A 57,671-nucleotide genomic window follows, 5' to 3' on the forward strand; every position below is an offset into this window, starting at 1 on the left:
GGCATGTTTTTACAGTGGCTGTTAGGGCCACTGTCGGATCGTATTGGTCGTCGCCCGGTGATGTTAACCGGCGTACTCTGGTTCATTGTGACCTGCCTTGCGACTCTGCTGGCACAGAATATTGAGCAATTTACCTTTCTGCGTTTCTTGCAGGGGATAAGCCTGTGCTTTATTGGCGCGGTGGGTTACGCCGCAATTCAGGAATCCTTTGAGGAAGCGGTGTGTATAAAAATTACCGCGCTGATGGCAAACGTGGCGCTGATTGCGCCGCTGCTGGGACCGCTAGTTGGCGCGGCCTGGGTACATGTTCTGCCGTGGGAAGGGATGTTTATCCTGTTTGCTGCTCTCGCAGCTATCTCCTTCTTTGGCCTGCAACGCGCGATGCCGGAAACGGCGACCCGGCTTGGTGAAAAGCTGTCCATTAAAGATCTGGGTAAAGATTATAAGCTGGTGCTAAAAAATGGGCGTTTTGTTGCCGGCGCGCTGGCATTAGGTTTTGTCAGCCTGCCGTTACTGGCGTGGATTGCCCAGTCGCCGATTATTATCATCAGCGGTGAACACCTCAGCAGTTACGAATATGGCCTGCTGCAGGTGCCGATTTTTGGGGCGCTGATTGCCGGTAATCTGGTGCTGGCGCGTCTGACTTCGCGCAAGACCGTGCGTTCGCTGATTATCATGGGTGGCTGGCCTATCGCCGTCGGACTGGTGATTGCCGCGGCGGCCACGGTAGTGTCATCCCATGCGTATTTGTGGATGACGGCGGGTTTGAGTATCTATGCGTTTGGCATTGGCGTGGCGAATGCAGGGCTGGTCCGCCTGACGTTGTTTGCCAGTGAAATGAGTAAGGGGACGGTTTCTGCCGCTATGGGCATGTTGCAGATGCTGATTTTTACCGTCGGTATTGAGTTGAGCAAACATGCTTATCTGCTGGGAGGAAACGGCTTATTCAGCCTGTTTAATCTGGCAAGCGGCGTACTGTGGCTGATATTGATGGTTATCTTTCTGAAAGATAAACGGGTAGGGAATTCCCGGGAAGGCTAAAGCCCGGTTGCCCGGGCCTGACGAAACTCAGTGATGGTCGTCAATCTGATGTTCGATAACCATCCCTTCACCTACGCTGGCAACATGTCGCGCATAGGGATGTGCGCGATAGACAGGTGCCGGGGCGGGTGTTGGAGCAACATACACTGTTTGTGGCGCGGTCGTCACGTTGACCGCCTGCGGAACGCTGACGGAAGAGGGCACGACCACCACTTTATAACCGCTTGGTACATCCACGGTAACGCTTTGCGCAAATGAAGTCCCCGCAAAACCCAGCAACAATGTTGCTATCAGTACACTTTTCTTCATGATCCGCTCGCCTGAAGTAATCACTGGAGGTAATAATCCAGTGGGGTTAATTTGAGGCGGATTATGAATAGATCATATCATCATTTTGTTGCCGTCTGTGCTGAGGCGTTAATGCGTAAACGGCGCTTCGTTTTTTAATACGCGGTCGATAACATCCAGCACACCCTCTTCGTTGTTCGATCCCGCGCGATATTTTGCCGCCTGGACAACCGGTTCGTGAGCGTTGGCCATTGCGAAACTAAATCCCGCCTGACGCAGCATCTCAATATCATTTCCGCCATCGCCAAACACAACAACCTCGTCGTCGCTAATATTCCAGCGTTGTTGCAGCAGGCGCAGACCATTTGCCTTATGCACACCTGGAATAATTAAATCGATGCTGCCGTAGCCGGTATGCACCGGTACCATGATATCGCCAATTGCCTCATGGAGATCGGCCTGCACCTGCGGGATACGGTCGTCTGAAATATTCAGCCCGAATTTGAAAAAAACGTCGTTGAGATTGTCAAAATTATCTACAAATTCAAGACGATGATAGTACATGGCGGAAACGGATTTATGCTCATCGCTGTATTTTTTGAGCGTATAGGCGCTGTTTTTACCGCAGGCGATAATGTCGATGTCCGTACGGGTCAACAGATGATCCACGATGGCCTTGAAATCGTCTTTTGCCAGTTCACCGTTAAAAATATCTTTCCCTTCACTGACTACCCAACCGCCGTTTTCAGCGACAAATGAGATTTCATTGGCCAGTTCAGGGAAAAAGGAGATGAGCTGGTAATACTGATTGCCGCTGGCGACGACAAAGCGGATCCCTTGTTCTTTCATTTGACGGTATTGCGCCATAAACCGCTCACGGTTATAGGTTTTTTGGTCGCTTAAAAATGTGCCATCCATGTCGACCGCAATTAATTTGATGCTCATTAGCTGTTCTCCATCACAGGGGTATTTTTGAGATCCGGTTTCGCCACCGCTTTCGCGACAATGGCGGCGATAAGCACCAGCGCCAGCACCACCAGCATAGCGCTGCGCAGGCCGTAATGTTCACCCAGATAGCCCAGCAGCGGCGGCCCTACCAGGAATGCCAGGTAGCCGGTGGTCGCTACAACGCTGACGCGGGTTGGCGCATCGGGACCGGTGTCGCTGGCTGCTGAAATGGTCAGCGGGAAGCCGAGCGATGCACCAAGCCCCCACAGAATAACGGAAACACCCGCTACCCATGTGCTATCGACAAAAATAATCAGACTGATGCCAAGCGCCCCCATCAACGCGCTGGCACGCACCACCGCGACGCGGCTGTAGCGGTCGATAAACCAGCCGCCGGTGAATCGACCCACGGTCATACCCAGCGTAAATCCAGCATAAATCAGCGAGCCTGATGTCGGGCTAAATCCGTGGCCATCCACCATCAACAGCGGCAGCCAGTCGTTGGCCGAACCTTCAGCAAACGCCATCGCCAGCACCACGACGCCAATCAGCAGCAACTGAATGTCGCGATAGAAAGGCACGCCTTTTTCGCTGGAGTGAGCGCCGTCAGAGGCATTCTTACCCGTGCCGTCTGGAATGGCCTTGATGGCGATAAAGATAGGAGTGATTGCCACCATTGCCGCCAATAAAATATGTACGGTCGCAGGCACGCTGAAGGCGGTAAACATCATCCCGACCCCGGCTCCCGCCAGCGTTCCTAGACTGTAAAAACCATGCATCATCGGCAGCACGGTCTTGTTCATTTCGCGCTCAACTGCCGCGCCTTCGACGTTGATGGCGACTTCCGCTGCGCCAAAGCTGGCGCCAAACACGCCCAGGCCAAACGCGAAAAGCCATGCGGAATGCAACCATAGCGCCGCGCTGAGGATAGCCATCCCGAGGACTGCACAGGACATGGTGGTGCGGATCACTTTACGCGTGCCAAATCGTTTCACCAGCCAGGCCGAACAAAGAATGCCACTCATCGAACCAATAGAGAGTCCAAACAATACCGCGCCCATTTCGGCGGTGGAGATGGAGAGGATATCTCGGATGGCAGGAGTACGCGTTGCCCAGGAAGCCATTAGTAATCCGGGTAAAAAGAAAAACGTGAAAAGCGCCCAGGTGCGACGTCTTAAGGCTTTGCGTGGTGAGGTGCCTGTCATGAATTCGAGCCAAAGAAAAGAGGGAAGAAGACAACATTAGCAAGACTGTGTACATTTGTACACAAACGCAAGGTGAGGAAATGCAGTGCGACGCGCGAACGATCCGCTACGGCGGGAAAAGATAGTTCAGGCCACCCTTGATGCGGTAATCGCCTACGGTGTCCATGGGGTTACGCACCGAAAAATCGCCATGATTGCCGGGGTACCGCTGGGTTCAATGACCTATTACTTTTCGGGAATAGATGAGCTTTTAATGGAGGCGTTCGGGCGCTTTACTGACACGATGTCTCAGCAGTATCAGGCTTTTTTTGCCGACGTTGCGGATGCGCAGGCAGCCTGCCATGCCATTACCGAGATGATTTACAGCTCCCAGGTTACAACGCCCGATAATATGGAACTCATGTACCAGTTGTATGCTTTCGCCAGTCGCAAACCGACGTGGAAAATGGTGATGCAAAACTGGATGTTACGCAGTCAACAAACGCTGGAACAGTGGTTTGAACCGGTAACTGCGCGGGCGCTGGATGCATTTCTCGAAGGAATGACGCTGCATTTTGTTACCGACAAAAAACCGCTGTCGCGGGAAGATATTCTGATGATGGTGGAGCGTATTGCCGGATTGCCGCAGAGATAAAATCATCAAAATGGTTTGTCGAGGCGGGTAATGGCCTGACGTAAAAAATCAACGACTTTCACCGCCTCTGTAGTCAACGGTCGGGCGGCTTTTTTTACCGTCCCGACATCCATATAAGTAATAAAATCATCAATCGTTCTGTGCATGACGCGCAGACCATCCAGTGACCACGGGCGATACACCAGGTCGGATAAAATAGTTATTCCCCTGCCTTTTGCAACCAGGCTTCTTATTGCTTCAAAAGAGTTGCTGCGAAAACTGATATTGGGCGTATAGCCACGCTGCTGCCAGTAATCGATGATTACGTCAGGGTACTTATCGGTTTCCAGCAGTAAAAATGGTAGCTTCTCGACGTCTGTTAAACGGATTGATGCTTGGCTCTGTAGCGGATGCCCAATAGACGTCCACAGGCGGCGCTGTGAACGAATAAATGTTTCGATCTCCAGGTCGTTATCATGGCTGATATTTGAGGTCAGAAGCAGGCAAAAATCGACCTTTTTTTCCCGGAGCGCCTGTACCAGTTCCGGTGCAGTAGCTTCATGAAACACGATCTCCAGCAAAGGGAAACGTCGTTCAATATCGTTGAGTATATCCGGGATAAGATAGGCTGAGAGCGTTTCGGCAATGCCTATGCGCACTGTGCCGGTGAGAATTTCACTTCTGTCATGCAGGGCGTCAACAGCCGAGTGGCTACTGTTGATAATGTTACAGGCATGTGCCAGAAAGCGCTCGCCCTCGGCGGTGAGCTTCACGCCTTTGGGGTAACGTACAAATAGCTGCACGTCTAATGCTTCCTCCAGATTCCGCATGGCAATGGTCATTGATGACTGAGAAATATGACAGCGCGCAGCAGCTTTGGAAATTTGTAATGTTTCTGCAAGTGCGATGTAAAACTCAAGTTGCCTTAGCGTAAATTTCATAGTTTTAATCTATGCAGATGGATAAAAACGTTATATTAGCATTCATTCTCACGCCGCCGTAGCCTTGTGGTCATACCGTACAACTGGCAATAAGGCGCAAATATGCCCTATCTTTTACTCAGTCTGGCTGCCTGTTTTTGGGGTGGGAATTATGTGGTTGGTCATCTATTAGTCGCTGAAGTTGATCCCATTGTTTTATCAGCGGCACGCTGGATATTTACCGCGTTATTATTGATGGCGCTCTATTTTCGTCAGGTCGCAGAGCAATGGCCGGTGATGAAAACATCCTTGGGTACCATCGTCTTCCTCGCACTTTGTGGTCAGGTTCTTTTCCCCTTAACGCTGTATATCGGCCTGCAATATACAACCTCGCTCAATGCGGCGATTTATATGTCCACGACTCCGGCGCTCGTTCTGTTAATCAATAAGTTCTTTTTTAAAGAGCGGATTTCTGCGCGAAATATAGCAGGTGTGATCCTGAGCACTGTTGGTGTTATCTGGCTGGTGTCGCAGGGCGATATGATACATACGCGGGTATTTGCACATCTGAATCAGGGCGATGTCTGGACCATGGGGTCGGCGTTAAGTTGGGCCGTATATTGTTCCTTTTTGCGCATTAAACCGCGTGAGGTGAAGGGAAACGCCTTTGTCGCCGTGAGCGCGATGCTCGGTGCGATGGTGCTTATTCCGGTACTGGCTGTGGAGTTGATGCGTAATGGTATGCCGGGCTGGGATAGCTATGCCAATACAGGCGTTATTACTGGGCTGGCATACCTTGTTATTTTTCCTTCCTGGCTGTCATATCTGTTATGGAACAAAGGGATTAGCGCTATTGGCGCAACCCGCGGAGAGATCTATTCGCACTTGATCCCACTGAGTGGCGGATTATTTAGCGTTATGTTTTTGCACGTCACCCTGCATTCATATCATCTGGTGAGCGCGTTGGTTATTATGTGCGGTATAGCATTGTGTTCCCGCCCGAGTGCAAAAAAAGGCTCGCAGCAGCGCACGGCGTGAAAAGCGGGTAAATTAGCTTACGGTTGTGCCCCCGGTAATATTTACCACCGTGGCGGTCATTGCTCCAGCATGGTCTGAAGCCAGAAAGGTTGTAACCTCAGCGATTTGTGCCAGCGTAGGCAGGCGTCCGATCATGGTGCCTTGTGCTGCACCGCTTAACCATTGTTCGACGGTTAAACCCATTGACTGCGCTTTCGCGGTGAAAATCTCCCCGGTATAGGAACCGGCCGCTACCCCATCCATAATCGCATGCGAGCGCACGCCGACGACACGAATGTTTATGGGGCCCGTCTCGCTGGCAAGCGCTTTAATAAATGCTTCTGTTCCTGCACAACCGACGATATGGCCGAGATGCCCAGGCATCGCCATCGGGGCTGCGGGAGCAACGATGGTGAGAATGACGCCAGCTCGATTGCCGCCCATGTGTGGCGTTACGGCTTTTGCGATATTGAACTGCGCCGCAAGGAAAGGGGTGATCCCACTCATAAACTCAGAGAGGGATAGTGCGTCGATGCGCTTGCCCTGTTCATGCATAAAGCCGGTCGCGTTAACCACCACATCAATTCCACCGATTTGCTGTACCAGGCGGGTAACTTGTGTTGAGGTGTCGTGCTCGTCGAGCACATCGGTGATAAACGTATCGACGGTACCCCCCGCCATTCGCAGGCGACTGGCCGCCCAATCAAGCTTTTCCTGACAGCGAGCGCCCAGGTATACATGAGCACCTTCGCGCGCCATCGCCTGTGCAACCGCGCTACCAATAGCGCCGCTGCCGCCGAAGATCACCGCAACCTTTCCAGTAAGCAACATAGTAAACTCCCGTCACCTTTAAGCACCGATTAAAAGTATGTGCCATAACCGGTGTGCTGCAAATTTGGGGAGGAATTATGGGGAGAAGGGGGGATAGCAAATTTCAGGCAACAAAAAACCCATCAACCTTGAACCAAAACGGCGGGGTTGATGGGCTCCACAAATTGGGGACATCAAAGAAAAGCAGTGGCAATAGTTATGACTGACACCTTGAAGAAAAGTTCTGCTGAACTGCAAAAAATTTTCGTTTAAGGGTGATTTTCAGTGCTAACCAAGGCCTGGCCAGACAATGACGATGAGTGTCCCCGCCAATGTCAGCAGAACGTTGGCAATGGCGTAGGTGCCAGCATAGCCTAATGCCGGGATGTTGCTGCGGGCCGTGTCGCTGATGATTTCCATTGCCGGAGCGCAGGTACGCGCGCCCATCATGGCGCCAAACAGCAGGGCGCGGTTCATGCGCAATACGTAAGCGCCAAACAAGAAACAAATAACAACCGGAACCAGGCTCACAACCAATCCGGCAATCAGCATTTGACCACCAACGGCGCCAAGGCCATTGCCAATGCCGCTACCTGCGCTCAAACCGACGCCTGCCATGAATACCATCAGACCAAACTCTTTCACCATGTTCAGCGCGCCCTGCGGAATATAGCCAAACGTTGGATGGTTGGCACGCAGGAAGCCGAGCATAATCCCGGCGAACAGTAATCCAGCCGCATTCCCAATACCGAAGCTGAAATTACTGAACTGGAAAGTGATCATCCCAATCATCAGACCAATGATAAAGAAGGCGCAGAAGGCCAGCAGATCGGTCACCTGACTGTGAATGGAAATGAAGCCGATACGATCTGCGATCGTTTTAACGCGACGAGCATCGCCGCTAACCTGCAACACGTCACCTTTATTGAGCACGACGTTGTCATCGATAGGCATTTCGATCTGGCTGCGGATCACGCGGTTGAGGAAACAGCCGTGGTCGGTCAGCTTCAACTGGGCCAGGCGACGGCCAACGGCATTGTGGTTTTTCACCACAATCTCTTCAGTGACGATACGCATATCGAGCAGATCGCGATCGAACACTTCTTTGCCGTTACGGAAACTGGGATCGAGGCGGGCATGCGCGTCTGGATAACCAACTAAGGCTATTTCGTCGCCCATTTGCAGCACTGCGTCACCGTCCGGGTTGGCCAGGATGCCGTTGCGGCGGATGCGTTCAATGTAGCAGCCGGTCTGACGATAAATACCCAGTTCGCGCAGATTCTTACCATCAGCCCATGCCACCAGCTCCGGGCCCACGCGGTAGGCGCGGATCACCGGCAGATAAACCTTACGGTTGGCGTCAGTGTCCAGACCACGCTCACGCGCAATTTGTTGGGCGCTGGTTTGCAGGTCCTGATGTTGAAGTTTTGGCAGGTAGCGCGCACCGACAATCAGACTGACCAGTCCAATCAAATAGGTGAGGGCGTACCCCAGACTCAGGTTATCGAGGGCGGTGGAAAGCTGTGAGCCTGCCATTCCGGAATGGCGCAAGGTATCGCCTGCGCCGACCAGCACCGGCGTGGAGGTCATCGAACCGGCCAGCATACCCGCCGTCAGGCCGATGTCCCAGCCAAATAGCTTACCCAGCCCCAGGGCGATCAGCATTGCGCTACCGACCATCACCAGAGCAAGCATTAGATAATTTTTCCCATCGCGAAAAAAAATCGAAAAAAAGTTGGGGCCGGCTTCGACGCCGACACAAAAAATAAACAGCATAAAGCCGAGATTTAATGCGTCGGTGTTAATACTAAAGTGCTGCTGACCTAATAATAGGGACACCACTAAAACGCCAATGGAATTACCGAGTTGGACTGAACCCAGGCGTAATTTACCCAGGCAGAGGCCCAGAGCCAGGACCACAAATAATAACAGGATGTAATTCCCATTTAACAAATCTGCGACGTTTATATTCACTGAGGCTAACTTCTTGTTTACTAGTAAGCTATTGAAAGAAATGGCAATTTACGCTAATGTTTTTGCCAGAAATTAAGGGGCGACAGCACCGCACACAGCCCCGATTAATGCAGCATAACAATATATGCGGATAGTTTAATCTCATTACGTATCAACGGCTATAAGAATCGTGTGGGTGTGTTTTTGGCATGGAATGCCGAGTTACTTTATCTGACTGGACGCCTGCGGGCGAAAAGAGTGTTCGATAGAGAATGTGTCAGGAGGAACGATTGAAACATAAGCAAAGTTGGGCGGGGGCGATCTGCTGCTTTGTGCTCTTTATTGTGGTGTGCCTTTCATTGACGCTAAACGTGAAAGGGGCATTCAGAGCGGCAGGGCATCCTGAGGTCGGGTTGTTGTTTTTTATCTTGCCTGGTGCTGCAGCAAGCTTTTTCTCCCACCGTCGGGAGGTGCTCAGACCTCTTCTGGGTGCAATGTTGGCGGCGCCATGCTGTCTGTTGCTAATGCGGTTCGTTTTTATGCCGACGCGTTCATTGTGGCAAGAACTGGCGTGGTTATTCAGTGCGGTGTTTTGGTGCGCGCTTGGCGCATTGTGTTTTTTGTTTATCAGTAGCTTGTTCAATCAGCATCAACGACGGAAAAAGAACTGATCACGCCCTCCAGCGGAGGGCGTAGAAACAGCTATCAGGCGAACAGATTCATATTCTCTTTTGCCCACGCCTCAAAATCCGTGCAGCCGCCGATGTGTTTTTGATCAACAAAAATCTGCGGAACGGTTTCAACCGGCTTACCTACCGTCTTTTCCAGATCGGCTTTCGTAATACCTTCGGCATGGATATCAATGTAGCGGAAGTTAAAATCGTCATGCTCATTGCTTAATTTTTCTGCTAATTCTTTTGCGCGCACGCAATACGGGCACCCTGGGCGACCAAAAATAACGGCAAACATCTCTCTCTCCTCGAACTTATCAGGCCGGATGGCGAATACTTATTATGATGCCGCGATTTGTGACGGATGGAAAGCAGGTTCGGCCTGTTGCTTTGATATCCTCAAGCTATAACTGTTAAACACGACGAGCCGGAACGTTTTATAATAAAAGCCATTTCGCCGGGAGGTCGCTTATGCGCACCATTGGTGTATTACCGAAAAGCGTATTGATGCTGGAAATAATGGGGATGGTTTTGTTATCGCTGGCGCTGCTGTCGCTTAATGATTACCTGACCTTACCCGCGCCGCTTAACAGCCCGTTAGCCTGCGTGGTGATGATATTTCTGGGCGTACTGCTGATGTTACCCGCCGCAGTGATGTTGATGTGGCGCATTGCTCAACTGCTGGCGCCGCAGCTCCTGTCGCGCGCTCCCGACGATTCTTCCCGTTCAGACAGAGAAAAAAGAGATGACGCCAACCATTGATTTAATCCGCAGCCACCGTTCCATTCGCCATTTTACCGATGAAGCTATTTCTGACGCACAGCGAGAGGCAATCATTGCCGCCGCTCAGGGCACCTCAAGCTCCAGTTTTTTACAGTGCACAACGATTGTTCGGATAACCGATAAAACTCTGCGTGAATCGCTGGCTACCTTATCTGGTGGTCAAAAGCACGTGGCGCAGGCCGCTGAATTCTGGGTGTTTTGCGCTGACTTCAACCGTCATTTGCAGATTTGCCCTGACGCGCAGTTGGGGCTGGCAGAGCAACTGCTGCTGGGTGTGGTTGATACGGCGATGATGGCGCAAAATGCGCTGACGGCGGCAGAATCGCTGGGACTTGGCGGTGTGTATATTGGTGGGTTGCGTAACAATATTGAGTCGGTCACGGAATTATTGAAATTGCCGCAGCATGTTCTGCCGCTGTTTGGTTTGTGCCTTGGCTGGCCTGCGGATAACCCGGATATCAAGCCGCGCCTGCCTGCGTCGCTGGTTGTGCACGAAAACCAGTATCAGCCGCTCAATACAGACGTTTTGTCGCAGTATGACGAACAGCTTGCGCAGTACTATCTGACCCGCGGCAGCAATACGCGTCGTGACACCTGGAGCGATCACATTCGTCGAACCATCATTAAAGAAAGTCGTCCCTTTATCCTGGAATATTTGCATAAACAGGGATGGGCCACGCGCTAAAGATTTCAACCCAGTGTATGATACGCCTGCTTTTACCAGGTCATTGAGAGGTGCAGGGTGAAAATTGCCATTTTGTCCCGGGACGGAACGCTCTATTCTTGTAAGCGCCTGCGTGAAGCGGCGATGCAGCGCGGTCACCTGGTTGAAATTATCGATCCGCTTTCTTGCTATATGAACATCAGCCCGGCGGCGTCGTCTATTCATTACAAGGGCCGCCAGCTTCCCCATTTTGACGCGGTGATCCCACGGATTGGTTCAGCGATTACCTTTTATGGTACGGCGGCGCTGCGTCAGTTTGAAATGTTGGGTAGCTATCCGTTAAATGAATCGGTAGCGATTACGCGCGCGCGCGATAAGCTGCGTTCGCTGCAGTTGCTGGCGCGTCAGGGGATTGATTTACCCATCACCGGGATTGCTCACTCCCCGGACGATACCAGCGACATGATTGATATGGTTGGCGGCGCGCCGCTGGTGGTGAAACTGGTTGAAGGCACACAGGGGATCGGCGTGGTGCTGGCGGAAACACGGCAGGCCGCGGAAAGTGTCGTGGATGCGTTTCGTGGGCTGAATGCTCATATTCTGGTTCAGGAATATATCAAAGAAGCGCAAGGGCGGGATATTCGCTGTTTCGTGGTGGGTGACGAGGTGGTGGCTGCCATTGAACGCCGTGCGAAAGAGGGCGATTTTCGTTCTAATCTCCATCGCGGCGGGGTTGCTACGATTGCGAATATCACGCCGCGCGAAAGAAAAATTGCGCTCAAAGCCGCTCAGACCATGGGGCTGGATGTTGCTGGTGTTGATATTCTGCGTGCAGAACGTGGGCCGCTGGTCATGGAGGTTAACGCTTCTCCGGGTCTGGAAGGGGTCGAGAAAACCACCGGGATAGACATTGCCGGCAAGATGATCCAGTGGATCGAGCGCCATGCTACGCCTGAATTTTGTCTTAAAATCGGCGGCTAAACACAATATAGATTGCGATCGTGGTATGACACGCTCTTTTTGCGTAAGCTGTGCCGGTATTTTTTTCATCATTAGAGGTCGCACATTATTATGACATCACTGGTCGTTCCCACTCTGGATACGTTGCGTCAATGGCTCGACGACCTGGGCATGAGTTTTTTTGAATGCGATACCTGTCAGGCGCTGCATTTACCTCATATGCAGAACTTCGACGGCATCTTTGATGCAAAAGTTGATTTGGTGGATAACGTCATCCTGTTTTCTGCGATGGCGGAAGTCAGACCTTCCGCACTGCTGCCCCTGGCCGCCGATTTGTCCGCGATTAATGCCAGTTCACTGACGGTAAAAGCATTTCTGGATATGCAGGATGATAATCTGCCAAAGCTGGTGGTTTGCCAGTCTTTATCCGTTACGCCGGGCGTAACGTTTGAGCAGTTTGAATGTTTTGTTCGCCAGAGCGAAGAGCAGATATCGATGGTGATCCTCGAAGCTGGGGCGCATCAGCTGTTATTTAACGCTGAAGAAGATACGCAAAATAGCAACGCTGAAGTCTATTTCCTCCATTAATTCCCCCTGAATCTGGACGCATTTTGCGCAGCCGCTACCAGAGCGGTTGCGTACGGCCTGTTTTTATTCTGTGTTTAACCTTTTATTAAAGAATTATTCACTTCCATTCTGCTCCTTCTGCTTTATGTCATAGACAATTCCTGCATAAAAAATTGATAAAAGACGTTTTTTAATCTGGGCTATATCCACAAAACCTGGCTAAAGTTATTCTTGCGAAGCATATAGACGTCAATTTTCTAACTGCCCCGTATGACCTGAGCTGTGGCTACAATACGTGGTGAATGAGTGGGCGCATATCTGCGGGCGATAGCGGCATCGGGAGAGGTCTCTCTTTTCATTGATGCCGCATGAAAGAATATGCACGTTTCTTGCATATCATTAGAGTGTGACATTTTTGTTCGTTTGTTAACGAACTTTCAGAAGGAAAGAGATTATGACCGCCTTAAATAAAAAATGGTTATCAGGCCTGGTTGTGGGTGCTCTGATGTCCATCTCTGCCGGCACGCTCGCTGCTGAACAAAAAACGCTGCATATTTATAACTGGTCTGATTATATTGCTCCGGATACGGTGGCTAACTTTGAAAAAGAGACCGGAATTAAAGTTATCTATGACGTATTTGATTCCAATGAAGTACTGGAAGGAAAACTCATGGCGGGCAGCACCGGTTTTGACCTCGTTGTTCCTTCCGCCAGTTTCCTCGAACGTCAACTAACCGCAGGCGTCTTCCAGCCGCTGGATAAGAGCAAACTGCCGGGCTGGAAAAACCTCGATCCCGAACTGCTGAAGCTGGTGGGTAAACACGATCCGGATAACAAGTTTGCGATGCCGTATATGTGGGCAACAACCGGCATTGGCTATAACGTGGACAAAGTGAAAGCGGTGCTGGGGCCAGATGCGCCGGTTGATAGCTGGGATTTGATCCTCAAACCGGAAAATCTGGAAAAACTCAAAAGTTGCGGTGTCTCTTTCCTTGATGCGCCTGAAGAGGTGTTTGCAACCGTACTGAACTATTTGGGTAAAGATCCAAACAGTACCAAAGCAGATGATTACACCGGACCGGCGACCGACCTGCTGTTGAAACTGCGTCCGAATATTCGCTACTTCCACTCTTCGCAATATATTAACGACCTGGCAAACGGTGATACCTGCGTAGCGATTGGCTGGGCGGGGGACGTATGGCAGGCGGCGAACCGTGCAAAAGAAGCGAAAAATGGCGTCAATATCTCTTTCTCAATTCCTAAAGAAGGGGCAATGGCGTTCTTTGACGTATTCGCGATGCCAGCCGATGCCAAAAACAAAGACGAAGCCTATCAGTTCCTCAACTACCTGCTGCGTCCTGATGTGATTGCGCATATTTCCGACCACGTGTTCTATGCCAATGCCAACAAAGAAGCGACGGCTCTGGTCAGTCAGGAAGTTCGTGATAACCCTGGCATCTACCCGCCTGCGGATGTGCGCGCCAAGCTGTTCACGCTGAAAGTACAGGATCCGAAGATCGACCGTGTCCGTACCCGAGCGTGGACGAAGGTAAAAAGCGGAAAATAACCTGATGTTTGGGACATGACCCGGCAGGATTGATGCCTGCCGGGCAGTGTTGATCCTAAACACACCTAACCCGGCAATACGCACCACCGTGGTGCGTTATTTGCACCGTTTCTTTGTTTTATGCCGGAGAGCACCTGAGTGAATGATGCAACCCCACGCCCACACGCGAAAATCCGCAAGGCGCTGACCCCGCTGCTTGAAATTCGCAACCTGACCAAGTCGTTTGACGGCCAACACGCCGTCGATGACGTCAACCTTACTATCTACAAAGGTGAAATATTTGCCCTGCTCGGCGCATCCGGCTGTGGCAAATCGACTCTGCTGCGCATGTTAGCGGGATTTGAACAGCCGACAACTGGGCAAATTATGCTTGATGGCGTCGATTTAGCGCACGTCCCGCCTTATCTGCGTCCGATCAATATGATGTTTCAATCCTATGCCCTGTTTCCGCACATGACGGTTGAGCAGAACATTGCCTTTGGCCTCAAGCAGGACAAGCTGCCAAAGGCTGAAATCGCCAGCCGGGTGAATGAGATGCTGGGCCTGGTGCATATGCAGGAGTTCGCCAAACGCAAACCGCACCAGCTTTCTGGCGGTCAGCGTCAGCGTGTGGCCCTGGCGCGTAGCCTAGCGAAACGGCCGAAGTTACTGCTGCTGGATGAACCCATGGGGGCGCTGGACAAAAAGCTGCGTGACCGCATGCAACTGGAAGTGGCGGATATCCTTGAACGCGTCGGCGTGACCTGCGTGATGGTAACGCACGATCAGGAAGAAGCCATGACGATGGCAGGGCGCATTGCGATCATGAACCGTGGCAAATTTGTGCAGATTGGCGAACCGGAAGAGATCTACGAGCATCCGACTACGCGCTATAGCGCCGAGTTTATCGGCTCGGTTAACGTCTTTGAAGGACTACTGAAAGAACGCCAGGAAGATGGTCTGATTATTGAATCTCCTGGACTGGTGCATCCGCTGAAAGTAGATGCAGATGCGTCTATTGTCGATAACGTCCCGGTGTATGTTGCGCTGCGCCCGGAAAAAATCATGCTCTGTGAGGCTCCTCCGCCAGATGGTTATAACTTCGCGGTAGGCGAAGTGGTGCACATTGCCTATCTGGGCGATTTGTCGGTATATCACGTACGTTTGAAAAGCGGCCAGATGCTGAGTGCTCAGCTACAAAATGAACATCGTTATCGCAAGGGATTACCCACCTGGGGTGACGAGGTCCGTTTGTGCTGGGATGCAGACAGTTGTGTGGTGTTGACGGTTTAAGGAGCGAAGATGAGTACACTTGAACCTCCGGCACGCGTGGATAAAGCAGGGCGATTCACGCTGTTTATGTCGCGGCTGCAAATGAAACACGGGCGCAAGCTGGTGATTGCGCTGCCGTATGTGTGGCTGCTGCTCCTGTTTCTGCTGCCTTTTCTGATCGTCTTCAAAATCAGTTTGGCTGAAATGGCGCGCGCTATTCCACCCTATACCGACCTCGTTTCATGGGCTGACGATCAGCTATCCATCACGCTCAACTTAGCCAACTTCCTGCAGTTAACGGACGATCCGCTCTATTTTGATGCCTACCTGCAATCTTTGCAGGTGGCGGGGATTTCGACGATCTGTTGTCTGCTGTTGGGATATCCGCTGGCGTGGGCTGTCGCACACAGTAAACCCTCGACACGCAATATTCTGTTGTTGCTGGTGATCCTGCCGTCCTGGACGTCGTTTTTGATTCGCGTGTACGCCTGGATGGGGATCCTGAAAAATAACGGTGTACTGAATAACTTTCTGATGTGGCTGGGCGTTATCGATCAACCATTGACGATTCTGCACACCAATCTGGCGGTCTATATCGGGATTGTTTACGCCTATTTACCCTTTATGGTGCTGCCGATTTACACCGCGCTGACGCGTATTGATTATTCGCTGGTAGAGGCGGCGCTGGATTTGGGTGCCCGACCGTTGAAAACCTTCTTTAGCGTGATTGTGCCATTGACCAAAGGCGGGATTATCGCCGGATCGATGTTGGTGTTTATCCCGGCTGTGGGTGAGTTTGTCATTCCGGAACTGCTGGGCGGCCCGGATAGCATCATGATTGGTCGCGTGCTGTGGCAGGAATTTTTCAATAACCGCGACTGGCCGGTGGCGTCTGCCGTTGCCATTATTATGCTGCTGTTACTGATTGTGCCAATCATGTGGTTCCACAAATATCAGCAAAAAAGCATGGGGGAACACGGATGAATAACTTACCGGTCGTTCGCTCGCCGTGGCGTATTTTTATCCTGGTGCTGGGCTTTACCTTCCTGTATGCGCCGATGCTGATGCTGGTTATCTATTCGTTTAACAGCTCGAAGCTGGTTACGGTCTGGGCGGGGTGGTCAACGCGTTGGTATGGTGAACTTTTCCATGATACCGCGATGATAAGCGCTGTTGGCATGAGTTTAACGATTGCTGCGGGTGCAGCGACGATGGCGGTAATCCTCGGCACTATAGCCGCCGTGGTAATGGTGCGTTTTGGCCGTTTTCGCGGATCGAATGGGTTTGCTTTTATGATTACCGCACCGCTGGTTATGCCGGATGTCATTACCGGTTTGTCGCTGCTGCTGCTGTTTGTAGCTCTGGCGCACGCCATCGGCTGGCCTGCGGATCGCGGTATGTTGACCATCTGGCTGGCGCACGTCACCTTCTGTACGGCGTACGTGGCGGTGGTGATTTCCTCACGGTTGCGCGAACTGGATCACTCCATTGAGGAAGCGGCGATGGATCTTGGCGCTACGCCGCTGAAGGTCTTTTTCGTTATCACGCTGCCGATGATTATGCCTGCGGTGATCTCCGGCTGGTTACTGGCCTTCACGTTGTCGCTTGATGATCTGGTTATCGCCAGCTTTGTCTCTGGTCCTGGCGCCACAACATTACCGATGCTGGTATTCTCCAGCGTACGTATGGGGGTTAACCCGGAGATCAACGCGCTGGCGACGCTGATTCTTGGCGTGGTAGGAATTATCGGATTTATCGCGTGGTATCTGATGGCGCGAACAGAAAAACAACGGATTCGCGATATCCAACGTGCAAGACGCGGCTGAAAAAACTAAAATCTGCCAACCTGTCTATACGGCGCAGCTGTGGTGGCTGCGCCGTTTTCATGGAAGACGACGCGTTGGGATTTTTTAAGAAATCATCCACATCACATGCTCGCTTAAACGTCCCTGCGTTGGTGCAGGTGGCGGCGCTGGCTATTATCATGATCCGCTGTCTCGATCTGTTGATGATTTTTAATACGCTAGGGTTGCGTGGCACCAGCGAATTTATTCATCGCAGCGTGCAGACCTGGAATTTGACGCTGGTGTTTCTGGGCAGCCTGGCGCTGCTGTTTATCGAAATCTACTGCGCATTTTCGCTGGTAAAAGGACGTAACTGGGCGCGTTGGGTCTATCTGTTGACCCAGATTATCGCCAGCGTTTATCTGTGGGCGGCCTCGTTGGGCTATGGTTATCCGGAACTGTTCAGCATTGCGGGAGAGTCCAGACGTGAGATCCTGAGTACGCTGGTGATGCAAAAGTTGCCGGATATGCTGGTGTTGCTGCTACTGTTTGTTCCCGCGTCCAGTCGGCGGTTCTTCCGTTTGCAATAACGTGTATAATATTGGCCCCCTGTTAATTTATAGGTTTTTGTATGCAGTGCGCACTATATGACGCTGAGCGCTGCCGCTCCTGTCAGTGGATAACACAGCCTGTCGCCGATCAACTCCTCTCAAAAACAGCCGATCTGCAGAATCTGCTGGCTGATTATTCGGTCGGAGAATGGTGCGCGCCGGTCAGCGGCCCGGAACGCGCTTTTCGCAACAAAGCCAAAATGGTGGTCAGCGGCAGCGTGGAAAAACCACTGCTTGGGATGCTGCATCGTGACGGTACGCCGGAAGACTTGTGTGATTGTCCGCTCTATCCCGCCTCTTTTGCGCCCGTATTTGCCGCGCTCAAACCGTTTATCGCCCGGGCGGGGTTAACGCCCTATAACGTGGCTCGTAAACGCGGAGAGCTGAAATATCTGCTGTTAACGGAAAGCCGGTTTGATGGCGGTATGATGCTGCGCTTTGTCCTGCGTTCAGACGCCAAACTGGCGCAGTTGCGTGCAGCGCTACCGTGGTTGCAGGCACAATTGCCACAGTTAAAAGTGATCACTGTTAATATTCAACCGGTGCATATGGCGATTATGGAGGGGGAGACAGAAATCTTCCTGACAGAGCAGCAGGCGCTGGCGGAACGCTTTAACAATGTGCCGTTGTGGATACGCCCGCAGAGCTTTTTCCAGACCAACCCAGTGGTGGCGGGGCATTTATATGCCACCGCGCGCGACTGGGTGCGTCAGCTTCCGGTTACTCATATGTGGGATCTGTTTTGCGGCGTAGGGGGCTTTGGTCTGCATTGTGCCACGCCGCAGATGAAACTGACAGGTATTGAAATCGCGCCAGAGGCGATTAACTGTGCGAAACAATCGGCGCAGGAGCTTGGGTTGCAGAATCTGTATTTTCAGGCGCTGGATTCGACTCAGTTTGCTACCGCCCAGGACGAAGTACCCGATCTGGTGCTGGTGAACCCACCGCGTCGTGGGATTGGCAAACCGCTGTGCGATTTTCTTTCCCGCATGGCGCCACGTTTTATTGTCTATTCAAGTTGCAATGCGCAAACCATGGCGAAGGATTTTCACCAGTTGCCGGGGTACCGCATTGAACGCGTCCAGCTTTTCGATATGTTCCCACACACCGCGCATTACGAAGTGTTAACGCTGCTCTGTAAACAATAACTGCTATGCCTGATGGCGCTTCGCTTATCAGGCCTACAGGCTGTTCGTCATTCATAGGGTGGATAAGGTGCTTGCACCGCATCCGGCAAATGCAATATGCGAAAAAAAAGCCCGTACTTGCGTACGAGCTCTTCTTTAAATATGGCGGTGAGGCGGGGATTGACTCGCTTCGCTCGCCCTGCGGGCAGCCTGTTCGCTGTGCGCTCAGTCTGTCCAACTCGCTGCGCCAGTAGTCGAACCCGGTCCGGGCTTCTCATCCCCGCCAGGCTGTGAAATATGCGAAAAAAAAAGCCCGTACTTGCGTACGAGCTCTTCTTTAAATATGGCGGTGAGGCGGGGATTGACTCGCTTCGCTCGCCCTGCGGGCAGCCTGTTCGCTGTGCGCTCAGTCTGTCCAACTCGCTGCGCCAGTAGTCGAACCCGGTCCGGGCTTCTCATCCCCGCCAGGCTGTGAAATATGCGAAAAAAAAAGCCCGTACTTGCGTACGAGCTCTTCTTTAAATATGGCGGTGAGGCGGGGATTGACTCGCTTCGCTCGCCCTGCGGGCAGCCTGTTCGCTGTGCGCTCAGTCTGTCCAACTCGCTGCGCCAGTAGTCGAACCCGGTCCGGGCTTCTCATCCCCGCCAGGCTGTGAAATATGCGAAAAAAAAAGCCCGTACTTGCGTACGAGCTCTTCTTAAAATATGGCGGTGAGGCGGGGATTCGAACCCCGGATACGTTGCCGTATACACACTTTCCAGGCGTGCTCCTTCAGCCACTCGGACACCTCACCATATTGTATTGCTGCCTGACCGCTTGGGGGGCAACGGGGCGCTACTATAGGGAGTTGCGCTAAAACGGTCAAGCAGAATTTACGTGTTAACTCTCGTTTGGTTACGCAGCGTACATATTCCCCCGCCCGGACTGGCGCGGAGGATATGATTAACGCTGAGAGTCCAGTTTTTCGCCGTTGGTCACAACTTCCTGGGCTTTGCTGTAGCTTTCGATCAGCAACTGATAAGCCGGGAAGACTTTGGTATACACTTCCGCCCACTCAGCGGCGTCTTCACGATTCCATGTCCCCTGTATTTCAGAAGCGACTGCAGCGGTATCCATCGGCACGACACCAGCCTGAACCACGCGAGCCAGGGTGATTTCCTGCGCCATCTTGCTGTAAGTACCGGACGCGTCAATCACCGCGAAGACCTTGTAACCTTCAGCCACTGCGCTGATGGCCGGGAAAGCCATGCAGACGCTGGTGATCGTACCGGCGATAATCAATGTCTTACGACCCGTTGCTTTTACCGCTTTCACGAAGTCTTCGTTATCCCAGGCGTTGATTTCACCTTTACGCGCTACGTATTGGGCATGCGGCGCATTGGCGTGGATCTCCGGGATCAACGGGCCGTTAGGTCCCTGCGGTACGGATGCCGTGGTAATCACCGGCATTTTCGCCAGGGTCGCCATTTTAGCCAGCGCAGCGGCACGTGCACGCAGTTCAGGCATTGGCATATCGCCGACGGTCTGGAAAAGCCCACTCTGATGATCGATAAGCAGCATGACGGAATCATTCACATCGATGACCGGACGTGAGCCATTAAAGTTTGCAGGACTGGACATATTCTTCTCCTTCGATTCAGATTTGGCCAAAACGGCCGGAGTTAAAATCGCGTACAGCTTCAGCGATTTCTTGTTTCGTGTTCATAACAAACGGACCGTAACCTACAATCGGCTCGTTCAACGGTTCGCCAGACAGCAGAAGCACGATGGCATCGCTGGTGGCTTCAATGTGCAGCGTTTTCCCCTGCTGGCTTAGCACCACCAGTTGCGCTTCGCTGGCTGGCGTGCTCCCGTTTACAGTGATATTGCCTTTCAATACCACCAGTGCGGTGCTCCATCCTTCCGGCTGAGACAACGTGAGCTGATGATTACGTTGTAGTCGCATATCCCAGACGTTCAGCGGCGAAAAGGTATGTGCAGGCCCTTTGGTTTCCTCGTAGCTACCCGCAATAACGCGAACGCTTCCTGTTTCATCAGGTAGAGCAACCGTGGGGATAACATCGCTGGTGATGCTCTGATAACCCGGCGCGGCCATTTTGTCTTTTGCCGGCAGGTTAACCCACAGCTGTACCATCTCCAGTTCGCCGCCCCGACGGGTAAATTCCGGTGAATGGAACTCTTCGTGTAATATTCCTGCACCTGCGGTCATCCACTGCACGTCGCCGGGACCGATAATGCCGCCGCGACCGGTTGAATCACGGTGTTCAACTTCGCCGCTGTAAACGATGGTCACCGTTTCAAAACCACGGTGAGGGTGTTCGCCGACGCCGCGCTTTTCGTTACCCGGTGTGAACGTATGCGGACCGGCGTAATCCAGCAGCAGGAATGGACTTAACTGCTCTGCATGAGACTGGTAAGAGAACATTGAGCGAACCGGAAATCCATCGCCAACCCAGTGTGGGCGAGGTGCGGTGTAGACGCCTGTTACTTGTTTCATTTGTGTCTCCTCAGTGGCGTTGTCTTGATGTGAATAAGCTTATATTCATGACAGCGAATTGAGTAGTCGCTAAAATGGTCTTCACTGTCTCATAAATAGGACAATAAAATGACAAAGCCGGATCTCAATGATTTTGCCTGGTTTGTACATGTTGTAGAGGAAGGTGGATTCGCAGCGGCGGGACGTGCGCTTGATGAACCGAAATCAAAACTGAGCCGACGTATTGCGCAACTTGAAGAGAGGTTGGGGGTTCGACTTATTCAGCGAACCACCCGGCAGTTTAACGTGACTGAAGTCGGACAAACATTTTACGAACACTGTAAGGCAATGCTGGTGGAAGCGCAGGCGGCGCAGGATGCTATTGCGGCTTTACAGGTTGAGCCGCGCGGCGTTGTAAAACTGACTTGTCCGGTCACGTTGTTGCATGTGCATATTGGGCCAATGCTCGCCCGATTTATGGCCCGTTATCCCGATGTTTCCGTGCAGCTTGAGGCGACGAACCGCCGCGTTGATGTGGTAGGCGAAGGCCTGGATGTGGCGATTCGCGTCAGACCTCGTCCATTTGAGGATAGCGACCTGGTGATGCGGGTACTTGCAGACAGGGGACACCGGTTATATGCCAGCCCGCGATTAATTGAACAAATGGGCGCGGTCAACTCTCCGGCGGAATTGACCCGTTGGCCGGGGCTGAGTCTGGCATCGGGTAAACATGTGCATCGCTGGGAGTTATTTGGCCCACAGGGCGCACGGGCAGAGGTGCATTTCACGCCGCGTATGATCACCACCGATATGCTGGCGTTACGTGAAGCTGCGGTTGCCGGTGTGGGGGTTGTACAACTGCCGCAACTGATGGTGAAAGAACAATTAGCGGCGGGTGAACTGGTGGCATTGCTAGATGGTTGGGAGCCTAAGCGGGAGATTATTCACGCAGTCTTTCCGTCTCGTCGGGGATTACTGCCCTCAGTACGCGCATTGGTGGACTTCTTAACAGAAGAATATGCGCGGATGTTTGAGGATTAAATACCTGTCCTCAGCCTATAAAAAAGGCCGGTTAAACCGACCTTTTATTATCTGGACGCCATTCGGGCGTTAAAAACAATCAGCGACTACGGAAGACAATGCGGCCTTTGCTCAGGTCGTACGGGGTCAGCTCAACAGTCACTTTGTCGCCCGTCAGGATGCGGATATAGTTTTTGCGCATTTTACCGGAGATGTGTGCAGTAACCACGTGACCGTTTTCTAACTCTACGCGGAACATGGTATTAGGTAACGTATCGAGAACGGTACCCTGCATTTCAATATTGTCTTCTTTGGCCATCTAATCCTCTGGGGTATCACTACCGTAATTTGAACCGGCAAGATAATGCCGAAGTTCTTTTAATAAGTAAAGATTTGTGCGTTTAAAACACAGCAAATCGGGTTTGGCGCATTACTCTAACCGCACACGGCAAAGCCGCACTTAAAGCGTAACGTGTAAGGGAACGAGGAGATAAACGATAGGCGTTGCCTGGCGCGAACTGTTCCTTAACGGCGGCGGGGTAATGGGCTAAACCAACTCTGCGGCACAATTATAACACCCCGACAAAAAATGTGCCGAAAACATTCACCCCTGAGGCGAAAATAACGTTCTTGGTATCCAGAAATGGCTCGGTAGCCGCTGCTGACGCAGTATGCTCAGCTGCTCAAGGTACTCCCGCCGCGGGGTTTCGATGGCGCCCAGGGACGCTGTGTGGCTATTTAATACCTGGCAGTCGATTAATTTTCCGCCCTGACGGATAAATTCCGTGCAAAAAACAAGTAGTGCAGTCTTGGACGCATTTTCCTGACGACTGAACATTGATTCGCCACAAAACAGCGTACCTTGCGCCACGCCGTACATGCCGCCGACTAATTCATTTTGTCGCCATACTTCAATTGAATGCACATGTCCCAGTTCGTGCAGACGATGGTAAGCGTCCACGACATCGTGTGTGATCCAGGTACCTTCTTCCCGATCGTTCGCACAGCCTTCAATCACCTGACCGAACGCGTAGTTGAGCGTCACACGATAAGGCGAATTTTTATGAAAGCGTTTCATGCTGCGACTGAGGTGAAAGTTCTCAGGCCAAAGAATGGCGCGCGGATCGGGTGACCACCACAGAATAGGGTCGCCGGGAGAAAACCACGGGAAAATACCGCGCTGGTAGGCCATCAACAGGCGGGCAGGGCTAAGATCGCCACCCAGCGCCAGTAGACCGTTAGGCTCGCGTAGAGCGCCTTCCGGTGATGGGAAGGCTATAGAATGGCGGGACAGTTGCACCAGGCGCATGACAGCGAAACTCCACTACGCGAGTTTGATCGTTCAATAATAGCTTACAGACGTTGCTTAAACTGGTAATAACGCCCCTGCCTGGCTAACAGATCTGCGTGATTACCTTGCTCAATAATTTGTCCGTTGTCCATCACTATTATTTGATCAAAACGCGACAATCCGCGCAGACGATGTGTGACCATCAGGACGGTTTTGTCCTGCATCACATCGCCAATTAATTCAAGCATTTGGCTTTCCGTTGTGGCATCAAGCCCTTCGGTAGGCTCGTCCAGCAGCATCAGCGGAGCATCGTGCAACAAGGCGCGGGCGATAGCCAGACGACGGAGTTCGCCGCCAGAAAGCTGACGACCACCTTCACCCAACCAGGCATTGAGTCCATCGCCATCAAGCAGTTTGTCCAGCCCGACGCGGCACAGGATCGCGGATAATGCTTCATCGCTGGCGTGCGGTGCAGCCAGCAGCAGGTTATCGCGAAGCGTAGCGCTGAACAGATGTACGCGCTGTGGCACGACGCTGATGATTTGACGCAGCGTGGCTTCATTCAGGGCTGAAAGCGGTCGATCGTTAATCAGGATTTCTCCACTCTGCGGATCCCATGCGCGGGTCAGCAATTGCAGCAATGTTGATTTTCCGCAGCCGGTGCGACCCAAAATAGCGATGTGCTCACCGGGTTTTGCCAGCAAGGAAAGGGTGTCGAGTGCTTTTTGCGTCTGCCCCGGATAGCTGAATGAAACCTCACGCAGGGTAAGGGTGAGCTGCTCAGAAACCGGAGATTCGGTATCCGGGAAGGTGACTTCTGGCTGCTGTTCGGTCAGTTCGGTGATGCGTAATGCAGAGGCGATAACCTGGCCGAGATGCTGAAACGCGCCGGTGACAGGCGCTAATGCCTCAAACGCAGCCAGCGCACAGAAGACGAACAGCGCAATTAGCGCGCCTGGCTGAGTGTTGCCGCCCACGCCGCCTGAGGCCATCCATAACATCATAATCACCGCCAGCGCGCCGATTAACAGCATGATAGCCTGCGACAGTGCCGTTAATTCGGACTGACGTCGCTGCGCTTCATGCCACTGCAATTCGGTGGCTTCCATTTGAGCGCGGTAGCGTTCGCTGGCGCCGAAGATGGTCAATTCAGCCTGGCCCTGAAGCCAGGAGGTTAACTGCTGACGATATTGCCCACGCAGATGCGTCAGGTTTTGCCCGGTACTTTTGCCTGCCTGATAAAAGAGTGGGGGCAGAATGAATAAGGTCAGCAGCATAATGCCGCCGAGGGTGACAGCCAGCGTTAAATCAAGAACGCTCAGTCCCAGCGTGACCACCATGATGACGACAAATGCTCCCACCAGCGGAGACAGAACGCGTAAATAAAGGTGATCAAGCGTGTCGACATCAGCCACGACGCGGTTAAGTAATTCACCTTGTCCATAGCGGGACAGGCCGGCAGGGGAGAGCGGTAGCAGCTTGCTAAAGGTATAAATACGCAGGTGTTGCAGCACGCGGAACGTGGCGTCGTGGCTGACCAAACGCTCGAAATAACGGCCTGCGGTTCGGGTGATTGCCGCACCACGTACGCCTGCGGCGGGGAGCATATAGTTAAAACTGTAAATTCCGGTGACGCCGACCACCGCAGAAGCAGACAGGAACCAACCTGAGAGCGTCAGCAAGCCAATACTTGCCAGCAGCGTAACGATCGCCAGAACGATGCCCAGCGTTAACATCCATTTGTGACGTTTGTACAGCGTCAGATAGGGTAGCAAAGCGCGCATTTAGATATCCTCCTGACGATGAGCCAGTAGTGTCGCAAAAGCTCCGTTGGCTGCGCTAAGTTCAGCCCAGCTACCTTGTTCAACGATCTGACCGTCCTGCATGACCCAGATAGCGTCCCAGTCGGCAAGATCTTCAAGCTGGTGTGTCACCATCAGCGTGGTCTGGCGGCGCGATGCTGCGTTCAATGCCTGCATCACGCGTTGTTCACTGTGGGCATCAAGGCTGGCTGCGGGTTCGTCCAGCAGAAGCAACTGACACGGATTAAGTAAGGCGCGCGCCACGGCCACGCGCTGCGCTTGACCAACAGAAAGTCGGGCCGCCTGATCGCCGACTGGCGTATCTACGCCCTGCGGCAACAGCGGTAAAAACTCGCTCACCCAGGCACTATCGAGTGCGGCCTGAAGCTGTTCTTCACTGGCATCGGGCCGTGCCAGCAGTACGTTATCGCGTAATGTGGCGGCAGGGAGCTGCGGGTTTTGCCCAACCCAGGACAGCTGTTTGCGCCAGGAATCAGGCGACAGGTCGCGTAGTTCAAAACCGTTAATCCGCAGCGACCCCTGATAAGAAAGAAAGCCGGACAGAACATTCAGCAACGAACTTTTTCCGGAGCCGCTACGCCCCACCACCACCGTACGTTGACCTGCTGCCAGGGTAAAGTTGAGCGGCCCCGCAAGCACTTTGCCTTCCGGCGAGGTGATGACCAGATCTTGCGCCTCAATTGAAACGGCATCTTTCGTCGCCAGTTCAATCTCACCACGCTCAGGGTGCGCCAGCGGGGTTTCCATAAAGGTTTTCAGACTGTCTGCAGCTCCAACGGCTTGTGCTTTGGCGTGATAAAACGTCCCAAGATCGCGCAGGGGTTGGAAAAACTCCGGTGCCAGAATGAGCGCCAGGAAACCAGACGCCAGCGTGACGCCCATGCCGTAGTGACCGAAGTCGAGCTCGCCGAGGTAGGAAAAACCGAAGTAAACCGCAACCAGCGCAATAGACAGCGACGTAAAGAACTCAAGGACGCCAGATGACAGGAATGCCAGGCGCAGGACTTCCATGGTGCGCTGGCGGAAATCCTGTGATGCTGCGCGAATACTTTCTGTTTCGGCTTCACCGCGACCAAATATTCTCAGCGTTTCCATACCCCGAAGGCGATCGAGGAAATGACCGCTGAGGCGGGCAAGCGCCTGAAAGTTGCGGCGGTTAGCGTCGGCTGCGCCCATACCGACCATCGCCATAAACAACGGGATCAGCGGGGCGGTTCCGAGCAGAATAAGCGCGGCTACCCAGTTTGACGGAAATACGGCCGCCACAATCAACAGGGGAACGCATACGGCCAGCGCCATTTGCGGCAAATAACGCGCATAGTAATCATGCATATCGTCAATCTGCTCGAGGATCAGCGTAGCCCAGCTCCCGGCTGGTTTACCCTGTATCCAGGCCGGACCCGCCTGTTGCAGGCGATCCAGAACCTGGCGACGAATCTCAAAGCGAATATGTTGCCCGGCGTGAAACCCGACGCGTTCGCGTAACCAGACAACCCATGCGCGCAGGATGAAAACCAAAATCAGCACGATGAAAGGGAGCAGCAGCGCCTCTCGGGGGATGTTGCCCATGATCATATGGTCCAGAATTCGGGCCATGAGCCAGGCCTGAGCGACAATTAACAGGCCGCTCACGAATCCCAGCAGGCGTGAAATATTCAGCCACCGTTGGGAAATTACACTTTGCTGTTTTAACCAGCGGGTCAGCTCTTTTTGACGGGTTTTATTCATTGCACGCTTAGCAGGTGAGTTATTGGAATTTTTGGGCAGGACAATGTTACAACGAGGCAAAAATAAAGGCGACTTATAGTCGCCTTTTTTACTTTTGTTACTGATTTGTAAAACTTATTTGCAAGCGTCTGCCAGACCGTCGAGATAACGTTCTGCGTCAAGCGCAGCCATACAACCCGTGCCCGCAGAAGTGATCGCCTGGCGATAAATATGGTCCATCACGTCACCGGCTGCGAAGACGCCTGGAATGCTGGTTTGCGTCGCATTGCCGTGAATACCGGACTGAACTTTAATGTAGCCGTTTTCCAGTTCGAGCTGACCGTCGAAAATGGCGGTATTCGGGCTGTGACCGATGGCGACAAACAATCCCGCAACGTCTAGTGATTCGACGTTGTCAGCATTTTGCGTATCGCGCAGGCGCAATCCGGTTACGCCCATTTGATCGCCAGTCACTTCTTCCAGCGTACGGTGCGTATGCAGCACGATGTTGCCGTTTTCCACTTTATCCATCAAACGCTTGATAAGAATTTTCTCAGCACGGAAGCTGTCGCGACGGTGAATCAAATGTACTTCAGACGCGATATTCGCCAGATACAACGCTTCTTCAACAGCGGTATTACCGCCGCCGATCACCGCAACTTTTTGGTTACGGTAGAAGAAACCGTCGCAGGTGGCACAAGCGGAAACGCCGCGGCCTTTAAATGCTTCCTCTGAAGGTAAGCCCAGGTAACGTGCTGACGCGCCGGTGGCGATGATCAATGCGTCGCAGGTGTATTCACCGCTGTCGCCGGTCAGACGGAAAGGGCGGTTTTGCAAATCAACTTTGCTGATGTGATCAAAAATGATTTCTGTCTCAAATTTGGTCGCATGTTCGTGCATACGCTCCATCAGCAGCGGGCCAGTAAGATCGTGCGGATCGCCAGGCCAGTTTTCCACTTCTGTTGTTGTGGTCAGCTGACCACCTTTTTCCATACCGGTAATCAGTACCGGTTGCAGGTTAGCGCGTGCAGCGTAGACCGCAGCGGTATATCCCGCAGGGCCTGAGCCCAGAATAAGAAGTTTACTGTGTTTGGTTGCGCCCATGAGATCCCCATAGTTGTTGGCAGGCAATTAGCAGGATTGTAGGGAATTTACAGGCGTAAAAAAAGAGTATGGCGATTTTGTTAACAATATGTGTAATAGCGGAAACCGATGAACGGCAGATTTAGTCGTAACACTATAACGATTTCTACTTAAAATCGGTCAGTTATAAGGTGATAAAATGACGAATTTCCATCACCGCGACTGAATAACTGGCATGTTGTACTAAAAATCGATGTTTTGCTTTGACAATCCCCTGCTGTTTTGCGAAAACATTCAAGGAAGAAAAAAACTGTGTCATGTATGTGCTGCATAATCATGCATGTAGATACCATGTTTACCGTGTTAGCGAAATCTACGCATGGTGTGGACAGATGCCATTCGTGATGTCGATAGCCGCCGACAGGCAACGGTCTTCTCACCATAAACCCAGACATTGCGAGCCGTAAATCCCTCTGGGTTGCGGTTTATTTTGATGGGGAGCGACTCTGAACAGTGATGTTAGTAGAGTCAGGCAGGAGTAGGGAAGGAATACAGAGAGACAATAATAATGGTAGATAGTAAGAAGCGCCCTGGCAAAGATCTCGACCGTATCGATCGTAACATTCTTAATGAGCTGCAAAAGGATGGGCGTATTTCTAACGTCGAGCTTTCTAAACGTGTGGGACTTTCACCAACGCCCTGCCTTGAGCGTGTGCGTCGGTTGGAAAGACAGGGTTTCATTCAGGGCTATACAGCGCTGTTAAACCCACATTATCTGGATGCATCACTTCTGGTTTTTGTTGAGATAACTCTGAATCGTGGCGCCCCGGATGTGTTTGAACAATTTAACTCTGCAGTACAAAAACTTGAAGAAATTCAAGAGTGTCATTTGGTTTCCGGTGATTTCGACTATTTGCTGAAAACACGCGTACCGGATATGTCAGCATACCGTAAGCTGCTGGGGGAAACCCTGCTGCGTCTGCCTGGCGTGAATGACACACGTACTTATGTAGTAATGGAAGAAGTCAAACAGAGCAATCGTCTGGTAATTAAGACGCGCTAACACGGAACAGGTGCAAAATCGACGCAGTTTGATTACACTCCTGTTAATCCATACAGCAACAGTGCCGGGGCAACCCGGTGCTGTTGTCCGTTTTAGCATCGGGCAGGAAAAGCCTGAAACCTGGAGAGCCGTTTTTGAGCCAGGAATACACTGAAGACAAAGACGTCACATTGACGAAGTTAAGCAGCGGGCGCCGACTTCTGGAAGCGCTACTGATCCTTATTGCCCTTTTTGCCGTCTGGTTGATGGCTGCCTTACTCAGCTTTAACCCTTCGGATCCCAGTTGGTCGCAAACCGCGTGGCATGAACCTATCCATAACCTGGGAGGCATTCCCGGTGCATGGCTGGCGGACACGCTGTTCTTTATTTTTGGCGTCATGGCCTACACCATTCCGGTCATTATTGTCGGCGGCTGCTGGTTTGCCTGGCGACATCAGGCCAGCGACGAATACGTCGATTATTTTGCCGTTTCACTGCGCATTATTGGCGTTCTGGCGCTGATTCTCACTTCTTGCGGGCTGGCCGCCATTAACGCCGATGACATCTGGTATTTCGCCTCTGGCGGGGTGATTGGCAGCCTGCTCAGCACTACGCTACAGCCATTACTGCATAGTAGTGGCGGTACACTTACGCTTTTGTGCATCTGGGCTGCGGGATTAACGCTGTTTACCGGCTGGTCATGGGTGAGCATTGCTGAAAAACTGGGCGGCTGGTTACTTAATATCCTGACATTTGCCAGCAACCGTACCCGCCGCGACGATACCTGGGTCGATGACGAAGAATATGAAGATGAAGAAGAGTTTGTCGACGCCGCTGATGGCAAACCAAACGAATCGCGTCGGGCTCGAATTCTGCGCGGTGCGTTAGCGCGCCGTAAACGCCTGGCTGAGAAATTTACCAATCCGCTGGGCCGTCATACTGATGCTGCGCTGTTCTCCGGCAAACGCATGGATGATGAAGACGACATCGAATACAGCGCCCGTGGCGTGGCCGCCGATCCGAACGATGTGCTGTTCTCTGGTAATCGGGCAACATTGCCTGAATACGACGAACTCGATCCACTGCTGAACGGTCATTCGGTGACTGAGCCAGTAGCCGCCGCAGCAGCAGCCACAACGGCATCTCAGGCCTGGAGCGCGCCGGTCGACCCGCTGTTGCAAACGTCGCCAGTTACCAGCACCGTTATGGAACAGTCGACGCCAGCCGTTGCCTGGCAATCCGCGCCTGGCCCGCAAGCCGGTGAGGCGGTTATTGCGCCAGCGCCTGAAGGTTATCCGCAGCCAGCCGAATATGCTCAGCCTGCGGTGCAGCAGCCGTATGAGCCATGGCAACAGCCGGTTGCACAGGAAAATCCACAGCCGGAATATTACGCGCCACAGACGCCTGAGCCGGTATATGCGCAATCCGTCGCGCCGCAGCCGCAGGAATTCACTGCGCAGCAAAACTGGCAGTCGGAACCTGTTTATCACCCGGAGCCTGTGCCGCAACCTGTCTATCAGCAGGAGCCAGACTTCCAACAGCCTTCTGCGTTCCAGCAACCTGTGGTTGAACAACCTTCCGTGGTGGAACCTGAGCCAGTCGTTGAGGAGACGAAACCGTCTCGTCCGCCGCTCTACTATTTTGAAGAAGTCGAAGAGAAACGAGCGCGCGAGCGTGAGCAGTTGGCCGCCTGGTATCAGCCTATTCCAGAACCCGTTCAGGAGCCTGAGCGTGTTAAGCCGTCTATGCCATCTATGCCGACGGCAGCCTCCATTCCGCCCGTTGAGTCTGTTGCTGCCGTTGCGCCGATGGCTGCCGGCGTGAAAAGCGCCGCTTTGGGAGCAGGTGCCGCAGCCGCAGCACCTGTCTTTAGCCTTGCGGGTGGCGGTGCGCCGCGTCCGCAGGTAAAAGAAGGCATTGGCCCGCAGTTACCGCGTCCGAATCGTGTGCGTGTGCCTACTCGTCGTGAGCTGGCTTCATATGGCATAAAACTGCCCTCACAGCGTATGGCTGAAGAGAAAGCTCGCGAAGAGCAGCTTGATACAGATGCGTACAGTGACGATGAAATGGATGCAATGCAGCAGGACGAGTTGGCACGTCAGTTTGCCCAGTCTCAGCAGCATCGTTATGGCGAAGAGTATCAGGACGATACCCACCAGGCTGATGACGATGATTCAGCCGCAGAAGCGGAACTGGCTCGCCAGTTTGCCTCTTCCCAGCAGCAGCGCTATTCCGGCGAACAGCCTGCCGGGGCGAATCCGTTCTCGCTTGATGACTTTGAATTTTCGCCAATGAAAACGCTGGTGGATGACGGTCCGCATGAGCCGCTGTTTACGCCAGGCGTGATGCCGGAGCCTGCGCCGCAGTACCAGCAGCCGGCACAGCCTGTTGCACCGCAGCAGCATTATCAGCAACCGGTACAGCCTGTCGCGCCGCAGCAGCATTACCAGCAGCCGGTACAGTCAGTTGCACCACCGCAGCATTATCAGCAACCGGCACAGCCTGTCGCGCCGCAGCAGCATTATCAGCAGCCGGCACAGCCTGTTACACCGCCGCCGCAGGATAGCCTGATCCATCCACTGTTGATGCGTAACGGCGACAGTCGTCCGGTTCAGCGTCCGAGTACGCCGCTGCCATCGTTAGACCTGCTCACGCCGCCGCCGAGCGAAGTTGAGCCGATTGATACTTTTGCACTTGAACAAATGGCGCGTCTGGTAGAAGCGCGTCTGGCGGACTTCCGTATTAAAGCCGATGTAGTGAACTACTCTCCAGGCCCGGTTATCACCCGCTTTGAGCTAAACCTGGCGCCAGGAGTTAAAGCCGCGCGCATTTCTAACCTGTCGCGAGATCTGGCGCGTTCGTTGTCAACCGCTGCCGTTCGTGTGGTCGAGGTCATTCCTGGCAAACCGTATGTCGGTCTGGAATTACCGAACAAAAAACGGCAAACCGTTTATCTGCGCGAAGTGTTAGATAACGCGAAATTCCGTGATAACTCGTCTCCGTTGACTGTGGTATTGGGTAAAGATATTGCGGGCGAACCGGTTGTTGCCGATCTGGCGAAAATGCCGCACCTGTTGGTGGCAGGGACTACTGGTTCCGGTAAGTCGGTTGGGGTGAACGCCATGATCCTCAGCATGCTGTACAAAGCGCAGCCAGAAGACGTTCGCTTTATCATGATTGACCCGAAAATGCTGGAGCTGTCGGTTTATGAAGGCATTCCGCATCTGTTGACTGAAGTTGTGACCGACATGAAAGATGCTGCCAACGCGCTGCGCTGGAGCGTCAATGAAATGGAACGTCGCTACAAGCTGATGTCGGCGCTTGGCGTACGTAACCTTGCCGGTTATAACGAGAAAATCGCTGAAGCAGCCCGTATGGGACGTCCGATTCCGGATCCATACTGGAAGCCAGGCGACAGCATGGATGTTCAGCATCCGGTGCTGGAAAAACTGCCGTATATCGTGGTGCTGGTGGATGAATTCGCCGACCTGATGATGACCGTTGGCAAAAAGGTGGAAGAACTGATTGCTCGTCTGGCGCAAAAAGCGCGTGCGGCGGGGATCCACCTGGTGCTGGCAACCCAGCGACCATCCGTTGACGTCATTACCGGTCTGATTAAAGCTAACATCCCGACGCGTATTGCCTTTACCGTGTCCAGCAAAATTGACTCACGTACTATTCTTGACCAAGGCGGCGCGGAATCGCTGTTGGGTATGGGCGACATGCTCTATTCGGCACCGAACTCGACGATTCCTGTGCGTGTACACGGCGCCTTTGTTCGTGATGAAGAAGTTCACGCGGTGGTTCAGGACTGGAAGGCGCGCGGGCGTCCGCAATATGTTGACGGTATTACCTCTGATAGCGAAAGCGAAGGTGGTGCTGGCGGCTTTGATGGTGGCGAAGAGTTAGATCCGTTGTTCGATCAGGCGGTGAACTTTGTTACCCAAAAACGCAAAGCTTCCATCTCTGGTGTTCAACGACAATTCCGTATCGGCTACAACCGAGCGGCACGCATCATCGAACAGATGGAAGCGCAGGGAATTGTCAGTGAGCAAGGGCATAATGGTAATCGTGAAGTGTTGGCTCCGCCGCCCTTCGATTGATTGCAAAGTTAAGTAATTCAGTATTTTCTACTTTCCTCATGCTGATTTTTGGCCTGAAATGGATAGCAGAGGGATCTCCCCGTTGGGAGTGACGTATTTTGAGGAATAACGATGAAAAGAATCGCAATCACCTGTGCATTACTGTCGAGCTTTGTGGTTAGTAGCGTCTGGGCTGACGCTGCCAGCGACCTGAAAAGCCGCCTGGATAAAGTCAGTAGCTTCCATGCCAGCTTTACGCAGAAAGTTACGGACGGTAGCGGTGCGGCAGTGCAGGAGGGGCAGGGTGATTTATGGGTTAAACGTCCTAATCTGTTTAACTGGCACATGACGCAGCCTGACGAGAGCATCCTGGTCTCCGATGGTAAAACGCTGTGGTTCTTTAACCCGTTTGTTGAACAAGCTACTGCGACCTGGCTGAAAGACGCCACCGGCAACACGCCATTCATGCTGATTGCACGTAACCAGGCCAGCGACTGGCAGCAGTATAACATTAAGCAAAACGGCGATGATTTCGTGCTGACGCCGAAAACCAGCAACGGTAACCTGAAACAGTTTACGATCAATGTTGGGCGCGACGGGACGATCCATCAGTTTAGCGCCGTTGAGCAAGACGATCAGCGCAGCAGTTATCAGCTGAAATCGCAGCAGAATGGCGCGATTGAACCATCGAAATTCACCTTTACCCCGCCGCAAGGTGTAACGGTTGACGATCAACGTAAGTAGAGGCGTGTGAGTGAGCAATCTGTCGCTCGACTTTTCTGATAATACTTTTCAGCCACTGGCCGCGCGTATGCGGCCAGAAAATTTAGCGCAGTATATCGGCCAGCAGCATCTGCTGGCTACGGGTAAGCCTTTGCCGCGTGCCATCGAGGCCGGGCACCTGCACTCCATGATTTTATGGGGGCCACCGGGAACGGGTAAGACCACCCTTGCCGAAGTCATTGCCCGTTACGCTAATGCCGATGTTGAACGAATTTCGGCTGTCACCTCTGGTGTGAAAGAAATTCGTGAAGCGATTGAGCGTGCGCGTCAGAACCGTAACGCTGGCCGACGCACAATATTGTTTGTGGACGAAGTCCATCGCTTTAATAAAAGCCAGCAGGATGCGTTTTTACCGCATATTGAAGACGGTACAATTACGTTTATTGGCGCTACCACCGAAAACCCCTCGTTTGAACTGAATTCGGCACTGCTGTCGCGGGCACGCGTTTATTTGCTGAAATCGTTAACCACCGACGATATTGAACAAGTACTGGATCAGGCGATGGCTGATAAAGCGCGGGGTTACGGTGGGCAGGATATTGTTCTGCCACAAGAGACTCGTCGGGCGATTGCTGAACTGGTTAATGGTGATGCGCGGCGGGCGCTGAATACGCTGGAAATGATGGCCGATATGGCCGAAGTTGATGATTCCGGCAAGCGCATATTGAAAGCGGAATTGCTGACCGAAATTGCCGGTGAACGCAGCGCGCGCTTTGATAATAAAGGCGATCGCTTTTACGATCTCATCTCCGCCTTACACAAGTCGGTACGTGGTAGCGCGCCGGATGCGGCGCTCTACTGGTATGCGCGAATCATTACCGCTGGCGGCGATCCGTTGTACGTTGCCCGTCGCTGCCTTGCGATTGCCTCTGAAGATGTGGGCAACGCAGATCCGCGCGCTATGCAGGTGGCGATTTCCGCGTGGGATTGTTTCACTCGCGTGGGACCCGCAGAAGGCGAACGGGCAATTGCTCAGGCGATTGTTTATCTGGCCTGTGCGCCGAAAAGTAACGCGGTTTACACCGCCTTTAAGGCGGCACTGGCCGATGCTCGCGAACGTCCGGATTATGACGTTCCCGTTCACCTGCGTAATGCACCGACTAAACTGATGAAAGAGATGGGCTACGGTCAGGAGTATCGTTACGCGCATGATGAACCAAATGCCTATGCCGCCGGAGAAGAGTACTTCCCCCAGGAAATGGCACAAACGCGCTATTATCGCCCCACAAACAGAGGTCTTGAAGGCAAGATTGGTGAAAAGCTCGCCTGGCTCGCCGGACAGGATCAAAATAGCCCTATAAAACGCTACCGTTAGTGTTATCGTTGCGGTAATGTTGTCTCTGTATCCCTGTGACCGCAGGCTGTGGTCACTTTTCCCATTTTAATTCGATAAGCACAGGATAAGCATGCTCGATCCCAATCTGCTGCGTAATGAGCCAGACGCAGTCGCAGAAAAACTGGCAAGCCGGGGCTTTAAGCTGGATGTAGATAAGCTGCGCGCTCTTGAAGAGCGTCGTAAAGTTCTGCAGGTACAAACTGAAAACCTGCAGGCAGAGCGTAACTCTCGATCGAAATCCATTGGCCAGGCAAAAGCGCGCGGGGAAGATATCGAGTCTTTACGTCTGGAAGTGAACAAACTGGGCGAAGAGCTGGATGCCGCGAAAGCTGAACTTGATACCTTACAGGCCGAGATCCGCGACATTGCGCTGACCATTCCGAACCTGCCAGCGGATGAAGTTCCGGTGGGTAAAGATGAAAATGACAACGTCGAAGTCAGCCGCTGGGGTACACCGCGTGAGTTTGATTTCGAAGTTCGCGATCACGTTACCCTGGGTGAAATGCACACGGGTCTTGATTTCGCCGCTGCGGTGAAGCTGACCGGCTCTCGTTTCGTGGTTATGAAGGGGCAGATCGCACGTATGCATCGTGCGCTGTCTCAGTTCATGCTGGATCTGCATACCGAACAGCATGGTTACAGTGAAAACTATGTTCCGTATCTGGTTAACCATGACACGCTGTACGGTACAGGCCAACTGCCGAAATTCGCTGGCGATCTGTTCCATACCCGTCCGCTGGACGAAGAAGCTGACAGCAGTAACTACGCGCTGATCCCAACGGCCGAAGTTCCGCTGACCAACCTGGTGCGTGACGAAATCATTGACGAAGATGCGCTACCGATCAAAATGACTGCGCATACGCCGTGCTTCCGTTCTGAAGCTGGCTCTTACGGTCGTGATACCCGCGGTCTGATCCGTATGCACCAGTTCGATAAAGTTGAGATGGTGCAGATTGTTCGTCCGGAAGATTCAATGGACGCGCTGGAAGAGATGACTGGCCACGCCGAGAAGGTTCTTCAGCTTCTGGGTCTGCCGTACCGTAAGATCATTCTGTGCACCGGCGACATGGGCTTCGGCGCATGCAAAACCTACGATCTTGAAGTGTGGATCCCAGCGCAGAATACCTATCGCGAAATCTCTTCCTGCTCCAACGTGTGGGATTTCCAGGCCCGTCGCATGCAAGCGCGTTGCCGCAGCAAATCCGACAAAAAGACCCGTTTGGTGCATACTCTGAACGGTTCCGGTCTGGCAGTTGGACGTACGCTGGTGGCGGTAATGGAAAACTATCAGCAGGCAGATGGCCGCATTCAGGTTCCGGAAGTATTACGTCCGTACATGAATGGCCTGGAATTCATCGGCTAAAGCTACCTTTTCTATGCGAAAAAGCGCCTTAGGGCGCTTTTTTTATGCCCGTTTGACGTCGGACAATAACCACTACCCACATAGGAGTAATACTGCCTTCGAATGAAAGTCAGTATCTACCAGTCTGTATATTAATACTAGCGATATATAAAAATATATACAACGAGTATTTATTTTTGGTTTATTGTGAGCAGCAGAGTGAGCCCCTATGAAAACTAAGATCCCCGATGCCGTGCTGGCAGCTGAGGTTAGTCGCCGCGGTTTGGTAAAAACGACGGCGATAGGCGGACTGGCGGTGGCCAGTAGCGCGTTTACCCTGCCATTTACCCGTATTGCCAACGCCGCCGAAGCCATTAATCCCACGCAGCGCAATGAGAAAGTCATCTGGAGCGCGTGTACGGTAAACTGCGGTAGCCGCTGTCCACTGCGGATGCATGTGGTAGACGGTGAAATAAAGTATGTCGAAACCGACAACACTGGCGATGACAACTATGACGGTCTGCACCAGGTGCGAGCTTGTCTGCGTGGTCGCTCGATGCGTCGTCGCGTTTATAATCCCGATCGTCTGAAATACCCGATGAAACGCGTCGGCAAGCGTGGCGAAGGCAAATTTGAGCGCATCAGTTGGGATGAGGCGTACGAGATTATTGCCAGCAACATGCAGCGTCTGATTAAAGACTATGGTAACGAATCTATCTATCTGAACTATGGCACCGGTACGCTGGGTGGCACCCTGACGCGCTCGTGGCCGCCGGGTAAAACGCTGGTGGCACGTCTGATGAACTGCTGTGGTGGTTACCTGAATCACTACGGGGACTACTCTTCGGCACAAATCGCTGCCGGGTTGAACTACACTTACGGCGGCTGGGCCGACGGTAACAGCCCGTCCGACATTGAAAACAGCAAGCTGGTTGTTTTGTTTGGTAATAACCCTGGCGAAACCCGTATGAGCGGGGGCGGGGTAACCTATTACCTTGAACAGGCGCGCCAGAAATCCAATGCCCGGATGATTATTATCGATCCCCGCTATACCGATACCGGCGCGGGGCGTGAAGATGAATGGATCCCGATCCGCCCTGGTACAGATGCGGCGTTGGTTAATGGTCTGGCGTATGTCCTGATCACCGAAAACCTGGTGGACCAGGCGTTTCTCGACAAATACTGCGTGGGTTACGACGAGAAAACCTTGCCAGCTGACGCGCCGAAGAATGGCCACTATAAGGCGTATATTCTTGGACAGGGGACAGACGGTATTGCCAAGACCCCGGAATGGGCGGCACAGATTACCGGTATTCCCGCGGACCGTATCATCAAACTGGCGCGCGAAATTGGCAGCGCTAAACCGGCATACATCAGCCAGGGGTGGGGGCCGCAGCGTCATGCTAACGGTGAAATAGCGACCCGTGCTATTTCTATGCTGGCCATTCTGACCGGTAATGTTGGCATCAATGGCGGCAACAGCGGTGCGCGTGAAGGCTCTTACAGTCTGCCGTTTGAGCGTATGCCCACGCTGGAAAACCCTGTTGAAACCAGCATCTCAATGTTTATGTGGACGGACGCTATTGAGCGTGGTCCGGAGATGACGGCGCTGCGTGACGGCGTTCGCGGCAAAGATAAGCTTGATGTTCCGATTAAAATGATTTGGAACTATGCTGGTAACTGCTTGATTAACCAGCACTCTGATATTAACCGCACGCACGAAATCCTGCAGGATGACAAGAAGTGCGAGATGATTGTTGTCATCGACTGCCATATGACCTCCTCGGCGAAATATGCGGATATTTTGCTGCCAGACTGTACCGCTTCCGAACAGATGGACTTCGCGCTGGATGCGTCCTGCGGAAACATGTCCTATGTGATTTTCACCGATCAGGCGATCAAACCACGTTTCGAATGTAAGACTATCTACCAGATGACCAGCGAGCTGGCGAAACGCCTTGGCGTCGAGCAGCAGTTTACCGAAGGTCGTTCTCAGGAAGAGTGGATGCGTTATCTGTATGAGCAGTCGCGCAAAGCCATTCCTGAATTGCCTGGGTTTGAAGAGTTCCGTAAACAAGGCATCTTTAAGCAGCGAGATCCTGAAGGGCATCACGTGGCGTACAAAGCGTTCCGTGACGATCCCAAAGCCAATCCGCTCACCACGCCGTCGGGTAAGATCGAAATTTATTCGCAGCAGCTTGCCGAGATCGCGGCAACCTGGGAACTGCCGGAAGGGGATGTGATCGATCCATTGCCGATTTATACCCCTGGCTTTGAAAGCTTAGGTGATCCGCTAGTGGAGAAATTCCCGCTGCAACTGACCGGCTTCCACTACAAATCTCGCGTCCACTCGACCTATGGCAACGTAGATGTTCTGAAAGCATCCTGCCGCCAGGAAATGTGGATCAATCCGTTGGATGCGCAGCGACGTGGCATTAACAACGGTGACAAGGTACGCATCTTTAACGATCGTGGCGAGGTGCATATCGAAGCGAAAGTGACGCCGCGTATGATGCCCGGCGTGGTGGCATTAGGCGAAGGGGCCTGGTACGACCCGGACACGAAGCGTGTGGATCAGGGCGGCTGTATTAACGTCCTGACGACTCAGCGTCCTTCTCCTCTCGCGAAGGGGAATCCGTCACATACGAACCTTGTTCAGGTTGAAAAGGTGTAAGGAGTAACCGATGACAACCCAGTATGGATTTTTTATTGATTCCAGCCGTTGCACCGGTTGCAAAACCTGCGAACTGGCCTGCAAAGACTTCAAAAATTTAACCCCGGATGTCAGTTTTCGCCGCATTTACGAGTACGCGGGTGGCGACTGGCAAGAAGACAATGGTGTCTGGCACCAAAACGTTTTTGCCTATTACCTCTCTATTGCCTGTAACCACTGTGAAGACCCGGCCTGCACCAAGGTATGTCCGAGCGGCGCGATGCACAAACGTGAAGATGGCTTTGTCGTCGTGGATGAAGACGTGTGCATTGGTTGTCGGTATTGTCACATGGCCTGTCCTTACGGTGCGCCCCAGTACAATGCGGAAAAAGGACATATGACCAAATGTGATGGCTGCCATGAGCGCGTCGCTGAAGGTAAGAAACCTATCTGCGTCGAGTCCTGCCCACTGCGTGCGTTGGATTTCGGTCCGATTGACGAACTGCGCAAAAAACACGGTACTCTGGCCGCTGTTGCGCCACTCCCGGGCGCGCACTTCACCAAACCGAGCATTGTCATCAAACCTAACGCCAATAGCCGCCCGACCGGGGATACCACGGGTTATCTGGCCAATCCGAAGGAGGTGTAAGATGGGAAGTGGATGGCATGAATGGCCGCTGATGATCTTTACGGTCTTCGGACAGTGTGTGGTTGGTGGCTTTATCGTTCTGGCATTGGTGTTAATGAAAGGGGACTTACGTCCTGAATCGCAGCAGCGGGTAATCGCCTGCATGTTCGGGCTGTGGGTACTGATGGGCATTGGCTTTATTGCTTCTATGCTTCACCTGGGCTCGCCGATGCGTGCCTTTAACTCGCTCAATCGCGTAGGCGCTTCTGCGCTGAGCAATGAAATCGCCAGCGGTTCAGTGTTCTTTGCCATTGGCGGCATCGGTTGGCTGCTGGCGATGTTGAAAAAAATGCCGCCCGCATTACGCAATCTGTGGTTAGTTGTCACCATGGTACTGGGCGTCATTTTTGTCTGGATGATGGTGCGTGTGTATAACACCATTGATACCGTGCCGACCTGGTACAGTGTCTGGACGCCGCTGGGTTTCTTCCTGACGCTGTTTATGGGCGGTCCGCTGCTGGGATATCTGCTATTGAGAATTGCCGGTATTGACGGTTGGGCGATGCGTCTGCTGCCAGCCATTTCAGTGCTTGCTCTGGTCGTGAGCGCCATTATGTCTGTAATGCAGGGTGCTGAACTGGCGACGATCCACAGTTCGATTCAACAGGCGTCTGCGCTGGTTCCGGATTATGGCTCGCTGATGGCCTGGCGGATCGTGGCACTGGCGTTAGCGCTGTGCTGCTGGATTGTGCCGCAAGTCAAAGGTTACCAACCCGCAATACCACTGCTTTCCGTGGCGTTTATTCTGCTGATAGTCGGCGAACTGATTGGTCGTGGCGTGTTCTATGGCCTGCATATGACCGTCGGCATGGCGGTTGCAAGCTAATCCATAATATGCCGGATGGCGGCTCGCACCTTATCCGGCCTACAGAACCGTAGGCCTTAACGCTGCTTGTCATCCGGCATTATGTCACGCCAGGTTTTTCGCCCCGGTTTTTTACTTCTGTTTGGTCAACGTGTCGTAACTGGTCATCAGATTGCGATAATCTGGAATGTGATTAGAGAACAAGGTCGCCAGCCCTTCGATATCGTTACGCCAGTCGCGGTGCAGCTCACACGCGACGCCGAACCACGTCATCAATTGCGCACCAGCCTGCGACATCCGATCCCATGCTGAATGGCGGGTGATTTCGTTAAATGTACCCGAAGCATCCGTGACGACAAAGACGTCAAACCCTTCTTCTATTGCGGATAGCGCAGGGAAGGCGACGCAAACTTCCGTCACGACACCGGCGATAATCAGCTGCTTTTTGCCGGTCGCTTTTACTGCTTTCACGAAATCTTCGTTATCCCACGCGTTGATGTTTCCCGGGCGAGCAATATAGGGCGCATCGGGAAACTGAGCTTTCAGTTCCGGTACCAGCGGTCCGTTCGGCCCTGTTTCAAAACTGGTGGTCAGAATAGTCGGGAGCTTGAAGTACTTTGCCAAATCACCCAGGGCAAGCACGTTATTCTTGAATTTATCGGGATCGATATCCCGAACCAGAGAGAGCAAGCCAGCCTGATGATCGACCAGCAATACTGCCGCATTATCTTTATCAAGTCTTACGTAAGGTTTAGTCATGATATTTCTCCTGTTCGGCATCGGTGCGGGAAATTTGATGAGTTTAAGTCTGGAGAAAGAACGGCATCCGGACTGGAAGTATAAATAAGAACTTACTGTTCTATGTCGAAGACAATACCGCTCTGCATCTCGCATAGAGTTTAGTAAGAAATAAAAGTAAGGGGAGTCCATGAAATTTTTCGACTGAACGAAACGTGAGATTTTTGTTTTAGATCAATAAAAACAAGCAGATGTATTTTTCTGTTATTTATCCATTCACATTAAGAATCAGTAATACGAATCGATCGTCCAGAAAGCGCCTCAGCCCTCTGATTGCGCCGATTGACAATGTTTTTAGCAGTGGCATGATGCGCATGAAATTTGAGCTTCCTCACGGTTTTTATTCATGTCCATCTATACCCGTCCCGTCATGCTGCTGCTGTGCGGGCTGCTTCTGTTGACCCTGGCGATCGCCGTGTTAAACACGCTCGTCCCGCTTTGGCTCGCCCATGAAAATCTGCCAACCTGGCAGGTAGGTATGGTGAGTTCGTCCTACTTTACCGGTAATTTGGTAGGGACGTTGCTGACCGGGTATCTAATTAAACGCCTTGGTTTTAACCGCAGCTATTACATCGCCTCGTTTATTTTTGCCGCGGGCTGTGTTGGACTGGGGATTATGGTTGGATTCTGGAGCTGGATGACCTGGCGCTTCATTGCCGGCGTTGGCTGCGCCATGATTTGGGTGGTAGTGGAAAGTGCACTGATGTGCAGTGGGACTTCGCGCAATCGCGGACGTTTGCTTGCCGCCTATATGATGATCTATTACGTGGGGACGTTTTTAGGGCAATTGCTGGTCAGTAAAGTATCAACAGAACTGATGAACGTGCTGCCGTGGGTGACGGGAACCATCCTGGCTGGGGTTCTGCCGCTGCTCTTTACGCGGATTGCCAATCAGCAGGGTAATGAACAGCACTCCACCCCTATTGTATCGATGCTGAAGCTGCGACAGGCGCGTCTGGGCGTTAATGGCTGCATTATTTCCGGGATTGTTCTGGGCTCTTTGTACGGCCTGATGCCGCTGTATCTCAACCATCAGGGAGTGAGCAATGCCAGCATTGGTTTCTGGATGGCAGTTTTGGTTAGCGCCGGTATTCTGGGGCAATGGCCGATTGGCCGCCTGGCGGACAAACTGGGACGCCTGCTGGTTTTACGCGTCCAGGTCTTTGTGGTTATCGTCGGGAGTATTGCTATGCTGAATCAGGCGGCGATGGCCCCCGCATTATTTATGTTGGGTGCGGCAGGTTTTACTCTCTATCCGGTCGCGATGGCATGGGCCTGTGAAAAGGTGGAACATCATCAACTGGTGGCCATGAATCAGGCTTTGCTATTAAGCTATACCGTTGGCAGTCTGCTTGGCCCGTCGTTTACCGCTATGCTGATGCAGAATTATTCAGATAGCTTGCTGTTTATCATGATTGCCAGCGTATCGTTTATTTATTTACTGATGCTGCTGCGCAAGACGGGCCACACGCCCAATTCTATCGCGCATATTTGACCTGTTTTAACAGAATACGAACAGGTTCCCATACATACTGTTTTTGTACGCTTTATGGGAACCTGCATTATTTAATCACACGCTTTTGCCCTGAAAATAAAGTGTGCAGAAGATTATAGTTTTACATCCTGCCGTTTCCGCTCGCTCATTTTACCGCGCATAATCCCACGCCTGATTTATCGATACTCATAAAATTTCCTCGAAGGATCGCGTATGGCTGGTGTGCAGGAAAAACAATTGCGATGGTACAACATCACCTTAATGTCATTTATTACCGTTTGGGGTTTTGGCAACGTCGTTAACAACTATGCTAATCAGGGATTGGTCGTTGTCTCCTCATGGATATTTATTTTTGCGCTCTATTTTATTCCTTATGCGCTGATCGTCGGACAGTTGGGTTCTACTTTTAAAGATGGGAAAGGCGGCGTCAGCACCTGGATAAAACACACGATGGGTCCAGGGCTTGCTTATCTCGCTGCCTGGACCTATTGGGTTGTACATATTCCTTATCTGGCTCAAAAGCCGCAGGCTATTCTGATTGCGCTGGGATGGGCGCTGAAGGGGGATGGATCACTAATAAAAGAATACACCGTCGTGGCGTTGCAGGGACTGACACTGGCGCTGTTTGTCTTTTTCATGTGGATTGCATCCCGCGGCATGAAATCACTGAAAATAGTTGGGTCAGTGGCGGGTATCGCCATGTTTGTGATGTCTATTTTGTATGTCATGATGGCGGTAACCGCTCCAGCGATTACCGATGTGCAGATAGCGACAACCAATATCACCTGGGAATCGTTTATCCCTCATATCGATTTTACCTATATCACCACAATCTCCATGCTGGTCTTTGCCGTCGGTGGCGCGGAGAAAATTTCGCCTTACGTTAATCAGACGCGTAATCCGGGTAAAGAATTTCCGAAAGGGATGCTCGTCCTGGCTGTTATGGTGGCAGTGTGTGCGATCCTCGGGTCGTTGGCCATGGGAATGATGTTTGACTCCCGGCATATCCCAGACGATCTTATGACCAATGGTCAGTATTACGCATTCCAGAAATTGGGCGAGTATTATGGTATGGGTAATTCGCTGATGGTTATTTACGCGATCGCCAACACGCTGGGACAGATTGCGGCATTAGTATTTTCTATTGATGCACCGCTTAAAGTTCTGCTGGGCGATGCTGACCGTAAATATATTCCGGAAAGTCTGTGTAAAACCAATGCCTCCGGCACACCGGTAAATGGTTATATTCTGACGCTGGTGCTGGTGGCAATTTTGATTATGTTGCCCACGCTGGGAATTGGCGACATGAACAATCTGTACAAATGGCTGCTAAATCTTAACTCCGTTGTGATGCCATTGCGTTATTTATGGGTGTTTGTAGCGTTTATCGCTGTTATCCGTCTGGCGCAGAAATATAAGCCGGAATATGTCTTTATCCGCAACCGCTCACTGGCGATGATGGTGGGGATCTGGTGCTTCGCTTTTACCGCTTTCGCTTGTCTGACCGGGATTTTCCCAAAAATGGAAGCCTTTACCCCTGAGTGGACATTCCAGCTCACGCTGAATATCGTGACGCCGTTTGTGCTGGTAGGATTGGGGCTGATTTTCCCGCTTCTGGCGCGCAGGAAACAGTAATGCGTTAACTCACTTCAAGAATAGAGAGAAGCTGCGCCAGGCTGGTGGTATGGGATAACTGGTGTAAGCGCTCCGCTTCATCCAGCCAGCACACCAACTGTTGGATCATTTCGATATGTTGAGTGCTGTTGGCTGCGGCCAGAACAATGATTAACCGCACATCCGGGTATCCGGGAAACAGGACTGCTTCTTTCAGGCTCAATAGCGACAGATGTGTTTTACTGCCAATCACGCCTTCATCCGGTCGAGCATGAGGCAGGGCAAATTCTGGACTTAATATATACCATGGGCCATGTTTTTCTGTTTCATGGATGATTGCCTGAGTATAACTATGTGTAATTACGCCTTGCACTTCGAGAGGGTGACAGGCCAACTGCACGGCTTCCTGCCAGGTGCCGCATTGTTCGCGAAACTGACAGGCTGAAAATAGCGTAGATAGCATCGTTTTATCCCCATTGTAGTTGGCAGACCGTGTAACGGTCTGCCAACCAGATTATTTGAGTGCTTCACAGATTGCAGAGGCTGAAATTCCGTATTTCTCTTTCAGTTGCCGGCTGTTGCCCGATTCGGTGAATGTGTCCTGCGTACCAAGCCGACACAATCGTGAGTTGATTCCTTCTTCAGCCAGCACTTCAGCAATCTGGCCACCCAGTCCGCCGTTAATCGTATGATTTTCAATCGTGACGATACGTGGGCAATTGGCAATGAGGTGCAGGAAACGCTGACGATTGAACGGTTTTAACGTTGCTACATGAATCAGTTTGCCCCTTTTCCCCTGCGCACTGAGCTGGGCGTAACCCGTACTCGCTTGTTCAAGAACTGTTCCTTCATAAACAATGGCGAAGTCGTTACCTGAACTCTCCACGGCCTCGATATCGGATACTCGGGGGACGACTGATTTATCGCGTACGGGCATCGGTTCCCGGGCAACACGAATGTAGACAGGGCCGGGGATGTTTACTGCCTGCTCAAATGCAGCCTCAACTTCTTCGGCATCTGCCGGAGTCAGAATCGTGATTCCTGGCAATACACGAGTCAGGGCTAGATCTTCCAGCGCATGGTGCGAAGCGCCATCCGGGCCGTCATCCATACCTGGATGGCTACCGACCAGCTTAATGTTGGCCTTTGCGTAACAAGCCTGACGAAGCTGTGTCCATGCTGTACCAGTCACGAACATCGCGAAGTTAACGTAAAAAGGAATGTTACCTTCCAATGCCTGACCTGTGGCGAAACTCATCGCGGAGCCTTCGGCAATTCCCATTTCAAAGAATGCTTCAGGCCAGATCTTCTGAAACTGATCGGTGCGGGTGGAGCTCGCCAAATCGCTGTCGATAACGACAACTGGATAGCCTTTCTCCCTCAAAGCGAGCAGGGCATTACCAATCTCATCGCGTGGTGCTCTCATGACTGTAATTCCTCCATAGCTTGCTGGTATTGTTCCGCACTGGGTGTTTTAGAATGCCAGTCGCCGTTATTTTCCATATAGCTCACGCCGCTGCCTTTGGTGGTGCGGGCGATAATAGCTACCGGCTTGCCTTTCAGATAACGAGATAGCTGCAAAGTGTCGGCAACCTGGCACATGTTGTTACCATCCTGTAGCTCAAGTACGTGCCAGCCAAAATTACGGATTTTGTCGGCCAGTGGCTCGAGATTGATGACGTCATTGACCGGATCGTGTGAGGAAAAACCGTTGTAGTCGATGATGGCGACCAGATTGTCCATCCGCATATGAGCGGCCTGTTGCAGTGACTCCCATATTTGGCCTTCGTGCATCTCACCATCGCCGATGATTGCGAAAACGCGGTTGGGATCCCCCGCGCGATTTTTGGCAGCAGCCATCCCCAAGGCAATTGACAGACCCTGGCCAAGCAGTCCAGTCGTTGCATCCACATCGGGAAGTGATTTCACGCTCGGATGTCCCTGCAGACGCGAGTTAATCTGACGAAAGGTGCTAAATTCGCTGCGGGATATTTTCCCCAATTGATACAGCATGGCGTACTGTGCCGCGACGGCGTGGCCTTTACTCATCACCACACGGGCACGAGGTATTTCATTCAGACGAACTTCTTCATGATAAATCCAGGTCAGAATATCAATAATGGAGAGTGCGCCGCCGGGATGACCAATACCGGATTCGTAAATAATGGTGACAATATCGCGGCGAGCAGCTCGCGCATGAGATTTCAATTCATCAATATTCATGTTTACTCCTTATCAGGGCAGCATTTTGCCGATGTAATACACCACCAGACCAAGCGCGACGAAATCGGTTTCCGGGAAGCTGGTACCGGAAAGTCCTACCGACTCCATAATCGGGTAGATAAGTGCGGGACCAATGCCGATGAGAATGCCTGTAATAAAGCTTCCCACCACTGCGCCTTTCCAGCCTCCTGAAGCGTTGCCAAAGACGGCAGCCGTTGCCCCAATGAAGAAATAGGGGATCGCGACGGGGATGATTACCGTCTGACCAATCAGCGCAAGTATCCCCATCACCACCAGTCCGCCGACGAACGAAGAGATAAAACCAAGTACGGTAGCAGTTGGTGCGTAAGGGAATACAACCGGGCAGTCGAGCGCCGGTTTGGCATTAGGAATGAATTTTTCCGAGATCCCGAGAAATGCCGGAACGATCTCTGAAAGCAGTAAGCGAACACCGGTAATAATGATGTAAAGCGAGGCAGTAAAGGTCAGTGACTGAAAAAGCGGGTAGACCAACCAGTGCATGCCACCTGCTACCGCGGTAACCGCTGTTTTCCCTGCTGCCAGTGCGGCGATGTAATAGAAAATACTGACCGAAATAGAGACTGAGACAATGTAGTCTTTAAAAATCCCCAGCCATCCGGGGAGATTCAGTTTCTCCGTCGACTCTTTGGGATCGCCGACCTTCGAGCCAATCCAGCCTGAGGCCGCATAAGCCAGTGTGACGTAATGACCCATGGCGATTTCATCATTGCCGGTGATCTTACGCATCCACGGTTGGGCAATGGCCGGGTAGATGCAGGCAGCAAGGCCTAACAATACAGAACCAACCATAATCGTAACGCCATCGCTGTAACCGAGCGCTTTCAGCGTGACGGTGAGCAATGCCGAGAGATACAGATTATGTTGGCCGGTCAAAAAAATGTATTTAAACGGTGTAATACGAGCAAAAAGTAAGTTCCAGCCAAAGCCGATAACCATGATGAGGGATACGCACATGGCAAATTTGGTTTGGGCCAGGCCGGTTAGCGCTTCCGCCAACGGCATCACTCCTTTGAGTCCAAATCCATCGCTAAACAATGTCTGGAAATTACCCAGAGATGTCACCGCCAGCCCCGCGCCACCCGCAAAGACCAGAAATCCAACGATGGTTTTGAAGGTGCCAGATAATACTTTTTCAATCGGCTTGCGTTGAATGAGCAGACCGATTAATGCAATAAATCCAACTAAAAGTGGGGTTACACCCAAAATGTCGAATACAATAAACCTGAGGAGATCCATATTGCCTCCGGGAGAGGTTAGTTGCCCTGAATTACGCTGGTGAGCGCAGTTTCCATTTCTTCGCTATTCATCAAGTCGGTTATACCGATGGCTCTGAATCCAGCAGCTTCGATTTCATCGGTGAGGTCGCGCATGGTGATAACAAAATCAATCCCTTGCCAGGTGGCAAGACCGGACAATACGTCATGTTCGAGTTCAATATCCCAGCCATGCTTGTCGATGATTTTTTGCGCTTTGATTTTGAGCATTAAGGAACTGCCCATACCGGTACGACAGACAATGAGACCTTTCATTTATTTTTCTCCTGTTTTGTAAAAATAATTATTTTCATTGCTATTGTTGTGAAAAAAATTATTATCTTAACGTGGGCAGAAAGATGTGACTGTGTTTGCATTTTGAGCAAAAAGGCGAAAAATGAGTCAGATTGACACTAACTTACTGATAAACATCAGAAATGAGGCTGGAGGGTTAAGCCCAATTCTGGAAAAAGTGGGCCGTTTTGTGACGGAGAACCCTGATTTTGTGATGAGACATACGATCACGGAGTTAGCGGATTCTATTGAAACCAGTGAAGGGAGTATTACCCGTTTTTGCCGCGCATTTGGTTTTAAAGGTTTTTCTGATTTCAGAACTGCGCTTGCGCTGGAGCAGGGAGCTGCGCGTCCTGAAGAGCAGGAAAATGATGAGGTCTCTGCCGTAGTGGCGAGCATTCGTGACAGCCATGCCATCATTAATACGCAAGAATTACAGGCTGCTGCGGCGTGGATCAACCAGGTTAATTCTGTCGCGATATACGCTGTTGGTACGGCGGTGCCCGTAGCGCTGTTCTTACAAATGAACCTGATTAAAATGGGTAAGGCGGCAAGTTTTGTCGATCGTTTTTACCTCACAACCTCATCCATGATGGTTGAACCGCAGAGCCAGGGAATCATTGTGGTGCACACTGAGCAGGCATCGGCTGATATGATGCAAGCGCTGGCGTTGGCGAAGCAGCATGGCGCGCGGATCCTTTCGCTGACCCGCGGCACCTTTGCGCCGCTTAGCCGTCTTTCGGACTGGAATCTACAGGCCGCCGTGGCCCTGAAAGGTGAGGGGGAGTATGGTTTTGCAGAAATCGCCGGTGCAATGATGGTGGCGGACAAATTACTCAATGCGCTGGAGGAGCAAGATGAGCGCTATGCGGAGTGCCGTAAAGCGCATCAGAAGAGCATTTTCTCAATTGAAAGCGTGGCGAATAAGCTCTCGGAATATTTTATGTCCTGAACCGTTTACTCAAGCGGCGCCAGATTTTTGGGGACGACATACTGTTTTCCATTATAAAGCAGGGTCCAGCTCGCCTTGCTGGACTTATCTTTTGAGGTACACTCAGCATTAGCCTGAAGATTGGCGTTGGATGCTACACTTTTCTCGCTTACACGAATATCAACGTATCCATTATGCGAGTCAGGCGTAAGTGAGAGGGTACGAGTAATATCGTTGAATGTTCCTTCACAGTTCCCGTCCCATTCCCCGGTACTGTTTTCAAGGACGATACCGTTTAATATCGTTCGTAGTTGGTGATTTTCAATAACAAACAGCGATAGCACATCTTCACTAAATGGATTTACACGGGAACTGCCGGTGCGGGCTATCCGCAAGCCAAATGCGGTTTGGTTAGTGGCGACTTTCCAGCGAGCGGTATCCAGTATCAGACCGGAAATTCGAATTGCGTCGTCATTCATCCTTTCGGGCAGGCGTAATCGTTGTTTAACGTCGAGACTCGCGGAGTCCAGTACCAAAAGTTCCAGATCGCCAGTATGATCGTAATCGTTATCCTGTTGTGCCATCAGCGGAATCGCCGCCAATGTCAGTTCCGGATGAGCGGGCCAGACGCGGCAAATTACGCTTTGCGCTGAGTTGCCCGTGATATCGATAACCTGATTGCTTTTGGTGAGCATCTTACCTTCCGCTGCTGGTTTTGCATCCGGCCACGCATGCTGCACAATGGTGTTGATATCACAGGTGCTGGCGGCATTCGTACTCTGAGCGAACAGCAAAAAAAATGCTGAAACAATTACTCTCATCGTGAAATCCTTTAGTGGCCTGAGAGGTAGAAGCGGGCAGCAACCAACTCACTGTCGGTTAAATCAATGAGTATTGGTAAAGAAAGCGACTGTTTCTTCGGTGGTGTCATCGTTATACAGATAACGAATCTTCGGTCCGGAATCTGACCGGACCGAAGCTGTATGGAATATAAAGAGCAGTGCGAATATTCCGTATCGCAAAAATCTATCCATGATTTACTTCCTTAATGCATAAACATTAATACATCACTTTATGACCATACTGCTCGAGAATGCCTTTTACGCGCTCCATGGTCTCTTTCTTCGGCGGTTTCACGCCATCGAGTTTGTACTCTTCGCCCATTGCCACCCATTTGTGTTTGCCCAACTCGTGATATGGCAGCAGCTCGATTTTTTCAACGTTGCCCATATCGCGGGTAAACTCACCCAGGCGGTGCGCAGAGTCGTCATCGTCAGACCAGCCAGGCACGACAACGTAGCGGATCCACACTTTGATGTCTTTATTGGACAGGTAACGCGCGAACTCCAGCGTACGATGGTTAGACACGCCGACCAGATTCTGGTGGATTTCGTCGTTCATCTGTTTGAGATCGAGCATCACCAGGTCGGTGACTTCCAGCAGTTCATCAATTACCGGATCGTAGCGGCGAACAAAACCGTTGGTGTCCAGGCAGGTGTGAATGCCTTCTTTTTTACAGGCGCGGAACCAGTCACGTACGAACTCAGCCTGCAGGATGGCTTCGCCACCGGATGCCGTCACGCCACCGCCGGAGGCGTTCATAAAGTGGCGATAGGTCACGACCTCTTTCATTAATTCGTCGACAGTGACTTCTTTACCGCCGTGCGTATCCCATGTGTCACGGTTATGGCAATACAGGCAGCGCATCAGGCAGCCCTGGAAGAAGGTAATAAAACGGATGCCCGGGCCGTCTACAGTGCCACAGGATTCAAAGGAGTGAATGCGACCAATAACTGACATTGCGGTGTTTCTCCAGATGTGGCCCATCCGGGGCCTGTGTTAGTGCACAGTTATTAACTGTGTCGAGTCTGTTTTGGCTGCTATCCATAAGTATAGATAGCTGACAAAGCAGGCTATTAAAAAGGCCCCACTTACGTGGAGCCTTTATTGTACGCTTTTTAAAGTACGATTTCAGTCAAAACCAATTACATGGTCTGAGTGAAAGTACGAGTAATAACGTCCTGCTGCTGTTCTTTAGTCAGGGAGTTAAAACGTACTGCGTAGCCAGAAACGCGGATGGTCAGCTGCGGATATTTTTCCGGATGTTCCATCGCATCCAGCAGCATTTCACGGTTCATGACGTTCACGTTCAGGTGCTGACCACCTTCGATGGACGCTTCGTGGTGGAAGTAACCATCCATCAGACCTGCCAGGTTAGTCTTACGAACTTCGTCGTCTTTACCCAGTGCGTTCGGAACGATAGAGAAGGTATAAGAGATACCATCTTTAGCGTAAGCAAACGGCAGTTTAGCAACGGAAGTCAGAGAGGCAACAGCACCTTTCTGGTCACGACCGTGCATTGGGTTAGCACCCGGTCCGAACGGCGCGCCAGCACGACGACCGTCTGGGGTGTTACCCGTTTTCTTACCATAAACCACGTTAGAGGTGATGGTCAGAACAGACTGAGTCGGGATAGCGTTACGGTAAGTAGTCAGTTTCTGAATTTTCTTCATGAAACGTTCTACCAGGTCAACCGCCATGTCATCTACACGAGAGTCGTTGTTACCAAACTGCGGGTATTCGCCTTCGATTTCGAAGTCGATAGCCAGACCGTCTTCGTCACGAATCGGTTTAACTTTCGCATATTTGATTGCAGACAGGGAGTCAGCAGCAACGGACAGACCAGCGATACCACACGCCATGGTGCGGATAACGTCACGGTCGTGCAGCGCCATCAGAGAGGCTTCGTAGCTGTACTTGTCGTGCATGTAGTGGATAACGTTCAGCGCAGTGACGTACTGTTTAGCCAGCCAGTCCATGAAGTGATCCATACGGTCCATTACTTCATCGAAGTTCAGAACGTCGCCTTTGATCGGTTCAGATTTAGGACCAACCTGCATTTTCAGTTTTTCATCAACGCCGCCGTTGATTGCGTACAGCATGGTTTTCGCCAGGTTTGCACGCGCACCGAAGAACTGCATTTGTTTACCAACAACCATCGGGCTTACGCAGCAAGCGATAGCGTAATCGTCGTTGTTGAAGTCCGGACGCATCAGGTCATCGTTCTCGTACTGCAGAGAAGAGGTGTCGATGGACACTTTAGCGGCGAATTTCTTGAAGTTCAGAGGCAGTTTTTCAGACCACAGAACGGTGATGTTCGGCTCCGGAGAAGGACCCATGGTGTACAGGGTGTTCAGGAAGCGGAAGCTGTTTTTGGTAACCAGAGTACGGCCATCAACACCCATACCACCGATAGATTCAGTTGCCCAAATCGGGTCACCGGAGAACAGTTCATCATATTCCGGAGTACGCAGGAAGCGAACCATACGCAGTTTCATGACCAAGTGGTCAATCATTTCCTGAGCGTCTTGTTCAGTGATTTTGCCTGCTTTGATATCACGTTCGATGTATGCATCCAGGAAGGTGGATACGCGACCGAAGGACATTGCTGCGCCGTTCTGAGATTTAACCGCGGCCAGGTAGCCGAAGTAAGTCCACTGGATAGCTTCCTGAGCGTTGGTAGCCGGACCAGAGATATCGCAGCCATATTTCGCTGCCATTTCTTTGATCTGACCCAGCGCGCGGTGCTGTTCAGCGATTTCTTCACGCAGACGGATAGTCGCTTCCAGGTTTACGCCGTTTTCCAGATCAGACTGCAGGGAAACAAACTGTGCGTATTTGTCTTTCATCAGGAAGTCGATACCGTACAGCGCAACGCGACGGTAGTCACCGATGATACGGCCACGGCCATACGCATCTGGCAGACCAGTCAGAACACCGGATTTACGGCAGTTCAGAATGTCTTTGGTATAAACATCGAATACGCCCTGGTTGTGGGTTTTACGGTATTCGGTGAAGATTTTTTTCAGCATCGGGTCCAGTTCGCGATTGTACGCTTTGCAGGAACCTTCAACCATTTTGATGCCGCCGAACGGAATGATCGCACGTTTCAGCGGAGCTTCAGTCTGCAGACCAACAATTTTCTCCAGCGCTTTGTTGATGTAGCCAGCGTCGTGAGAAGTGATGGTAGAAGCAACGGAGGTGTCAAAGTCAACAGGCGCGTGAGTGCGGTTTTCCTGTTTAACGCCTTCCATTACGCTGTCCCACAGCTTGGTGGTCGCGTCAGTAGCACCAGCCAGGAAGGACTCGTCACCCTCATACGGAGTGTAGTTTTTCTGAATGAAGTCACGTACGTTTACTTCATTCTGCCAGTCACCTTTGGTAAAACCTTCCCAGGCTGTGGCTAACTTTTCATTAAGCTCGGACATGTAACACCTACCTTCTTAAGTGGATTTTTTATTTACTACGTGTAATGAGCATCAACAGATTAATGATGATCGTTACCACGCAGGTAAATGACCCAGTATGTCAACCCGACCAACAAACCGCCGCCGATAATATTACCGATCGTAACCGGAATCAGGTTATCGGTGATGAAATTCATCACGGTCAGGTGAGAAAAATTCTCCGGAGAAGAACCGACAGCGGTCCAGAATTCCGGGGTGGCGAAATCGCGTATTACAATACCCATAGGGATCATAAACATGTTTGCGATACTGTGCTCAAAACCGCTGGCAACAAACATTGCGACCGGTAATACCATGATAAACGCTTTGTCCATCAGGCTGCGACCTGAGTAGCTCATCCATACGGCCAGACACACCATCAGGTTAGCCAGAATACCGAGGCTTACCGCCTCAACAAAAGTATGATGCACTTTGTGGTCGGCTGTTTGCAGGACGTTGAGTCCCCACGCGCCGTTGGCGGTCATATACTCGCCGGAAAGCCACATAAGTAACACGAAGATCAGGGCGCCAATCAGGTTGCCGACATAAACGTTAAGCCAGTTTTTAGCCAACTGTCCCCAGGTAATACGACCACTGGCTTTAGCAACAACAATCAGTACGGTTGAGGTGAAGAGGTCTGCACCGCAGATAACACAAAGAATCAACCCCAGGGAAAAGCAGATACCACCTATTAATTTTGCCATGCCGAAGGGCATAGTACCGGTACCGGTAGTGGCGGTGATATAGAAAACAAAGGCAATTGAAATGAATACACCGGCAGTAATTGCCAGATAGAACGTCTTAAGCGGATGTTTCGTTGCTTTATAGACGCCTGCTTCTTCGGCAACTTTGGCCATTGCAGCAGGAAGTAAAAGATCAAAAGGGTTGTCAGCTTTCACACTAACTCTCTCTTTATTAAGTCGGCGACGAGATACTAACAAAGCATTATAGATGAGAATTTGATATAGATCATATCTCGCCTGGCTTATAGGCCCGCAAGACGCATGGTTTTTATGCGATTGCGGAGTAACTTGTTGATTATCCAAATAAAAATAAATTTTAAAAATTATAAAGTGAGTTGAATTTTTTCTTTCAGCCTCCTGTTGGACGGTTAATTAATATGGAGTAATTGAGATGAAAAGCCACATTAATAAGCTATTTTTTTTAATATCAACTACTAATATTTAACCTTGCTTTTACATTTATTTTTTGATTTGACCAAAATAAAAAACAGGGCGCTTAAAGCGCCCCGTAATATAGCCCAGACAATACATTTAGCCTACTTAACGCAGGCTGTTTGGCACTATTTTGACCAGTGTGCTGCTTTCGCGCGCTGCAGTTTTTCATAGGCTTTCAGCAGAGACTGATGCGCCGGGAACGCGTGCAGATCGCTGTCTACTGGCTGAAGACCATAAAATGCGGCTTCACCACTCAATGCCGCACTTGCCGCTTCAACCGCATCGGCGCCGTACATGCGGACAAACGCGTTCAGATATTGCAGCGGCTGACGCTCCTCTTCCTGCGACAATAGCAGCAGCGTTTGCAGGCAACGGTAATAGTTTGCACGTTCAGCGCTAAACACGGAGGCGTTGAATTCCATCGTCCATTCTGTCCATACCAGCGCTTGCTCCAGGTCACCACCGGCCAGCGCCAGCATCACTTTAAGCTCGCCAATGCGCAGGGTGTACCAACCGTTATCTGCACCGGTCGCCAGACCAAGCAGTTCGCGTACGCGGGTGAAGTCGTCAAAACCTTCTTCATCCAGTTGCTCGAGCAGATTGAGATAGTCTTCTTTATCCCACTCACTGCCAGGCAGAGAGAGGATTGTTTCGCGCAGATGGGCACCCATTGCGTTGTTGGCTAACCACAGATCTTCAGCCGGATAGATGTCAGACATGCCCGGAACGATAGTGCGGCAGGCATATACCCCCAGATGTTCGTAGTCGGCGATATACACTTCTTTATCTTCTTGCTTGAAGATGGCCATCAGGGTGGCGAACTCTTCTTCCGTAGTGCCGGAGAAATTCCAGTCAACGAACGGATAATCAGCATCCTGCTTGAACAGATCCCAGGAGATCAGACCGCTGGAATCAATGAAGTGGGTTTCAAGGTTAGTGTGTTCAGCCACTTCTTCATCGTCGAAGGTCGGCGGGGTGAAGACATCAAGATCTTTCAGACCACGACCCTGCAGCAGTTCGGTAACGGTACGCTCCAGCGCAACGCCGAAATCCGGGTGCGCGCCGAAGGACGCAAAGCAGGTACCGTTGGCAGGGTTGAACAGGACAACGCAAATCACCGGGTACTTGCCGCCCAGCGAGCCATCGTAGGCGAAAATCGGGAAACCTTCCGCTTCCAGTTTGGCGATGGACTCCACTACCGCCGGGTAGCGCGCCATCACCTCGGCCGGGATTTCCGGCAGGCTAATGCTTTCCGCGATAATGCGGTTCTTCACATAACGTTCAAAGACTTCAGACAGACCCTGAACGCGCGCTTCGTTAGGCGTGTTACCCGCAGACATACCGTTAGAAACGTACAGGTTGCCGATAATATTCATCGGGATATAGACGGTCTGGTTATCAGACTGACGGGTAAACGGCAGGCCGCAGACGCCACGATCTTCATTACCGGATTGCAGATCGATAAGCATGCTTCCGGTCAATTCGTTCTCTGGATCGTAAAACGCGCGCAGACGCGCATCCAGCAGACCTTCCGGCACGTCGTCGTCTTCCGTCAGTGGGAACCATTTTTCGTTCGGATAATGCACGAACGGGCCGTTGGCGATGGTTTCACCCAGCCAGAAATCCGCAAAGAAGTAGTTCGTAGACAGACGCTCAAAATATTCACCCAGCGCGGAGGCCAGCGCCGCTTTTTTCGTCGCGCCTTTACCATTGGTAAAGCATAGCGCGCATTCTTTGTCGCGAATATGCACAGACCAAACGTTAGGCACAGGGTTCAACCATGAGGCTTCTTCAATCTGAAAACCAAGGTCGAGTAATTTTTGCTGGAAGCGAGCGATGGAGTCTTCCAGAGCGGCATCTTTGCCGGGAATAAATGTTTGCGTCATGAAAATCACTTTTGTCGTACGGAAAGCGCGCAATGATACGGGTTTTCAATGAACGGCGCTATCGCCGCCGGAGCCCAGGCGTAAATAAAACTATTGGCTATGCTTTCACACAGTCAACAATGTTAAGAGCACAAAATGAAAGCATTCGATTTACAGCGTATGGCACTGGATAAGGTGCCAATGGAGTTTCTTGGTGAGGTTGCGCTGCGCAGTCTCTATACCTTTATATTGGTTTTTCTGTTTTTAAAGCTTACAGGGCGGCGTGGCGTACGGCAGATGTCGCTTTTTGAAGTGCTGATTATTCTTACGCTGGGCTCTGCGGCGGGCGATGTTGCGTTTTATGACGATGTGCCGATGATTCCGGTGCTGGTGGTTTTTATTACCCTGGCGCTGCTTTATCGTCTTGTCATGTGGCTGATGTCACACAGCGAAAAGCTGGAAGATCTACTGGAAGGCAAGCCAGTGGTCATCATTGAAGACGGTGAATTGTCATGGTCAAAGCTTAATCGCGCCAATATGACGGAATTCGAATTCTTTATGGAGCTGCGTTTGAACGGCGTAGAGCAACTGGGGCAGGTGAAACTCGCTATTCTGGAGACGAATGGGCAGATCAGCGTTTACTTCTTTGCCGATGAAGACGTAAAACCGGGACTCAGTATCCTGCCTAAACATTGTACACAGCGATTTAAGGTGGTGCCTGAAACAGGCGACTATGCATGTGTACGGTGTAGTGAAGTGGTGCAAATGAGCGCGGGGGAT

At 51.8% G+C, this 57,671-nt stretch carries 52 protein-coding genes, 1 tRNA gene and 3 other RNA genes (2 of these 56 cut by a window edge); 27 read left to right on the forward strand and 29 right to left on the reverse strand.

The features are described 5' to 3' along the window. On the forward strand, positions 1-1,041 hold the 3' portion of the coding sequence (locus FDX14_RS07385; RefSeq protein WP_038639204.1) for an MFS transporter. The gene continues 192 nt to the left of window position 1, outside the view; only the last 1,041 of its 1,233 coding nucleotides appear in the window; the start codon falls outside the window, past its left edge; its stop codon occupies positions 1,039-1,041. A gap of 27 nt (positions 1,042-1,068) precedes the next feature. On the opposite strand, the gene FDX14_RS07390 is transcribed toward FDX14_RS07385, so the two are convergent. The 3 genes from FDX14_RS07390 to FDX14_RS07400 all read right to left on the reverse strand — a co-directional run bounded on the left by FDX14_RS07390 (position 1,069) and on the right by FDX14_RS07400 (position 3,482). Continuing rightward, positions 1,069-1,350 (reverse strand): hypothetical protein, encoded by a 282-nt coding sequence (locus FDX14_RS07390; RefSeq protein WP_061381887.1) that lies wholly within the window; start codon positions 1,348-1,350, stop codon positions 1,069-1,071. Between the two features lie 108 nt (positions 1,351-1,458). After that, positions 1,459-2,274 carry a Cof-type HAD-IIB family hydrolase gene (locus FDX14_RS07395; protein ID WP_042309534.1) on the reverse strand — a complete coding sequence of 272 codons (816 nt, stop codon included), beginning with the start codon at positions 2,272-2,274 and terminating at the stop codon, positions 1,459-1,461. Continuing rightward, the gene (locus tag FDX14_RS07400; protein WP_137349286.1) at positions 2,274-3,482 is read right to left on the reverse strand and encodes an MFS transporter; all 1,209 of its coding nucleotides are present in this window, start codon (positions 3,480-3,482) and stop codon (positions 2,274-2,276) included. The genes FDX14_RS07395 and FDX14_RS07400 overlap by 1 nt, the downstream gene beginning before the upstream one ends. An 85-nt stretch (positions 3,483-3,567) precedes the next feature. Here FDX14_RS07400 and FDX14_RS07405 point away from each other — a divergent pair, with 85 nt between their 5' ends. Next, positions 3,568-4,116: a TetR/AcrR family transcriptional regulator gene (locus FDX14_RS07405; RefSeq protein WP_137349287.1), complete on the forward strand. Its 549-nt coding sequence runs from the start codon at positions 3,568-3,570 to the stop codon at positions 4,114-4,116. A 5-nt stretch (positions 4,117-4,121) separates the two neighbouring features. On the opposite strand, the gene FDX14_RS07410 is transcribed toward FDX14_RS07405, so the two are convergent. Then, a complete protein-coding gene (locus FDX14_RS07410; RefSeq protein ID WP_061388466.1) occupies positions 4,122-5,036 on the reverse strand; it encodes a LysR family transcriptional regulator in 915 nt (304 codons plus the stop codon). A gap of 102 nt (positions 5,037-5,138) precedes the next feature. On the opposite strand from FDX14_RS07410, the gene FDX14_RS07415 reads away from it, so the two are divergent. Continuing rightward, positions 5,139-6,053: a DMT family transporter gene (locus FDX14_RS07415; protein ID WP_061381884.1), complete on the forward strand. Its 915-nt coding sequence runs from the start codon at positions 5,139-5,141 to the stop codon at positions 6,051-6,053. A 12-nt stretch (positions 6,054-6,065) separates the two neighbouring features. On the opposite strand, the gene FDX14_RS07420 is transcribed toward FDX14_RS07415, so the two are convergent. Together FDX14_RS07420 and FDX14_RS07425 are read right to left on the reverse strand one after the other, a co-directional pair. Beyond that, positions 6,066-6,863 (reverse strand): SDR family NAD(P)-dependent oxidoreductase, encoded by a 798-nt coding sequence (locus tag FDX14_RS07420; RefSeq protein ID WP_061381883.1) that lies wholly within the window; start codon positions 6,861-6,863, stop codon positions 6,066-6,068. Positions 6,864-7,130: 267 nt separating this feature from the next. Further along, positions 7,131-8,816: an aspartate:alanine antiporter gene (locus FDX14_RS07425; RefSeq protein WP_042309524.1), complete on the reverse strand. Its 1,686-nt coding sequence runs from the start codon at positions 8,814-8,816 to the stop codon at positions 7,131-7,133. Between the two features lie 269 nt (positions 8,817-9,085). On the opposite strand from FDX14_RS07425, the gene FDX14_RS07430 reads away from it, so the two are divergent. Then, entirely contained in the window at positions 9,086-9,466 is a 381-nt protein-coding gene (locus FDX14_RS07430; protein WP_061388467.1) for an inner membrane protein YbjM, read from the forward strand. Between the two features lie 34 nt (positions 9,467-9,500). Here the strand turns inward: FDX14_RS07430 and FDX14_RS07435 are convergent, their stop codons facing one another. Continuing rightward, the gene (locus FDX14_RS07435; RefSeq protein WP_016152408.1) at positions 9,501-9,764 is read right to left on the reverse strand and encodes a GrxA family glutaredoxin; all 264 of its coding nucleotides are present in this window, start codon (positions 9,762-9,764) and stop codon (positions 9,501-9,503) included. A 173-nt stretch (positions 9,765-9,937) separates the two neighbouring features. Between FDX14_RS07435 and FDX14_RS07440 the strand changes: the two genes are divergently transcribed. The 10 genes from FDX14_RS07440 (at position 9,938) to rlmC (ending at position 18,801) form a co-directional block, all read left to right on the forward strand. Continuing rightward, complete coding sequence (locus tag FDX14_RS07440) at positions 9,938-10,228, forward strand: YbjC family protein (protein WP_061381882.1); 291 nt, start codon at positions 9,938-9,940, stop codon at positions 10,226-10,228. Continuing rightward, positions 10,212-10,934, forward strand: a complete 723-nt coding sequence (gene nfsA, locus FDX14_RS07445) for a nitroreductase NfsA (protein ID WP_042309520.1) — start codon at positions 10,212-10,214, stop codon at positions 10,932-10,934. The genes FDX14_RS07440 and nfsA overlap by 17 nt, the downstream gene beginning before the upstream one ends. 57 nt (positions 10,935-10,991) lie before the next feature. Beyond that, positions 10,992-11,894 (forward strand): 30S ribosomal protein S6--L-glutamate ligase, encoded by a 903-nt coding sequence (gene rimK, locus FDX14_RS07450; RefSeq protein WP_038639233.1) that lies wholly within the window; start codon positions 10,992-10,994, stop codon positions 11,892-11,894. 90 nt (positions 11,895-11,984) lie between these two features. After that, positions 11,985-12,461 carry a type III secretion system chaperone family protein gene (locus tag FDX14_RS07455; RefSeq protein WP_137349288.1) on the forward strand — a complete coding sequence of 159 codons (477 nt, stop codon included), beginning with the start codon at positions 11,985-11,987 and terminating at the stop codon, positions 12,459-12,461. A gap of 433 nt (positions 12,462-12,894) precedes the next feature. Further along, entirely contained in the window at positions 12,895-14,007 is a 1,113-nt protein-coding gene (potF, locus tag FDX14_RS07460; protein WP_042309515.1) for a spermidine/putrescine ABC transporter substrate-binding protein PotF, read from the forward strand. A gap of 138 nt (positions 14,008-14,145) precedes the next feature. Then, positions 14,146-15,279, forward strand: coding sequence for a putrescine ABC transporter ATP-binding subunit PotG (gene potG, locus FDX14_RS07465; protein ID WP_061381880.1), 1,134 nt, complete (start codon positions 14,146-14,148; stop codon positions 15,277-15,279). A 9-nt stretch (positions 15,280-15,288) separates the two neighbouring features. Further along, positions 15,289-16,242: a putrescine ABC transporter permease PotH gene (gene potH, locus FDX14_RS07470; RefSeq protein ID WP_137349289.1), complete on the forward strand. Its 954-nt coding sequence runs from the start codon at positions 15,289-15,291 to the stop codon at positions 16,240-16,242. Next, on the forward strand, positions 16,239-17,084 hold the full coding sequence (gene potI / locus FDX14_RS07475) for a putrescine ABC transporter permease PotI (protein ID WP_042309508.1): 846 nt from the start codon (positions 16,239-16,241) through the stop codon (positions 17,082-17,084). Before potH ends, potI begins: the two co-directional genes overlap by 4 nt. A 59-nt stretch (positions 17,085-17,143) precedes the next feature. Further along, a complete protein-coding gene (locus tag FDX14_RS07480) occupies positions 17,144-17,632 on the forward strand; it encodes a YbjO family protein (RefSeq protein ID WP_042309506.1) in 489 nt (162 codons plus the stop codon). A 41-nt stretch (positions 17,633-17,673) separates the two neighbouring features. After that, entirely contained in the window at positions 17,674-18,801 is a 1,128-nt protein-coding gene (rlmC, locus tag FDX14_RS07485; protein WP_079224833.1) for a 23S rRNA (uracil(747)-C(5))-methyltransferase RlmC, read from the forward strand. A 142-nt stretch (positions 18,802-18,943) separates the two neighbouring features. Here the strand turns inward: rlmC and FDX14_RS07490 are convergent. The 6 genes from FDX14_RS07490 to FDX14_RS07515 form a co-directional block, all read right to left on the reverse strand. Continuing rightward, a non-coding RNA gene (locus FDX14_RS07490) (RtT sRNA) lies at positions 18,944-19,079 on the reverse strand. A gap of 45 nt (positions 19,080-19,124) precedes the next feature. After that, a non-coding RNA gene (locus FDX14_RS07495) (RtT sRNA) lies at positions 19,125-19,260 on the reverse strand. Between the two features lie 45 nt (positions 19,261-19,305). After that, a non-coding RNA gene (locus tag FDX14_RS07500) (RtT sRNA) lies at positions 19,306-19,441 on the reverse strand. Between the two features lie 45 nt (positions 19,442-19,486). Further along, positions 19,487-19,574: transfer RNA gene (locus FDX14_RS07505), tRNA-Ser, on the reverse strand. Between the two features lie 149 nt (positions 19,575-19,723). Next, positions 19,724-20,401 (reverse strand): isochorismatase family protein, encoded by a 678-nt coding sequence (locus FDX14_RS07510; protein ID WP_032939929.1) that lies wholly within the window; start codon positions 20,399-20,401, stop codon positions 19,724-19,726. Positions 20,402-20,417: 16 nt separating this feature from the next. Further along, the gene (locus FDX14_RS07515) at positions 20,418-21,278 is read right to left on the reverse strand and encodes a pirin family protein (protein WP_061381876.1); all 861 of its coding nucleotides are present in this window, start codon (positions 21,276-21,278) and stop codon (positions 20,418-20,420) included. A gap of 108 nt (positions 21,279-21,386) precedes the next feature. Between FDX14_RS07515 and FDX14_RS07520 the strand changes: the two genes are divergently transcribed. After that, positions 21,387-22,298, forward strand: coding sequence for a LysR family transcriptional regulator (locus FDX14_RS07520; RefSeq protein WP_061381875.1), 912 nt, complete (start codon positions 21,387-21,389; stop codon positions 22,296-22,298). 79 nt (positions 22,299-22,377) lie between these two features. On the opposite strand, the gene infA is transcribed toward FDX14_RS07520, so the two are convergent. The 5 genes from infA to trxB all read right to left on the reverse strand — a co-directional run bounded on the left by infA (position 22,378) and on the right by trxB (position 28,202). Then, a complete protein-coding gene (gene infA, locus FDX14_RS07525) occupies positions 22,378-22,596 on the reverse strand; it encodes a translation initiation factor IF-1 (protein WP_002211347.1) in 219 nt (72 codons plus the stop codon). A 285-nt stretch (positions 22,597-22,881) separates the two neighbouring features. Next, positions 22,882-23,586, reverse strand: coding sequence for a leucyl/phenylalanyl-tRNA--protein transferase (gene aat / locus FDX14_RS07535; RefSeq protein WP_137349290.1), 705 nt, complete (start codon positions 23,584-23,586; stop codon positions 22,882-22,884). Between the two features lie 44 nt (positions 23,587-23,630). After that, positions 23,631-25,352 carry a heme ABC transporter ATP-binding protein/permease CydC gene (cydC, locus tag FDX14_RS07540; RefSeq protein ID WP_137349291.1) on the reverse strand — a complete coding sequence of 574 codons (1,722 nt, stop codon included), beginning with the start codon at positions 25,350-25,352 and terminating at the stop codon, positions 23,631-23,633. Then, a complete protein-coding gene (gene cydD, locus FDX14_RS07545) occupies positions 25,353-27,119 on the reverse strand; it encodes a heme ABC transporter permease/ATP-binding protein CydD (RefSeq protein WP_137349292.1) in 1,767 nt (588 codons plus the stop codon). It lies immediately after the preceding gene. Between the two features lie 114 nt (positions 27,120-27,233). Continuing rightward, positions 27,234-28,202: a thioredoxin-disulfide reductase gene (trxB, locus tag FDX14_RS07550; protein ID WP_137349293.1), complete on the reverse strand. Its 969-nt coding sequence runs from the start codon at positions 28,200-28,202 to the stop codon at positions 27,234-27,236. 547 nt (positions 28,203-28,749) lie between these two features. Between trxB and lrp the strand changes: the two genes are divergently transcribed. The 8 genes from lrp (at position 28,750) to FDX14_RS07590 (ending at position 40,933) form a co-directional block, all read left to right on the forward strand. Beyond that, entirely contained in the window at positions 28,750-29,244 is a 495-nt protein-coding gene (gene lrp, locus FDX14_RS07555; protein WP_002439523.1) for a leucine-responsive transcriptional regulator Lrp, read from the forward strand. Between the two features lie 134 nt (positions 29,245-29,378). Beyond that, positions 29,379-33,326 carry a DNA translocase FtsK gene (gene ftsK / locus FDX14_RS07560; protein ID WP_137349294.1) on the forward strand — a complete coding sequence of 1,316 codons (3,948 nt, stop codon included), beginning with the start codon at positions 29,379-29,381 and terminating at the stop codon, positions 33,324-33,326. 111 nt (positions 33,327-33,437) lie between these two features. Next, a complete protein-coding gene (gene lolA / locus FDX14_RS07565) occupies positions 33,438-34,049 on the forward strand; it encodes an outer membrane lipoprotein periplasmic chaperone LolA (RefSeq protein WP_085049191.1) in 612 nt (203 codons plus the stop codon). 10 nt (positions 34,050-34,059) lie between these two features. Next, positions 34,060-35,403, forward strand: a complete 1,344-nt coding sequence (rarA, locus tag FDX14_RS07570; RefSeq protein WP_137349295.1) for a replication-associated recombination protein RarA — start codon at positions 34,060-34,062, stop codon at positions 35,401-35,403. Between the two features lie 91 nt (positions 35,404-35,494). Continuing rightward, on the forward strand, positions 35,495-36,787 hold the full coding sequence (serS, locus tag FDX14_RS07575) for a serine--tRNA ligase (RefSeq protein ID WP_003836908.1): 1,293 nt from the start codon (positions 35,495-35,497) through the stop codon (positions 36,785-36,787). 208 nt (positions 36,788-36,995) lie between these two features. After that, positions 36,996-39,440 (forward strand): dimethylsulfoxide reductase subunit A, encoded by a 2,445-nt coding sequence (gene dmsA / locus FDX14_RS07580; protein ID WP_137349296.1) that lies wholly within the window; start codon positions 36,996-36,998, stop codon positions 39,438-39,440. Positions 39,441-39,450: 10 nt separating this feature from the next. Further along, positions 39,451-40,068, forward strand: coding sequence for a DMSO/selenate family reductase complex B subunit (locus FDX14_RS07585; RefSeq protein WP_038639290.1), 618 nt, complete (start codon positions 39,451-39,453; stop codon positions 40,066-40,068). 1 nt (position 40,069) lies between these two features. Continuing rightward, entirely contained in the window at positions 40,070-40,933 is an 864-nt protein-coding gene (locus FDX14_RS07590; protein ID WP_137349297.1) for a dimethyl sulfoxide reductase anchor subunit family protein, read from the forward strand. A 111-nt stretch (positions 40,934-41,044) separates the two neighbouring features. On the opposite strand, the gene ycaC is transcribed toward FDX14_RS07590, so the two are convergent. Continuing rightward, positions 41,045-41,671 carry an isochorismate family cysteine hydrolase YcaC gene (gene ycaC / locus FDX14_RS07595; RefSeq protein WP_016152433.1) on the reverse strand — a complete coding sequence of 209 codons (627 nt, stop codon included), beginning with the start codon at positions 41,669-41,671 and terminating at the stop codon, positions 41,045-41,047. A 385-nt stretch (positions 41,672-42,056) separates the two neighbouring features. Between ycaC and FDX14_RS07600 the strand changes: the two genes are divergently transcribed. Both FDX14_RS07600 and FDX14_RS07605 read left to right on the forward strand, forming a co-directional pair. Further along, positions 42,057-43,205, forward strand: coding sequence for an MFS transporter (locus FDX14_RS07600; RefSeq protein ID WP_042309480.1), 1,149 nt, complete (start codon positions 42,057-42,059; stop codon positions 43,203-43,205). Positions 43,206-43,418: 213 nt separating this feature from the next. Then, positions 43,419-44,840, forward strand: a complete 1,422-nt coding sequence (locus FDX14_RS07605) for an APC family permease (RefSeq protein ID WP_137349298.1) — start codon at positions 43,419-43,421, stop codon at positions 44,838-44,840. A 4-nt stretch (positions 44,841-44,844) separates the two neighbouring features. On the opposite strand, the gene FDX14_RS07610 is transcribed toward FDX14_RS07605, so the two are convergent. The 5 genes from FDX14_RS07610 to FDX14_RS07630 are packed head-to-tail and all read right to left on the reverse strand — an operon-like array spanning position 44,845 to position 48,613. Further along, positions 44,845-45,282 carry a PTS sugar transporter subunit IIA gene (locus FDX14_RS07610; RefSeq protein WP_061381869.1) on the reverse strand — a complete coding sequence of 146 codons (438 nt, stop codon included), beginning with the start codon at positions 45,280-45,282 and terminating at the stop codon, positions 44,845-44,847. Between the two features lie 51 nt (positions 45,283-45,333). Beyond that, a complete protein-coding gene (locus tag FDX14_RS07615; RefSeq protein WP_042309472.1) occupies positions 45,334-46,245 on the reverse strand; it encodes a transketolase family protein in 912 nt (303 codons plus the stop codon). Further along, on the reverse strand, positions 46,242-47,042 hold the full coding sequence (locus FDX14_RS07620; RefSeq protein WP_061381868.1) for a transketolase: 801 nt from the start codon (positions 47,040-47,042) through the stop codon (positions 46,242-46,244). Before FDX14_RS07620 ends, FDX14_RS07615 begins: the two co-directional genes overlap by 4 nt. Positions 47,043-47,054: 12 nt before the next feature. Continuing rightward, the gene (gene ulaA / locus FDX14_RS07625) at positions 47,055-48,320 is read right to left on the reverse strand and encodes a PTS ascorbate transporter subunit IIC (protein WP_042309469.1); all 1,266 of its coding nucleotides are present in this window, start codon (positions 48,318-48,320) and stop codon (positions 47,055-47,057) included. Between the two features lie 17 nt (positions 48,321-48,337). After that, positions 48,338-48,613, reverse strand: a complete 276-nt coding sequence (locus tag FDX14_RS07630) for a PTS sugar transporter subunit IIB (RefSeq protein ID WP_042309466.1) — start codon at positions 48,611-48,613, stop codon at positions 48,338-48,340. 121 nt (positions 48,614-48,734) lie between these two features. On the opposite strand from FDX14_RS07630, the gene FDX14_RS07635 reads away from it, so the two are divergent. Further along, complete coding sequence (locus FDX14_RS07635; protein ID WP_042309464.1) at positions 48,735-49,583, forward strand: MurR/RpiR family transcriptional regulator; 849 nt, start codon at positions 48,735-48,737, stop codon at positions 49,581-49,583. Between the two features lie 5 nt (positions 49,584-49,588). On the opposite strand, the gene FDX14_RS07640 is transcribed toward FDX14_RS07635, so the two are convergent. The 5 genes from FDX14_RS07640 to ycaO form a co-directional block, all read right to left on the reverse strand. Continuing rightward, positions 49,589-50,383, reverse strand: coding sequence for a PA3715 family protein (locus FDX14_RS07640; protein ID WP_042309459.1), 795 nt, complete (start codon positions 50,381-50,383; stop codon positions 49,589-49,591). A gap of 238 nt (positions 50,384-50,621) precedes the next feature. Then, positions 50,622-51,362 (reverse strand): pyruvate formate lyase 1-activating protein, encoded by a 741-nt coding sequence (pflA, locus tag FDX14_RS07645; RefSeq protein ID WP_003035751.1) that lies wholly within the window; start codon positions 51,360-51,362, stop codon positions 50,622-50,624. A 185-nt stretch (positions 51,363-51,547) separates the two neighbouring features. Next, positions 51,548-53,830, reverse strand: coding sequence for a formate C-acetyltransferase (pflB, locus tag FDX14_RS07650; RefSeq protein ID WP_006685273.1), 2,283 nt, complete (start codon positions 53,828-53,830; stop codon positions 51,548-51,550). A gap of 59 nt (positions 53,831-53,889) precedes the next feature. Then, entirely contained in the window at positions 53,890-54,747 is an 858-nt protein-coding gene (focA, locus tag FDX14_RS07655) for a formate transporter FocA (protein WP_032939923.1), read from the reverse strand. Between the two features lie 404 nt (positions 54,748-55,151). Then, positions 55,152-56,912, reverse strand: coding sequence for a 30S ribosomal protein S12 methylthiotransferase accessory factor YcaO (gene ycaO / locus FDX14_RS07660; RefSeq protein ID WP_137349299.1), 1,761 nt, complete (start codon positions 56,910-56,912; stop codon positions 55,152-55,154). Between the two features lie 135 nt (positions 56,913-57,047). Here ycaO and FDX14_RS07665 point away from each other — a divergent pair, with 135 nt between their 5' ends. Continuing rightward, positions 57,048-57,671, forward strand: partial view of a DUF421 domain-containing protein gene (locus tag FDX14_RS07665; RefSeq protein ID WP_038639302.1) — the 5' portion only. The gene runs 69 nt beyond the window's last position; the window shows 624 of its 693 coding nt (coding positions 1-624); the start codon lies at positions 57,048-57,050; its stop codon lies off the right edge, out of view.

It is taken from the genome of Citrobacter sp. wls710, assembly GCF_005281115.1.
In the GTDB taxonomy this organism is placed as follows: Bacteria; Pseudomonadota; Gammaproteobacteria; order Enterobacterales; family Enterobacteriaceae; genus Citrobacter; species Citrobacter werkmanii.

Bases quoted from the DNA above. Each gene is read 5' to 3' on its own strand.
- FDX14_RS07390 (WP_061381887.1), bottom strand. From the start codon at position 1,350: ATGAAGAAAAGTGTACTGATAGCAACATTGTTGCTGGGTTTTGCGGGG.
- FDX14_RS07395 (WP_042309534.1), bottom strand. From the start codon at position 2,274: ATGAGCATCAAATTAATTGCGGTCGACATGGATGGCACATTTTTAAGC.
- FDX14_RS07400 (WP_137349286.1), bottom strand. From the start codon at position 3,482: ATGACAGGCACCTCACCACGCAAAGCCTTAAGACGTCGCACCTGGGCG.
- FDX14_RS07410 (WP_061388466.1), bottom strand. From the start codon at position 5,036: ATGAAATTTACGCTAAGGCAACTTGAGTTTTACATCGCACTTGCAGAA.
- FDX14_RS07415 (WP_061381884.1), top strand. From the start codon at position 5,139: ATGCCCTATCTTTTACTCAGTCTGGCTGCCTGTTTTTGGGGTGGGAAT.
- FDX14_RS07420 (WP_061381883.1), bottom strand. From the start codon at position 6,863: ATGTTGCTTACTGGAAAGGTTGCGGTGATCTTCGGCGGCAGCGGCGCT.
- FDX14_RS07435 (WP_016152408.1), bottom strand. From the start codon at position 9,764: ATGTTTGCCGTTATTTTTGGTCGCCCAGGGTGCCCGTATTGCGTGCGC.
- FDX14_RS07440 (WP_061381882.1), top strand. From the start codon at position 9,938: ATGCGCACCATTGGTGTATTACCGAAAAGCGTATTGATGCTGGAAATA.
- nfsA (WP_042309520.1), top strand. From the start codon at position 10,212: ATGACGCCAACCATTGATTTAATCCGCAGCCACCGTTCCATTCGCCAT.
- FDX14_RS07455 (WP_137349288.1), top strand. From the start codon at position 11,985: ATGACATCACTGGTCGTTCCCACTCTGGATACGTTGCGTCAATGGCTC.
- potF (WP_042309515.1), top strand. From the start codon at position 12,895: ATGACCGCCTTAAATAAAAAATGGTTATCAGGCCTGGTTGTGGGTGCT.
- potH (WP_137349289.1), top strand. From the start codon at position 15,289: ATGAGTACACTTGAACCTCCGGCACGCGTGGATAAAGCAGGGCGATTC.
- potI (WP_042309508.1), top strand. From the start codon at position 16,239: ATGAATAACTTACCGGTCGTTCGCTCGCCGTGGCGTATTTTTATCCTG.
- FDX14_RS07480 (WP_042309506.1), top strand. From the start codon at position 17,144: ATGGAAGACGACGCGTTGGGATTTTTTAAGAAATCATCCACATCACAT.
- rlmC (WP_079224833.1), top strand. From the start codon at position 17,674: ATGCAGTGCGCACTATATGACGCTGAGCGCTGCCGCTCCTGTCAGTGG.
- FDX14_RS07510 (WP_032939929.1), bottom strand. From the start codon at position 20,401: ATGTCCAGTCCTGCAAACTTTAATGGCTCACGTCCGGTCATCGATGTG.
- FDX14_RS07515 (WP_061381876.1), bottom strand. From the start codon at position 21,278: ATGAAACAAGTAACAGGCGTCTACACCGCACCTCGCCCACACTGGGTT.
- FDX14_RS07520 (WP_061381875.1), top strand. From the start codon at position 21,387: ATGACAAAGCCGGATCTCAATGATTTTGCCTGGTTTGTACATGTTGTA.
- infA (WP_002211347.1), bottom strand. From the start codon at position 22,596: ATGGCCAAAGAAGACAATATTGAAATGCAGGGTACCGTTCTCGATACG.
- aat (WP_137349290.1), bottom strand. From the start codon at position 23,586: ATGCGCCTGGTGCAACTGTCCCGCCATTCTATAGCCTTCCCATCACCG.
- cydC (WP_137349291.1), bottom strand. From the start codon at position 25,352: ATGCGCGCTTTGCTACCCTATCTGACGCTGTACAAACGTCACAAATGG.
- cydD (WP_137349292.1), bottom strand. From the start codon at position 27,119: ATGAATAAAACCCGTCAAAAAGAGCTGACCCGCTGGTTAAAACAGCAA.
- trxB (WP_137349293.1), bottom strand. From the start codon at position 28,202: ATGGGCGCAACCAAACACAGTAAACTTCTTATTCTGGGCTCAGGCCCT.
- lrp (WP_002439523.1), top strand. From the start codon at position 28,750: ATGGTAGATAGTAAGAAGCGCCCTGGCAAAGATCTCGACCGTATCGAT.
- lolA (WP_085049191.1), top strand. From the start codon at position 33,438: ATGAAAAGAATCGCAATCACCTGTGCATTACTGTCGAGCTTTGTGGTT.
- serS (WP_003836908.1), top strand. From the start codon at position 35,495: ATGCTCGATCCCAATCTGCTGCGTAATGAGCCAGACGCAGTCGCAGAA.
- dmsA (WP_137349296.1), top strand. From the start codon at position 36,996: ATGAAAACTAAGATCCCCGATGCCGTGCTGGCAGCTGAGGTTAGTCGC.
- FDX14_RS07585 (WP_038639290.1), top strand. From the start codon at position 39,451: ATGACAACCCAGTATGGATTTTTTATTGATTCCAGCCGTTGCACCGGT.
- FDX14_RS07590 (WP_137349297.1), top strand. From the start codon at position 40,070: ATGGGAAGTGGATGGCATGAATGGCCGCTGATGATCTTTACGGTCTTC.
- ycaC (WP_016152433.1), bottom strand. From the start codon at position 41,671: ATGACTAAACCTTACGTAAGACTTGATAAAGATAATGCGGCAGTATTG.
- FDX14_RS07600 (WP_042309480.1), top strand. From the start codon at position 42,057: ATGTCCATCTATACCCGTCCCGTCATGCTGCTGCTGTGCGGGCTGCTT.
- FDX14_RS07605 (WP_137349298.1), top strand. From the start codon at position 43,419: ATGGCTGGTGTGCAGGAAAAACAATTGCGATGGTACAACATCACCTTA.
- FDX14_RS07610 (WP_061381869.1), bottom strand. From the start codon at position 45,282: ATGCTATCTACGCTATTTTCAGCCTGTCAGTTTCGCGAACAATGCGGC.
- FDX14_RS07615 (WP_042309472.1), bottom strand. From the start codon at position 46,245: ATGAGAGCACCACGCGATGAGATTGGTAATGCCCTGCTCGCTTTGAGG.
- FDX14_RS07620 (WP_061381868.1), bottom strand. From the start codon at position 47,042: ATGAATATTGATGAATTGAAATCTCATGCGCGAGCTGCTCGCCGCGAT.
- ulaA (WP_042309469.1), bottom strand. From the start codon at position 48,320: ATGGATCTCCTCAGGTTTATTGTATTCGACATTTTGGGTGTAACCCCA.
- FDX14_RS07630 (WP_042309466.1), bottom strand. From the start codon at position 48,613: ATGAAAGGTCTCATTGTCTGTCGTACCGGTATGGGCAGTTCCTTAATG.
- FDX14_RS07635 (WP_042309464.1), top strand. From the start codon at position 48,735: ATGAGTCAGATTGACACTAACTTACTGATAAACATCAGAAATGAGGCT.
- FDX14_RS07640 (WP_042309459.1), bottom strand. From the start codon at position 50,383: ATGAGAGTAATTGTTTCAGCATTTTTTTTGCTGTTCGCTCAGAGTACG.
- pflA (WP_003035751.1), bottom strand. From the start codon at position 51,362: ATGTCAGTTATTGGTCGCATTCACTCCTTTGAATCCTGTGGCACTGTA.
- pflB (WP_006685273.1), bottom strand. From the start codon at position 53,830: ATGTCCGAGCTTAATGAAAAGTTAGCCACAGCCTGGGAAGGTTTTACC.
- ycaO (WP_137349299.1), bottom strand. From the start codon at position 56,912: ATGACGCAAACATTTATTCCCGGCAAAGATGCCGCTCTGGAAGACTCC.